This is a genomic window from Chitinophaga vietnamensis (assembly GCF_902167635.1).
GTDB classification, from domain to species: domain Bacteria; phylum Bacteroidota; class Bacteroidia; order Chitinophagales; family Chitinophagaceae; genus Chitinophaga; species Chitinophaga vietnamensis.
On the sequence record NZ_CABHMS010000008.1, the window covers coordinates 288,358 to 346,028 of the forward strand.

Consider the following 57,671-nt stretch of genomic DNA (forward strand, 5'->3'; position numbering starts at 1 on the left):
CTTGAATTCCAGCAGTTTAAAAAGAAGTTTGGGGAAGATGGTAATATGATGGTGCTGGGTGTACAGACCGATAAATTTTTCGATGCCGGTTTCTTCAATGATTATGTACAGCTGAATAAAGACATCAAAAATATCAAAGCTGTTGAAAATATCCTCAGCGTGCCGCTGGCGATCAATCTCGTTAAAAACGACAGCACCAAAAAGCTGGAAGCCAACCTGCTGTTCAGGGGAGACCTGAGCCAGCAGTCCGTGATCGACAGCCTGAAGAATACGTTTAACTCTCTGCTGTTCTATAAAGGTCTGCTCTATAATGCAGAAACGCATGCTTACCTGATGGCAATTTATGTGAACAGGGACGTGTTCAATTCGCCGAAACGTACGGCAGTAGTAGATTCCATCTATAAGCTGGCGAGGGCTTTTGAACAGAAGCACCACACAGAAGTGCGCCTGAGCGGGTTGCCGCTGATTCGTACAGTCATGGCCGTTAAGGTGGCCGACGAGCTGAAGCTGTTCCTGAAAATATCTTTCCTGCTAACGGGCTTGATCCTCTTCCTGTTCTTCCGTTCATTTGGTGCGGTATTGATGTCGATGGTGGTAGTAGCCATCGGGGTGATATGGTCTGTAGCCACTATTGTACTGATGGGTTATAAGATCACTTTGCTGACGGGCCTCATTCCTTCGCTGATAGTGGTGATCGGCATTCCGAACTGTGTGTACTTCCTGAGCAAGTACCATACGGAATATGCGAAGCATGGCAACAAATCGGAGGCCTTGGTGCGCATGATACAGCGCATGGGCGTTGTGACCTTGTTTACGAATATCACGGCGGCTATTGGCTTCGGCGTGTTTTGTTTCACGAACAGCGCCATCCTCAAAGAGTTTGGTGTGGTAGCGGGTTTGAACATCATGTTCATCTTCCTGATCTCCTTTATCTTCCTTCCGTCTGTATTGAGTTATCTACCTGCGCCGAAGACCAAGCATATTTCTTATCTCGATAATAATTTCTTCGGTAAAGTATTGGACCTGCTCAATACGCTGGTATTCAAATACAGGCCATGGATCTATATTGTGAGCGGTGCGCTGGTGCTGGTTTCGATCACGGGGATGATGCGTTTGAAATCGGAAGGGTATATGCTGGACGATATTCCGAAGACAGATAAACTGTATACCGATCTTAAATTTTTCGAGCATAATTTCCGTGGCGTGATGCCATTGGAGATTGCGGTAGATACAAAAAAGAAGATGGGCGTGATCAGCCTGCAAACGCTGAACAAGCTGGATGAGCTGACGAAGCTGATTGCGTCGCAGCCTGATTTTGCGCGGCCGTTGTCGGTGGTGGAAGGTATCAAGTTTGCGAAACAGGCTTACTACAATGGCGATAGTCTCAATTACGCGGTGCCTAACCAGTTCGATCTTGGTTTCCTGGCGCCTTACCTGCGTATGAAAGGCGCGGCGGCGGGTGGTAGTAATTCTACATTTTCGAAGCTGGTATCGTCGTTTATGGATAGTACCAAACAGATTGCGCGTGTGAGCGTGAATATGGCGGATGTGGGTTCTCAGCGCTTGCCCTTGTTGCTGGATTCGCTGCGGCCGAAGGTGAATGCGATCTTTGATTCATCGCAATACAAGGTGACGTTTACCGGTACAAGCGTGATATTCCAGGAGGGTACCCGTTTTATTATCAATGGCCTTACTGAAAGTATACTGCTGGCCTTTGTGTTGATCATGCTGTGTATGTTATACCTGTTCCGTTCCTGGCGGATGTTATTGATCTCTTTGATCCCGAATATCATTCCGTTGGTGGTGACCGCCGGTGTGATGGGTTGGGTAGGCGTAGCCTTGAAACCTTCTACAGTGCTCGTTTTCAGCGTGGCCCTGGGGATTGCTATTGATGTTACGATCCGTTTCCTGGTGAACTTCAAGCAGGAGTTGCCGCATCACGACCTGAATATTTCTGCCACGGTAAAGCAAACGATTCATGAAACAGGTTTGAGTATTATTTATACTTCTATGATCCTGTTTGCCGGGTTTATGATCTTCAGTTTCTCGGAATTTGGCGGTACGAAGGCTTTGGGCTGGCTCACATCTCTCACCCTGATCATTGCGATGGTGACTAACCTGACTATTTTACCGGCTTTGTTGTTATGGATGGAGAAGGCCTTGTTGAAGCAGGCGAGCAAGCGGGAATTATGGAAGACGCTGGATGATGAGGAAGATATTGAGATGTCGAAGTTAGGGGTAGATGATATAGAGTAGATTAATTAATTTTTATCAAGATATAGATGCAGTCATGCCCGCGGTATGGCTGCATTTTTCTTTTGTAGCAGTGTGGCGGGCAGGCAGCGGCTAAAATTTAGCTAAAACAGACAAAAAAGCGTACTGAAATAATCTAGTGGACAGCATTCAAATACCTTTAACGCCGCTCGTATAAAAGCGTTACCGATACCCATAAAAAAGTAAGAGGTTTATAATGCCATTCTAACCACTAGTTCATGAAAAACAAATACTTAAAGGGCGCTCATTTGTCTGAGCGAAAATTTAAGGAGATCTTGCGGCTGTTTGCCGATGATCTTACCGCTACGCAGATTGCGAATATCAGCGGTGTAAGCAGGGTAACTATTAACAGTTATCTGAAGAAGTTGCGAAGCCAGATCGCACGTTATTGTGAGACTTTGCATCCAGCTTCAGCCCCGCCGGGAGTCGTTTACGAGCGTCAGCCCGAGCCCCAGGCCGATCACGATTCGGATGTCCTGGTGGCGGTGAAAACGGAAGTAGACAGGGCTGTGAAGCCGGTTATTTTCGGGATCACGAAATTGTCTGACCGGTTGCATACCGAGATCCTGCCAGACGTTAGCCGATCGATGATCCATGCGGCCACCCGGGGGCGGTCGGTATTGGAAACATTGGGAGCTACGGAGCGTTTACGCCAGTTCAATGGCGTGGTCGATTTAGGGCAGTACCGCTTGTACCGTTTGGGTAACAAACCTGCTGATTCGTTAAGCGGAACCCACCAGATGGACGATGTAGATGCTTTCTGGGGGCTTACAAAGCACCGGTTGGCGAAGTTCAAAGGGCTTAACCGGAATACTGCTTATCTCCATTTAAAAGAATGTGAGTACCGTTTTAACCACCGCAATGATGATTTGTACATGTCGTTACTGGAATTGCTAAAAGCGTATCCACTAACGCTTGCATAAAGTACTGGCCCCGTTCCACGTCCGGAGCGGGGCTTTTCTGTTTTAAGGCAAGGCAGATTAAAAATTAATCTCGATTTAGATTTTGGTTGATGAGCACAGGCGGTATTCTTGCCGCTTGTTTTGTTTTAGGTACATATATAATATTAATTTCTATAACTTGTTAATGAAAAGTTAAAAAGTTGTTATCTAAATGTTATCAGCAAGAAAGAACTTTTAATTTTTTGTTAATAATTTTTATATTTGGTGCCTGGTTGAAAATTTGCAAGGAAACTGCTTATGAGAAAGAATTTTACTATTTCTCAGAGGGATTTATTGAATAAATCTCAATGGAAGATGGTATTTTTCCCGATTTGTTAACTTGGTTACAACATAATGCCAACACCTGTAAGAAGCTGCTCCACGCGCATTTATCGATCATTTTTATTAAGAGGAAACCAAAGGAATTGAGGCGCAATGCCTTGATGATGATTATTTTTTAAGTATTTAAAAACAAGGAAACAAAATCATGCTTATGAGGAAAGTAGTATTTCTCCTCTTGTCCGTGTTTTTGCTTGCCGGGCAAGCCTTTGCGCAGAGCCGCACTGTGACGGGGAAAGTTACCGACGGTAAGGACGGATCTCCTATACCTGGCGTAACCATTCAGGTAAAAGGTACCAGCAAAGGTACCACCACCACGCCCGATGGATTTTACAAGATCAATGTAGACGACAACAATGCGGTACTGGTATTTTCTTTTGTTGGATATGCCAACAAAGAAGTGCCCGCCAACCAATCTGTTATCAACGTGGGACTGAGCACTGACAACCGCGAACTGAGCGAAGTAGTGGTAACCGGTTACACGCAGGTAGACCGTAAAAAAGTAGTAAGCTCTATTGCTGAGGTAAGCTCCAAGCAGATCGAAAACGTTCCCATGCCGGACGTAAACCAGATCCTGCAAGGCCGTGCACCTGGCGTAGTGAGTGCTTCTTCTTCCGGCCAGCCGGGTTCTATGCAGAAGATCACCATCCGTGGTATCGGCTCATTGAGCGCCAGCGCCAGCCCGCTGTATGTGATCGATGGCGTGATCATCAACAATGGTCAGTTTAACTATGACGTACAAACGCAATCCAGCGACATCATGGCTAACCTGAACCCTAACGACATTGAAAGTGTAAGCGTGCTGAAAGATGCATCTGCACTGGCTTTGTATGGTGCAAGAGGTAGCAATGGCGTAATCGTGATCACCACCAAGAAAGGTAAAGCAGGCACTTCAAAAGTGAATGTGAAAGCACAGTATGGCTTCAACTCTCCCAGCTTCGGCAAGTGGAAACAGATGAATGCACAACAGGCTTTCGACTACCAGAAAAAAGTATTTGCATTGAATGGCTATACACCTGACCAGGTGGCTGAGCAAATGCCGGACTCCCTGCTGAAATACGCTTTTGACTGGAGAGACGCTGCCTTCCAGAATGGCCACACACAGAACTATGAAATCTCTTCCAGTGGCGGTAATGATAAAACCAAGTACTATATCTCCGGTGGTTATTTCAGCCAGGATGGCGCGCTGATCTATTCTGGTTTCAAACGTTATTCTGTATTGTCTAACGTAAGCCAGAAAGTAAATGACCGTCTCGACATCGGTATGAACCTGAACCTGTCTTACAGCGATGCTAACAACGCAGGCGCCGGTAACCGCTACAGCAGCCCGCTGCTGGCCAGCTTTGCCAACAGCCCGCTGTTGCCTGCTTACCAGCCTAACGGTAAACTGTATACTGGTCTGGAAGACTACTGGCAGAACAACTCGTCTACCGGCGATAACTTCCTGTATTCCGTTCCCCGTAACGCCAACAACAACTATAACTTCCGTGGCCTCGGTAAATTATACCTGAACTACCGCATTTTCGACTGGTTGAAATTTAACCAGAGCGTTTCTGCAGATATGATCATGGCTCGTCAGAAGACTTACCAGGACCCTACTACAGGTGATGGCTTCAATGCCAAAACGCCCGCCAATAGTGGTGATATCTACGAAGCATCGCAGAATAACAGGACCATTACTTCACAAACATCCTTCTCCGGTAATTTCAATCTGGGCGAGAAAAACCAGTTTGATTACCTGGCATTGATGGAATATGCGCCTACCCACTTTGTTGGTTTCAGCGCAGAAGGTATTGGTATTGCCAATGGCAAGCTGAGAGCGATGGATAATGCTTCTACACCGCAGGCCGTTAAAGGTAGCGAGTATGATTACCGCTTCCTCTCTTACCTTGGTCAGTTGAACTATACTTATAACAGTAAATATTACCTGACCACCTCTATCAGAAGAGATGGTTCCAGCCGTTTCGGCGCAAACAGGAAATACGCAACCTTCTACGCAGTGGGTGCTTCCTGGCGCATTATCGACGAGGAGTTCATGAAATCACAACATGTGTTTTCTGATCTGAAACTGAGAGCGAGCTACGGTACTTCAGGTAATGCCAACTTCGGTAACTATGAAGCGATGGCGCTGTATAAATTTGACGTGGCCTACAATGGCGATCCAGCCAGCCGTTTCTTCAGTCTCGGTAACCCCAACCTTACCTGGGAAAAGAGCAACAATGCCAATATTGGCGTGGATATGGGCTTCCTGGATAACAGGATCACTGCCTCTGTTGATTTCTACAACAAGAAAAGCACTGGCCTGTTGATGTATGTACCAATTCCGCCTTCTGTGGGCTTGAAAAGCCGCCCTGATAACGTGGGCGCGATGCAGAACAGAGGTATTGAAGCCACTGTTTCTACCGTTAATATCAAGACCAGAGAATTTACCTGGGGCTCTGATATCACTTTCGGCCTGAACAAGAACAAAGTGCTGGAACTGCCTAACCACGATCCTATCAACAACTTCACGGATTTCGATCAGAATCAGTATACCAATACTATCCTGAAAGAAGGGCTGCCTGCTTATACCTGGTACCTGAAAGAATGGGCTGGTGTTGATCCTAACAATGGCGATCCGCTGTGGTATACTGCTGATGGTAAAACTACCAACAACTACGACAAGGCCGCATTCAAAACTTTTGGCAGCACCATGCCGAAGTATACGCTTGGTTTCAACAACACCTTTACTTACAAAGGCATTACGCTGTCTGCATTCTTCTATGCATCCCAGGGTAATCAGATATTCAATGGCACCAAAAGATTTGGTGACGCTGATGGCGGCCGCTTTGGCTGGAACTACAACGTAGAAGCAGGACAGAACTACTGGACTACTCCGGGGCAGCATGCCGACAGGCCGAAACCGGTGATTGGCGGTAATCAGAAATCTAACGCGGCTTCTTCCCGTTACCTGGAAGATGGTTCCTACATCAGGCTGCGTAACGTGACACTGGGCTACAACCTGCCTCAGAATGTACTGAAAGCGGCCAAGATACAGGGTGTGCGTGTATATGTTCAGGGTCAGAACCTGCTGACGATCACCAACTACTCCGGAGTAGATCCCGAGATCGGTTATGATGGTTTTGAGTTCTTCAAATACCCAGTGAGCAAGAGCGTGAGCTTTGGTATTGATATCACTTTGTAAATCCAAACGAACATCAGAAATGAAAAAAAGTATCATAGCAATATTTGCAGCAGCAGCTTTTATGGTTAGCTGTACCAAAAAACTGGATGTGACTCCAACAGATTCACTTCCGATCGATGAGGCGCTGTCTGATCTGCCAATGATCAAAAATGCGTTGGCAGGCGCATACGACGCGATGCAGTCCGTATCCTATTACGGCCGTAATTATTGGGTAATGACCGAAACCAGCGGAGATAACATTTACATCGCCGCCAAGAACAGTAATCGTTTTATCACGAGCTTTCAGCGCAGTTATACCACGCTGGATGGAGATGTGGAAGATTTCTGGTCACAAGCTTATGCAACTATCCTGAGAGCAGACAATGTTGTTAACAATGTGGATAGTGTGGATGGCGACGTAGCAGAAAAGAGCAGGGTGAAAGGTGAGGCCTTGTTTATCAGAGCGCTTGCGCATTTCGATCTCGTGAACATGTTTGGAAAGCCTTATAATCAAGGCAACGGCGCGCAGCCGGGTGTGCCATTGAAACTGAAATACGCACTGGAGAAACCTAAACGCAACACAGTTGGAGAAGTGTATGCACAAGTGATCGCTGATCTGAAAAAAGCAGATACATTGCTCGCTGCCACCACTGAAACTGACAAGGTACATGCCACGAAGTATGCCGCTGAGGCTTTGCTGGCAAGAGTTTATCTCTATAAAGGGGCAAACGATAGCGCTATCATCTACGCCAGCAAAGTAATTGCCGCCAACTACCAGTTAACGCAACCCGACGGCCTGGCTGATTTCTACAACAGCCCCGGTAAGAGCAAAGAAGAGATATTTACACTGGCTTTTGTGGCCAATGAAAGCTTTGGCTCTGATAACATCGGTCAGATCTATCTGAAACCTGGTTATGGAGATATGCGCGTATCTCCAGATCTGACGGCTGTTTTCACTGGTGCAGATCTTCGCCAATCATTGTATATCGGCACTTTCGCTGATGGCTCTACCGGCGAGAAAACCAACCGGAAATTTACAGGTCAGGACGGCCAGGCAGGCATGCACAGTCCGAAAATATTACGTCTGGCAGAGATGTACCTGATCCGTGCGGAAGCATATGCCAAAACCGGACAGGCTGCATTGGCGATCGCCGATCTGAACACACTGAGAGCGTCTCGTGGCGCGGCGGCATTGTCCGGCATCGCTGATAGCAAAGTGCTGGATAATGTACTGGACGAAAGCAGAAGAGAGTTTATGTTTGAAGGTCATCGTTATTTTGACCTGATCAGGAACGGCAGGGATATCGTTCGTAACTTCTGTCACGACATCCGTGAGATCACTGCTCCCTGCACTTTCAGTGCGACCGCTACTACTGTTATATGCCCGATACCTCAGGCAGAAATTAATACCAATCCAAATATGGAACAGAACGAAGGATACAAGTAATTCGTTCGGAATCCGTACAGAATAATCTTTGGCAGGAAGCCATCAGGGTGAGTTCCCTGATGGCTTCTTTTTTTTCCTAATGTGATAGAAAATTATTTTATCGCAGAACAAATATATCTATCCAAAAGAAATGTATTTGTTTCAATCTCTCCTTTCAACAAACCCCTGATACTCCTTGTTATTTAAGCGTATTGATAGAATCCTTTCATATCCTCTGAAACAAAACAATCAAAATAATCCAGTACTATTCTAATAGCGAGAAATTAAAACCATTAACTGTTTATTTAGTCAATCAAAACCAAGTTGCTTATGAAAACAGCGCTACTATTATTGCTGTTCGTGTGCGGCAGCGTTCTATCCACAGTAGCCCAGACACGAACGATCAGCGGAAAAGTTTCGGATGCAAAAGATGGTTCACCCTTGCCGGGCGTTACAGTAGTGTTGAAAGGCACTACCAAAGGTATTTTTACCTCCGGTGATGGTACTTACAAGCTGCCGGGTGTAAGTACCGGCGCAACGCTTCTTTTTTCTTTCGTGGGTTATGTAAATAAAGAGGTAACAGTGGGGACAGACAATGTGATCGACATCACCCTGGAAGCCGATAAAAAACAATTAGGCGAAGTAGTTGTGACCGCTGTGGGTTTGAAAAGAAACACGCTGGAACTAGGCTACAGCGTTACCTCTGTGAAACCTGATGTGCTGGTGCAGAAATCAGAACCTGACATGTTAAAAGGACTGCAAGGCAAGGTCGCCGGTGTAGATATCAAAACATCTCAGGGGACGCCTGGCGCTGCCACGCGTATCAACATTCGTGGTAACACTTCTTTCTTCAGGGATAACCAGCCGCTGATCGTAGTGGATGGTATTCCGTATAATAACGACCAGGTAGCCACTTCCAGTCAAACATCCGGTGGTGGCGCCTATTCCAGCGGTCTTTCCTCCCTGGATCCCAATGATATCGCTTCCATGACTGTGCTGAAAGGCGCCGCAGCTGCTGCTTTGTATGGATCAAGGGCATCAAATGGTGCGGTGATCATTACCACGAAATCAGGCAGTGCTTCGCTTTCCAGGAAGAAACTGGAAGTGACTTATTCCAGTTCTATTTCTCTGGAAACCGTTGCCAGTTTGCCAAAATATCAGAATGATTATGGCCCGGGCAGTTCCTTTAGCTATTCCAATGCCAACGGCTCCTGGGGGCCTAAGTTTGGCACATTGGATTCTATCCCGGTCTGGCCTGATTACTTGAAGGCATTTCCTAATCTCTTCCCTAAATCCGGAAAGATACCTTATCGGGCAGTTCCGAATAATGTGAAGGATCTCTTTAAAACGGGTTTTATCTCCGAGAACTCCGTTAGTGTGAATGGAGGTACTGAAAAGGCCGCATTAAGCGCTACGGCGTCCTATCTGAGCCAGGATGGTTATGTGCCGCATTCTTCGTTTAACCGTGGGAGTATGTCTATTGGCGGCATTACGCGGCTGACGAACGGACTTAGCCTGAATGCCAATTTTGCTTACAGTACCAGTAACCAGTTGGGAAGCATCTTTGGCGAGAACCAGGTACCAGGCGCTGCTTCTTCCTTTGCGCGTAATCTCTTCCTGGGCAGAAACTGGAACATCGCAGGGTTACCTTATGAAGATGCCAATGGTAAGCCTGTTTCTACCAACAGCTCCCAGTATGATAACCCCTTGTGGGCTTTTGTACATAATACGGTGAACACAAGAACCGACCGATATGTAGCAGGGATGAAATTAAACTACGACATTCTGCCTTGGTTCAATGCTACTTACCAGATCGGTATCAATACCAATTCATTTTTCCGTAAAGAGATTACCGATATTGGTTCAAGAGGGGCTGAAGGAGTAGGGCAGATTATTGAACACCATTATCGGTTTCAGGAGATAGAATCCAATCTCATAGGCACATTTACGCCGAAATTGCGTAACCCTGATTTCGGTTTCAAAGGCATCCTCGGTCATAGTGTGAACCAGCGAACTACCAGTCAGCAAATCGCCACCGGTAAAAGCATAGTGGTACCAGGCATTTACACACTGTCCAATACTAAAAATTTATTGCCATCAGGAGATGTGTTTGTTAGGAGAAGATTATGGGGCATCTTTGGAGAAATAGACCTGGACTATAAAAAATGGCTGTTCCTCCTTGTTACCGGTCGTAACGACTGGTCATCGACACTGGCGCCGAACAATCGTAGTTATTTTTATCCTAGCGTAGCCGCATCCTTCATTTTCACAGACGCATTGAAGATGAACAGCAAGGTGCTCACCTTTGGTAAGATCCGCGCCAGTTGGGCGAAAGTTGGACGTGATGCCGACCCTTACTCGCTGGCAAGTACCTTTTCTGTGAATGCGCCTTTCCTCGGGCAATCCGGTGTAATGCAGAGCCCTACAGCAGGTAACGTCAAGCTCAAACCAGAATTTACGCAGGATTATGAAGTGGGCGCCACACTGGAATTTTTCGACAGGCGGATCGCGCTCGATGCTGCGTATTACATGCGTAACTCCACTAACCAGATCGCGCCGCTTACATTGCCGCCGTCTTCCGGCTATGGACAAGTGTTTGACAACTATGGTAAGTTAACGAACAAAGGTGTGGAGATAGATCTGAACGTAATACCGGTGAAAACAAAAGATCTCACCTGGAGCCTCCATTGGGTATTCACCAAGAACAAGAGTGAAGTGAAGGAACTGAAGCCCGGCATTGTGCGCCTGCCGCTGTCGGGCGTGCTGGATGCGCTTAGTCCCTACCTGGAAGCAGGCAAGCCGTATGGCTATCTGCGCGGCACCGTTGATGCGCGCGACAAAGATGGCTCTTTACTGATCGATCCTAAAACCGGTTTATTGATCCGTGCACTGAATCAGGATATGGTTGGTGATCCTAACCCGGATTTCAAAACAGGGTTAAGCACTTCCCTGAACTATAAAGGACTTTTTGTAAATGTGCTTTTTGACCTCACCAGGGGCGGTGATATCTATTCTGTTACTACCAGCTCTTTGCTGGGACGAGGCGTTACAAAAGATACCAAAGACCGCGAGAACGTATTTGTGATCCCGGGTTATTATGGTGATGTGAACTCGCCAGGCACGCCGCTGCTGGATGCCAAAGGCCAGCGTATTCCGAATACTACACAGATCAGCAACTTTGAATTATTCTTCGGAGAAACCTTCGCTATCAACTCGGCTACTGAATGGAACGTGTATGACGCCACTGTATGGACTTTCCGCGAAGCGACATTAGGTTATGATTTCCCGAAATCATGGTTTAGCAAAACGTTTATCGGCGGACTGACCGTTACACTCACCGGCCGTAATCTCTGGTATGTTGCGCCTAATATGCCGAAGTATACGCACTTCAATCCAGAGGTGGGTAGCTTTGGCTCTACCAATGTGCAGGGTATTGAATTGTCTGGCGCCCCTACCACACGCCGTTTTGGTGCGAATGTGAAAGTGACCTTCTAGTATTCATGAAAAACTATTGAACCGATGAAAAGACTAAGCTATATATTTCTGGGTGCACTAGTGGTCATGACCGCGTGCACGAAAAATTTTCTCGATATCAATACGGATCCCAATAATCCGACAAAAGTATCGCTGGTGCAACTGCTGCCGTCTACAGAGCAGGGGCTCGCATACGCGCTGGGCTTCAGTAACAGCGGAAGGGGGGCGATCGGTTTGACGGAAGTGCTGGCGGTGTACATGCATCAGGTAACGGTACGCGAATCGCAGGACCAGTATGGAGCTAACGGGAGCCAGTTTGATATCAACGGCTCCTGGTCGCAGTTTTATAGCTCGCAGGGAGCAACTTCATCCAGTGACATTATAGGTACGATGGAAAATCTGAACGTGCTGATCAGGTTGGCCGAACAACAGGATAACCGCATCTATGCTGGTATTGGCAAGGTGCTGAAAGCGTATGGCGTAAGTCAGTTTGTGGATGCCTTTGCCGATGTGCCTTTTTCACAAGCGAATCAATATGCTACAAGTGGTGTGCGTTATCCGAAGTTCGACAAAGGACAGGATATCTATCCGCAATTATTTGCCATGCTCGACAGCGCCATTGCCGATCTTACAAATACAACATCCAGGAATGCGCTGAAACCCGGTTCAGATGATGTTTTCTACGGAGGGAGTGTAACGCAATGGGTAAAATGCGCTAACTCCATCAAACTGAAATTGTATAACCAGGTAAGGTTGGTGCAAGATGTTTCTGCTAACGTTACGGCATTGGTAAATGGGGGTAAATTGTTCAGTAAAACTACTGATGGCTTCATGATGAAATATGGATCTGGCGTGGCTCCTGACGATCGGAACCCGGGGTTCAGCGAGTATTATGCAACGCAAAAAACACATTATCAAAGCCCCTGGTTTTATGAAATATTGAGAGGATATAATCCGAAAATATTTACTGGTATAAAAGATCCCAGGATTCCTTACTATTTCTTTAATCAGAACTCCGCTACCGGTGCAGCACAAAATGGAACGGATTACCGCGACAGCGCCTTCATTTCTATCCTCTTTGGTTCTGTTGGCCCCAACCGTGATAAGTCGCAGGATAATAGTTTGACTGTATTCGGTATGTATCCTGTAGGTGGCCGTTATGATGATGGCAACCCACAGGTTGTGAAATCTACCAGCGGGACAGGCGCGGCGCCATTACGTTTGCTGACCTATGCAGATGTGCTTTATATAGAAGCTGAATTGATGAATGCCGGTGTGTTGGCTGGTGATCCCCGCTCAAAGTTGAAGGCGGCCATGCAGGAATCATTTGCAACAGTAGATTATGTAGTGTCGTTGGCGAAAGGAGGTCAGAGTGTGCCAACGTTGGTGGGTGCAAGCAGCGCAGATTATATCAACAAGATACTGGCGGTATATGATGCGCGTATAACAACAGCAGACAAGCTGGAGGTGATCATGACAGAAAAATGGATACAGAGTTTTGGGTTCAGTTGCGATCAGTATACAGATTACCGTCGTACAGGATACCCTGTGTTATTCAATCCTAACGATCCGTCGCAGGCGCCGGGAGGTTTTTTCCAACCACCATTAGCGGGGGACCCAAGTATTCCCGGCCCACAGGCAAAAGTGAAGGTAGTATTGGGGAGGAAATATCCCTTATCACTGCCATGGCCTACAAATGAGCTGAACGTAAATCCTAATGCTCCTGCACAGAAACAGCCTGATGCCACTCCGGTATTCTGGCGTAAGTAGAAACAATAAAATCTGTATGTATGAAGAAGATAAAAAGCCTGATAATAGTGGTTCTTGGGATATGCGTGTTTTATGCTTGCCGTAAGAACGATAACCCCAAGTTGCCCGATGGTATTGCGAAGGGCGTGATGCCACAATTGACACAGGATACCACTGGAGATATCCTGATACAGGATATGACCAAATTCAAAACCAGTTTTAATCTCGGTCTATATTTTCCATCCGGTCCCAAGCCGCAGAAAATGGATGTAAGGGTAGTGATGAATAACAAATATAACAATGTAAAAACATTGCAGGCGGGCGTTACCACCTTCCCTACCCAGATACAGATTACCGGGCCGCAACTGGCGCAACTATTTGCTTTAGATCCTGCCACTGTGCCTTCGGGCACAACATTTACGGTAGCGCCGGATGTGACTACACAGGATGGAAAAACGTATCCCGCTTTCAATTATGGCGTGAATGGTACGGATACCTTCCTGATTTCTCCTTATGGCGGTGATGTAAATAATTTCCCCGGTGCGGTATTGAACTTGCAATACACCAAGGTATGTCCGTTGAATATGCATGCTTTTGGTAATGAAACTACGGGTGTGCCGCTTACGGTTGTGGATAATGATTTCTGGGGCGCCACTTATTCGGTACAGGGCACGCTGGATCCTGCGGATAGCACAACGTTGATACTTACAGGTTGGGTGCAGGATCCTGGCGCAGTAGTGAAGGTAAAAGTTAATCCGCGAACGCAGGGGGCTACAGTTGCCAAGCAGATATATCTGCCTATACTGCCCGGTACTTCATATCATAATCCGGCTGTGGCAGGCAGCGGAAAAGTGAATGCCTGCAATAATTCTATTTCGCTTACATTGACCAATACAGTTACCGAGGGCAGCTTTGGTACAGCGAATGTGGTTATCAAGCGTTGAGTACAAAAATAGCGTAGAGCCGTATATGTTAGGAGTGCGATTGCATTGCAGTCGCACTCCTTATTTTATACTTATCAAGCCTTAATATACATTTTGCAGTCGGTTTAAAAATAGTATCTTAGTTGTATCACCAAGTACTTTTTAATTTTCCTATATTGCATAACTTTTAAACCAAAATTCTAGAACTTTTAAACCGAAATCTAAGTCTATATTGGTAGTGCGTTGTTATAGTTGACTTACCTTCAAGAGATCGTTTAAAGACCTATACTATTTTGAATGATTGATTCTGCCAACACAACCTGTAGGACGGTAGCAAATTCAATTTTTTCGATAGGACAGTAATGTAACCCGAGGTCAAGTCTGCTGTGGTTTGAGATGTTCATGTTGTTATTCCAAGTTCACTGAAAATCAATATCAAATCTAAATTGCTTATGAAAAGAGGACTACTCTTATGGCTGTTCGTGGCCATCAGCGTCTTGCACGCTTACGCACAATCACGAACGATCAAAGGCAAAGTAACTGATGCCCAGGATGGGACACCGCTGCAAGGGGTAAATGTGGTGGTGAAAGGTACGTCGAACGGGACTGTTACCGGACCTGACGGTACCTATAAACTGGAAGTGCCCTCCAACGCAGTACTTGTTTTTACATTTGTTGGATATACGCCGGAGACGGCCGCGGCAAACAAGGATAACATCAATATGCGTCTCGCGCTGGATAACAAACAGCTGGGAGAAGTAGTTGTAACCGCCTTGGGTGTTACCCGTGAGAAGAAAGCCCTGGGTTACTCCGTGGGTACAGTGAAATCTGATGAACTGGTGCGTGGCGCCAACCCCAATCTGGCCACCGCTATCCAGGGTAAAGTATCCGGTGTGGAAGTAAGGCCTTCCAGCGGTATGCCAGGTGCATCGGCGCAGATTTTTATCCGTGGTGCGCGTTTCTTTGATGGTGACAATACACCTTTGTACGTTGTGGATGGCATGCCTATCAGCAGTACTCCTGACTATGCTGTGGGTGGTAATGGTGTAACTGGTACCGACTTCTCCGGTCGTTCAATTGATATCGATCCAAACGATATCGAATCTATCGATGTATTGAAAGGCCAGGCTGCATCTGCTCTCTATGGTACAAGGGCCGCCAATGGCGTTATCATGATCACTACCAAGAGCGGTAAGAATGTGAAGAAGGGTAAACCAGTGATCAATGTAGCATCTAACTACCAGTTTGATAACATTTCAAGACTGCCTGATCTGCAAACTACCTATGCACAAGGAGGTGGAAATGTTTATAAGAACTTCGTTTCTTCTTCCTGGGGGCCTGAGATCAGCGGATTGGCCGACGATCCAAAATTTGGTGGTAATGTACCTAACCAATACAATAACAATAACCCTACCGATGCTACCAAAGGCCGCTTCTGGAGCCCTCAGGCGCAGGCCTGGCTGGTTCCGACGGCGCACAGAAATGCCAAGGAATTCTTCCAGCAAGGTTTCACCTCCAATACTTCACTCAACCTGTCGCAAGCCAATAACTTTGGTAACTATTCTATCGGTTTCGGTGCTACTAACCAGAAAGGTATTGTGCCTGTCACCGGTATGAAAAGGTACAATGCGAAATTCGCGGGTAACTTTGATGTGAGCCCTAAAGTGAAAGTAGGTACTAGCTTAAATTTGTCCACAGTAAGTATTGATAAACTGCCTACTGGTAACAATAGTATCCTGTTTGAGATTTATGGCGCACCTCCCAGCTACGATATGAAAAATACTCCTTTTGCTGAAAAGGATAATCCATACAAACAGATTACTTATCGTCCTGGTAACTTCGATAATCCATATTGGTCTAACGTAAATAACTCTTTCAACGAGAAAACCAAACGTTTCTTCGGTAATGCTTACATCAGCTACGATCCGTTCAAAGACCTGAACATCAGATACCAGCTGGGTACCGATATTTATACTACCGATATGGAAGAAGTTTACGAACTAGGCTCTGCTGCCACAGCAGGTCAGACCTTCTTTGCCAGTGTGCCTTCACCGAACGTACCAGGTGGCGGTAGCATCATCAACCGCTCTTTCATCAACCGTACATTGAACTCATTGTTGAATCTTACCTATACCAAACAGCTGGGCAGTGATTTTAAACTGACCATACTGGTGGGTAATGAGGTGAATGATAATGTTACACGTGCGATGACACAAACTGGTAAAGGGTTCAATATCGGCGGTTATCACAACATGAATAATACAGCTGTACAAACCGGTGTTGAAAGTAAATTCCGTAGCAGAAGAGTAGCATTCTATGGCAATGCCAGCCTGGATTGGAAAAGAATGCTCTACTTGAACATTACAACCCGTAATGAATATGTATCTACTATGCCTCAAGGTGGCCGTTCTTTCCTTTTCCCGTCTGCATCTTTGGCATGGGTAGTGAGTGAACTGCCTTCTCTGCAGGATAAAGATATCTACGCAAAAGTTCGCGCATCTGTGGCCCAGGTGGGAACTGTGGGTGCTTACATGGAAGAAGTATATACCAAGCACAGTTCTGGTAGTGGTTTCTTCGGTGGAGGCCATGGTATCATCTTCCCATTCAACAACGTAGTGGCTTACAGACCCAATTCAACACTGTATGATAAGAATCTTAAAGCGCAGAATACACAGTCTATTGAATTAGGCGCTGAGTTAGGTTTCTTTAAGAACCGTATCGGTCTGGAATATACTTACACCAGACAGAACACCATCGATCAGATCTTCTCCATTCCCATGGCAGGATCTACTGGTTACAGCGCTATTGTGAGAAACGGCGGACAGATGTCCAGCGATGTGCATGAGATAATGCTGAAAACAACACCAGTGAAAACCAGGAACCTGGAGTGGAACTTGAACGTGTCTTACACCAAGGTCATCAACAAAGTTATTAAGCTTGCAGAAGGTGTTGAGAACATCTATTTGGGTGGCTTTACTGATCCGCAGGTGCGTGCAGCCATTGGTTACACTTATCCTGCTATCTATGGTATCTCTTTCGCTCGTAATAAAGAAGGCAAAATGATGCTGGATGACGATGGCATGCCTATCGCGGGTGATGAAGCGGTGATAGGTACTGTAACACCTGATTTTATCGCCAGTTTCAGCACTTCTCTTCGTTATAAATTCCTGCGCTTAAGCGCATTGGTTGATTGGAAGAAGGGTGGTCAGATGTATTCTGGCGCCAACAGGTTGATTGATCTGTATGGTACCTCTAAGAAAACAGAAGGCCGTAATACCATGGAAGTTTTCTATCCTGGTGTGAAAGCATCTACAGTTAAGCCTGATGGTACTGGTGGTGATCCTAATACGACTGTTATTAAAGGAAGAGATAATATTGAATTCCTCTACAATCAGCTGCTGGGTGGAATTGACGAGGCGCACATCTATGGAACGTCTTTCGTAAAACTCCGTGAGATTGCACTGAACATCGACCTGCCACAAAGCATTTGTGCAAAAACAAAAGTGATCAAAGCCGCTTCCTTGTCAGTATCAGCGCGTAACATCCTGCTGTGGACAGAGCTGCCTAACTTCGATCCTGAATCTTCTCAGGGTAATGGTAACATGCAGGGTGGTTTCGACTATATGTCATTGCCGCAAACCCGTAGCTTTGGTTTAGGTCTTAACCTTACTTTCTAATAACAAAAGCTGAATAATTATGAAACATTGGAAATATATAACAGGATCTTTGTTGGCGCTATCATTCTCCGCCTGCTCAGATAAAGTGATGAATGAAATCAACCGGGACCTGAATAACCCCAAGAATGTGGCAGCGGTGAATGAGATCCCGTCAGTGACTACAGAAAGTGCTGTTGGTACAACGGGCACTGATCTGGCGTATTACGCATCCGTGTTCATTGAACAGAACTGCGGTAACTATGGTCAGATGCAAAGCGCTGATAACAGAACACAAGTTACAGGTGGCGCATTGGGTAACAATAACTGGAACTCCATCTACGACAATCTGATGATATTGAAAGATATCATCAAGAAATGTTCTCCCGATGGTAGCGAGCCAAATAACAAACTCACCCTGGGTATCGCACAGGTATTGACAGCGTACAACCTCGCTATTGTTACTGATATGTGGGGACAAGTGCCTTTCTCTCAAGCTTTGAAAGGAGCAGGAAATTTTGAACCTACTTATGACAAACAACAGGATATCTACAAAAAAGTGATCCTGCCTTACCTGGACAGTGCGATTGCCAACTTCGCAAAACCTGTTACTCCTGACATAGTTACAGGGCTTGCTCCTGCGGACTTTATCTACAAAGGTGATGCTACCAAATGGACCAAAGCTGCCTGGAGTCTGAAAGCCAGGTACTATCTGCATATGAGAGCTGTTGACCCAACCGCCGATGATGCTGCACTTGCAGCCATCGCCAATGGGTTCGATAATGCTTCATCTGAAATGCTGTTTAATGTTTATCAGCCAAACGTTGCTGCTGCCAATCCCTGGTATCTGTTCAATGTAGACAGGGCTGGTTACCTGGCAGTAGGCCGAACATTATATGACCTGATGAACAACCGTAAAGATCCGCGTATTCAGAACTACTTCACTTTGGTAGGCGGTACCGTGCAACCAGGACCTAATGGTACTGCTAATCAAGGTAATTATTCTGTTTCCTTATTCTCTTCCACGTCAAGTAAGAACAAAGCGAAGTCAATGGTGGCTCCTACACCAATGATGACCTATCACGAGTTGCTATTTATCCAGGCTGAAATCCTTGCCAGGAAGGGACAGGATTTTAAACCGGCACTGAAAGCCGCTATCATGGCTGCTTTTGCATATAGCGGTGCAACCGGTGGTGATGCTTACTACACCAACACGGTGCTGCCGCTGCTCGGCACTACCCAGGCAGACAACCTGAAAGAGATCATGACACAGAAGTATATCGCTTCTTATGAAGCCGAGTCTATTGAAGCCTATAACGATTACCGCAGAACAAGAATCCCAACACTGAACAATCCTTTCAATAACAACTCCGCTTATGGATTCGTGGAAAGATTCCCTTATCCTACCAGCGAAACCAGCTCCAACCCGAAAAATGTTCCTAAAGTGAACATCTTCAAAGACAAGATCTGGTGGGCAGGCGGTACTGAATAAGTACACACTAATACCCGATAACTGAAAAAAGGATCGCTCATTTGAGCGATCCTTTTTGTTTTTTATAGCACGAACGTGCTATGTGGTCAAATTCAGGTTTCATTATATTTGCGCGCTGTCTGAAAAACATGAGAAGAAGATTCTTTCTATGTCAGGGAGTATCTGATCGCTTATGAGGAGCAGTTCAATCAACCTGTTCCATTTTAATTGCACGGCCTAGTATAACCAGCCAGCTCATAAAAAGATGAGTATTGATTTAAGGTATTCATAGGAGGAAGCACGCTGTAAAGCGTTAGATTATTTAGTAGCCAGATTTTCGTATTCCCGAAAGATCGGGACAAAGCTGTAATAACTGATTAATTGCTTATGCACAATATTATTTTGCTTATGAGAGAAAACTTGTTACTGTAGCGGTCACCGTAGCATTGCTTTTCCCAGGTTAAAATTATTCGTATGTGCTGAATTGATAAGAAGGACAGGGACCTTCAGGAACTGTCATTCCCTAACCTCGCCCATACGTTGCGCATGTTTATTTTTTCAAATCAAAATCGCTTATGAAGAAGGGGTTATTTCTCTGGCTGTTCATGGCCATCAGCGCTTTACACGCGCTGGCTCAAACACGAACGATTACAGGTAAAGTGACGGATGCCAAAGATGGCTCTGCATTGCCTGGCGTTACCGTGAAAATTAAAAACACTTCCACAGGTACAGTGACCAATGGTGAAGGTACATTTACCATCAGCGTAAATGGCAACCCAACACTGGAAATCTCTAACATCGGCTACGGTGTTCAACAAGTGTCCACCGCTGGCAAGAACACGATCAATGTTCAACTGAGCCAGGATGAAAAGGCACTGAACGAAGTAGTGGTGGTGGCTTACGGTACCGCCAAAAAAGGCTCTAACACCAGCGCCAGTACACAAATCGACAGCAAAAAATTTGCTACCCGCCCGATCTCAAACATCGCCAGCGCACTGGATGGCGCTGCTCCAGGTATCCAAACCAATGCTAGTAGCGGTCAGCCAGGTGAAGGCCCTACTATCCGTATCCGCGGCTTTGGTTCTGTAAACGCCTCCAGCGATCCGCTGTACGTGGTAGACGGAGTTCCTTTCTCCGGCAACCTGAGCAGCCTTAACGTAGCTGATATCGAAAGCGTTTCTGTACTGAAAGATGCATCTTCCTCCGCACTCTACGGCGCCCGCGCCGCAAACGGTGTGGTGATCGTTACTACCAAAAAAGGTAAGAAAGACCGCTCCTCTTTACAGGTAACCGCTACACAGGGTTTCAGCAAACGCGGAATCCCTGAATACAGCAGAGTAGATGCTGCCCAGTACTATCCGCTCATGTGGGAAGCTAACCGCAACGCCCTGGTATCAAAAGGTTCCACATTATCCGCTGCAAACAAAGCGGCTACCAATGGTATCAAAGGTTTGCTGGGTTACAACCCTTTCAACGTACCTGATAACGCTATCGTAGATACAAACGGCGTACTGAATCCCAACGCGAAACTGCTTTACGGCGATGACCTCGACTGGGACAAAGCAGTTACCCGCACCGGCTCAAGAGGTGAGTACGGACTGGCTTACAGCGGTGGCTCTGAAAAAACAGACTACTACGTATCACTGAACTACCTGAAAGAAAAAGGCTATGTGATCAACTCCGATTTCGAGCGTATCGCCAGCCGCATCAATATCAATACACAAGCCACCAGCTGGTTCAAAACAGGTGTGAACATCTCCGGTACATTTGTTAAATCTAATCAAACAGATGTAAGCAGCAGTACTGGTTATGTGAACCCGATCTTCTTCTCCCGTAACATCGGCCCTATTTATCCTATCTATCAGCATGATCCTGTAACAGGTGCCTACCTGCTGGATGCCGACGGTAACAGAATGTACGACATCGGTGCAAACCGTGGTCCTGGCGCTTCTCCCGGTCGTCATACCATTGCAGAGAACCTGCTGAACGACAACTCTTTCAAACGCAATATCCTCAGCGGTAGAACTTTCGGCGAGATCACTTTCCTGAAAGATTTCAAATTTACTACCAGCATCGCTGTAGATGTTACCAACTACAGAGGTAACGGCTTCCTGAACACCATCGTTGGTGATGGCGCTCCTTCCGGAGTTGGCAGCCGCACCAGCACACAGAATACCAGCTACAACCTGAACCAGCTGTTGAACTATAACAAAACAATCAACAAGCATAACATCGAAGTACTGTTAGGCCACGAGAACTACGATCAAACCATCAATACCCTGTATGGCGAACGTCAGTCGCTCGTAGCTCCCGGTAACTCAGAGCTGTACAATTTCACCACTACCAGCAGCCTGTATTCATTCACTAACAAGTACAGGATTGAAGGTTACTTCTCCCGCATCAACTACGGTTACGACGACAAATACTTCCTGTCTGTTGCTTACCGTCGTGATGGAACTTCCCGTTTCTCTGTTGATAACCGTTGGGGTAACTTCGTTTCCGCAGGCGCCGGCTGGCGTTTAGATAAAGAAAACTTCATGAAGCCTGTATCCTGGGTGAACATGCTGAAACTGAGGTCTTCTTATGGTACTGCCGGTAACGACGCGGTACTGGATGCAAACGGCAATCAGAACTATTACGTTTGGCAATCCCTGTACTCACAAGGCTACAACAATGCGCTGGAGCCAGGTTTGTACTACACCAAGATCGGTACACCTGAAATTCAGTGGGAACAGAACAAGAGCTTCGACCTCGGTGTCGACTTCGGCCTGTTCGATAACAGACTCACTGGTAGCATCGAATACTTCAACCGCAGATCAGACAACCTCCTGTTCGATCTTCCGCTGCCACTGTCAAGTGGTATCGCCACCAAATCTGCTAACGTAGGTTCTATGGTGAACAGAGGTTTCGAATTGCAACTGACCGGTGAGATCATGCGTAAGAAAGATTTCGGCTGGACTGCTGACCTGAACCTCAGCACCCTGAAGAACGAGATCACCAAACTGCCACAGGCTGAAATCATCTCCGGTACTAAAAAACTGTCTGTAGGCCATTCTATCTATGACTACTGGCTCCGCGAATGGTATGGCGTTGATCCGCAGGATGGTTCTGCATTGTATCGTGCTAACGTCTACAATGCAAGCAACTGCCGCATCACCAAAAATGGCGACACCGTTACTACCAACATCAACAACGCAAGATACCACTACGCCGGTTCTGCTATCCCTGATCTGTACGGTAGCTTGAACAATACTTTCACATACAAACAATTCTCGCTGTCTTTCCTGATCTCCTTCCAGATCGGTGGTAAAACTTATGATGGCACTTATGCTGCGCTCATGAACTCCGGTAGCTATGGTGCAGCACTGAGCACAGACGCATTGAAACGCTGGCAGAAACCTGGCGATATTACCAACGTACCACGTATGGACCAGAGCCAGACTACCAACTTCAACGCGGCTAACTCCGATCGTTGGTTGACCAGCGCATCTTTCCTGAATCTCAGGTCTGCAAAACTGGGCTACAATCTGCCTAAACAATATGCACAGAGCATTCACGTACAGGCAGCCAGCGTATTTGTAAGTGGTGAAAACCTGGCGCTGTTCACTGCACGTAAAGGCATGAACGCTGCTCAATCATTCAATGGTGTTACTACAAACGTGTATATGCCTGCCCGTATTATCAGTGCTGGTCTGAATGTTACTCTCTAAAATTTGAAAGAATGAAAAGGATACTAAGTATATTCATTGCAGGTGCAGTTGCGGCTTCCTTGCTCTCTTCATGTAAAAAAGATTACCTGAATACTTCCCCGACAGACGCCGTGTCTGAAGGTGATCTCTTCGTTGATACCAAAGGTGGCTGGGCCGCTTTGAACGGTATTCACAGAGCGATGTATTCAGCTTACGATAACCAGGACCAGGCCGGACAAGGCTCTATCATGATCGATATGGACATGATGGGTGATGACCTGGTAATGACCAGCGCCGGTAACGGTTGGTTCAACGCTACTTACCAGTGGCAAACTCACCGTAACGTGAATGCTTCCCAGCTGCGTTTCGTTTATTATTTCTACTACAGGATCATCGCCAACGCGAACAAGATCATCGATAACATCGATAAAGTGAAAGGCGCCGATGCTGATAAAAAAGCGATCAAAGGTGAAGCGCTTGCTTACCGCGGATGGGCACACTTCCAGCTGGTACAGCTTTTCGGCGGCCGTTACGATGCTGCTGCTAAACCTAACAACCAACTGGGTGTTCCGGTGCTGACCAAATTCACCACCGATCCTCAGCCAAGGGCAAGTGTTGAACAGGTATATACACAGGTGAACGCCGACCTCGATGCTGCACTCACTAACCTGGCAGGTTATCAACGCTCTTACAAATCCCACTTCGATACATTGGTGGTATTTGGCCTGAAAGCACGCGTAGCTTTAACTATGCAGGATTGGAACAACGCTATCGTTTATGCGAAAAAAGCCCGTTCCGGCGCTAATGACCTGATGAGCAATGCAGACTACCTGAAAGGATTTAACAGCGTAGAGAACCGGGAATGGATCTGGGGCAGCTATCAGACTGATGACCAGACTACCTACTTCACGTCCTTCTTCGCTTACATGTCTGCTAACTTCAGCTCCAGCAACATCAGAAGCAATCCTAAGGCGATCAACAAAGTGCTGTATAAGAAATTAACAGCAACGGATATACGTAGCCAGCTTTGGGACTCTACTGGAAAAAACATTCCTATTCCGCCAAATGGTAAGACCTTCCCATATATCAACAAGAAGTTCATTGCCAAATCAAATGGTAGCAGCGTAGGCGATGTGCCTTACATGCGCCTGGCAGAAATGTACCTGATCGAAGCAGAAGCTAATGCCAAACTGGGTAATGACGCTGCTGCTGCCGACGCCCTCTTTACGCTCGCCAAGAACCGCGATGCTAACTACACCAGGTCCACTAACACCGGTGCTGCATTGCAGGCTGAAATTGCGACCCAACGCCGTTTGGAGCTGTGGGGTGAAGGTTTCCGTTTCCTCGATCTGAAACGTCAGAACCTCCAGCTCGACAGAACCGGTACTAACCATAACCCTGCATTGGCACTGGTAATGACCATGCCGGCTGGCGACAACCAATGGCAATGGCTGTTCCCGCAGGATGAGCTGAATGCGAATCCCAAGCTGGTACAGAACCCGCTGTAAGCGATTTTGATTTAGATATTAAGAGAGAAAAGGCTGGCGATCGTGCCAGCCTTTTTTATGCTTTCATAAACAAGAAGCTCCCCGCATGTTATACGCGGGGGGCTTCTTGTTTATTTAAAGAAAGATAATTATTTCAACACTTCTTTCAGCTTCGCTTCCAGTGCTTCTCCTCTCAGATTGGAGGCAATGACCTTGCCTTGCGGATCGAGCAGGAAATTAGCAGGGATCGAATTGATGCCGTACATCGGCACTACTGCCGATTCCCAGAACTTCAGGTCACTTACATGATTCCAGGCCAGGCCATCCTGTTTGATCGCCTCTGTCCATTTATCTTTTGTTTTATCCAGTGATACGCCAAGGATAGTGAAGTTCTTGTTCTTATACTGTTGGAATGCTTTTACTACATTCGGATTTTCTGCTCTGCAAGGCCCGCACCAGCTGGCCCAGAAGTCCACCAGTACATATTTACCACGGAAAGAGCTCAGGCTCACCATCTTGCCGGAAGGGTCAGGCAGTGTGAAATCAGGGGCTGCGTCGCCTATTTTTACTGTACTGGAGGGCTCTTCGCCGCCGGCCGCATCGCCACCCTGTGATTTTTCCAGTTCAGCGAGTTTGTCGGTCATGCTTTTCACCAGCGTGTTTTTCGGGAAACGTTTGGTGAGGTTGGTGAGCACTTGTTTATGGGAAAGTATTTCGTTGCCGTCTCTCACCTGGCTGATTGCAAACACTGCGTTGGCGGGGTTCTTCGTCTTGTCAGCCATCAGGAAGAACTCTTCTTCAAAATCTTTCTCTTTCTTTTGTAAGGCCAGCACTTTCGGCTGCAGGATGCTGTCTGGCGTTTTGAGCTGATGCAGACTGTCGAGGCCGCGCATCTCTTCTGTCAGTGAAATGGATTTCTTGCTGATATCGCCGAGGAACTGTTGCAGTTCTGAAGTAGCTTCAGAACCTTGCACGGTCATTTTTTCGAGATTGTCGAGATCGCCGTCCAGCTTCATATCGCCGGCATCGAGCGACAGCAGCACGAATTTACCGTTCTGAAAACGGATACGATAAAGGCCTTGTTCGGCCACCATACCTTTCAAAGTGAATTTGCCGCTGGCATCTTTCACGTTGGTAGAGTCTACCACTTTCACTTCATTAAGAGTTAACTCTTCCAATACTACCGGGCCTAGCGGGAGATTGGCGAAATGCCCGTCTATCTTGAATTCTCCTTTCTCCTGTTGTCCGGTACAGCTGGCGAGGAAAGCCGCTGCAGAAATCCATAACAAGTATTTTTTCATGCAAATGTTTTTTATAAATCGTAAGCGTTCAATTTAACTTTTCAATTTTGCCGCGAGTAATTCGTTGGTCAGTCTTGGATCGGCTTTGCCTTTCGACAGTTTCATTACCTCCCCTACAAAGAGCGCCATCAGGCCTTTTTTGCCGCCTTTGAAAGCAGCTACTTTGTCAGGATATTTAGCCAGTACCTCATCAATGATGGGACTGATATTATCTGCATTATGATCTTGCAGCAGATTGAGCCTGGTGGCTATTTCCAGCGGATCGCCGGGAGAGGTGATCATCTCCGGCAAGATACGGGAAGAAGCAATGGAGAAGCTCACCTTGCCACTATCTACCAGGTTGATCAGCGCCACCAGGCGCTCCGGCGTTACCGGAAACGCAGTGATCTCTTTCGATTGCTCGTTGAGCCACGATTTAACAGGGCCGAGCATCCAGTTGGCAGCAGCCTTGTAATGCGTAGTGAGTTGCGTCGCCGCTTCAAAATAATCCGCGGTAGCTTTATCATCACAGATCACGCGTGCATCATATTCCGGCAGGCCGTATTCATGTGTATACTTGTGGATCAGTTCCTCCGGAAGCGCTGGCAGCGTGGCTTTGATGGCTGCGATAAATTCATCGGTGAATTTAAACGGCGCCAGGTCGGGTTCGGGGAAATAGCGGTAATCGTTGGCTTCTTCTTTGGATCGTAAGGAGAACGAACTACCGGTGGCCGCATCAAAGCTGCGGGTTTCCTGCACAAGGGTACCGCCGCTTTCCAATACTTCTACCTGCCTTTTCACTTCGTTATCGATCGCACGTTTTACGTTGCGGATAGAGTTCATATTTTTTACCTCTACCTTGGTGCCCAGTGTGGTACTGCCTTTCAGGCGGATGGAAATATTGGCATCACAACGCATGCTGCCTTCTTCCATATTACCATCGCACACGCCGAGGTAGCGTACGAGCCTTCTTAACTCCGTGAGATAGGCATATGCTTCCTCGCTGGAAAAGATATCCGGTTCGCTCACGATCTCCACCAGCGGTACGCCGGCACGATTGTAATCAACATAGCTGTTGGCCGGGTCCTGGTCATGCAGCAATTTGCCGGCGTCCTCTTCCAGGTGAATGCGGTTCAGCTGTACCTGACGGCTGCCGGTATCTGTTACAATGCTGACATAGCCACCCTTGCAGATAGGCGCCGTATGTTGCGATACCTGGTATCCTTTCGGAAGGTCAGGGTAGAAATAATTCTTCCGGGCGAAATAATTATCTTTTTCAATTTCGCAATGACAGGCCAATCCCAGCTTGATAGCATATTCTGCCGCCTTGCGGTTCATCTTAGGCAGGGTGCCGGGATGCGCCAGCGTAATCGGGCTGATATGCGTATTAGGCGCACCACCGAATGCGGCGCTGTCGCTACAGAATAACTTACTCTCTGTCAATAGCTGGGCATGTACTTCCAGCCCTACCACCATTTCGTATTTACTGTAATCCAAGAAGTGATGTTTTAAGATTCCGTATAAATTGACGATGGAAGCAATTTCACCACTATAATTGCTTACCGGTAAACGCAAATATATTCAAATAATGCCGGGATTCCGGGCAATTTCATGCCGGGAAAATGCTAAATTGAGATGACAGTAAATAATTCTTCCCTATGATCAGCAATGCCCAGGCAGCACAGCTCTACCATGCGCAACAAGCTTATTTCGATTCAGGCGCCACACTGCCGTATTCTTTCAGGAAGGCACAACTGAAACGGCTGAAGAAGGCCATTCAGCAGTATGAGCCGAAGATCATGGAGGCCCTCCGCCAGGATCTGCACAAACACCCTATGGAAGCCTATTCCAGCGAAATAGGATTTTTATACGAGGAGATCGACTATATACTCGAAGGCCTCCGCGAGTGGATGGAACCCACCGTGGTCACCTCTCCGCTGGTCACTTATCCCAGCAGCAGCCGTATCTACCGGCAACCGCTGGGCCTTACGCTCATCATCGCCCCCTGGAACTACCCGTTCATGCTGCAGCTCAGCCCCCTGCTGGGCGCCATGGCCGGCGGCAACTGCGCCATCCTGAAGCCTTCCGAGCTGGCGCCGCATACCTCCGAAGTGATCACCGCACTTATCAAAGATACTTTCGACCCGGCATACATCACCACCGTAGCGGGCGACGGCGCGCAGGTCATCCCCCTGCTCATGTCGTTCCGTTTCGATCATGTATTTTTTACTGGTAGTATACCCGTGGGTAAGAAGATCATGGAGATGGCCGTGCCACATCTCACCCCCGTTACACTGGAACTCGGCGGCAAATCACCCTGTGTGGTGGATGAGAACGTGAATATAACGGTGACGGCTAAACGTATCGTATGGGGCAAGTTCTGGAATGCCGGGCAAACCTGTGTAGCGCCAGACTACCTGCTGGTACACCACCGTGTAAAAGATGAACTGGTAACCGCCATGAAAAATGCCATCGTGGAGTTTTTCGGTAACGATCCCGCCGCCAGCACCGACTACGCCCGCATCATCAACGATAAAAGATTTGATACTGTGGCGGCCTATCTCAAGGAAGGCCATATCGTTCACGGCGGACAAACCATCCGGGAGCAACGCTACATTGCGCCCACCCTGCTCGAAGATGTAGAATGGTCCGACCCCGTCATGCAGGAAGAGATCTTCGGGCCCGTACTGCCCATCCTCACCTTCGAAGATATTTCACAGGCCATCAAAGCCATCAAGCAACTGCCTTACCCGCTGGCGCTCTACGTTTTCACGAAAAGCAAGAAAACAGAAAAAATGCTGATAGAGCAGGTACGCTTTGGCGGCGGCTGCATCAATAATTCATTGGTACATCTCACCAATCCCGAACTGCCCTTTGGCGGCGCAGGTTTCAGCGGCATGGGGCAATACCATGGCAAATACAGTTTTGATACCTTCACCCATCCCAAAGGCATGCTGAAAACAGGCACCTGGCTGGACGTTCCTACGAAGTATCCGCCCTTTAAGAATAAATTGAATCTCTTGAAGAAGGTAATGCGGTAGATTGTCTTACTCAGGATTATACTGATTGAAAGGATTACCAGGATTCTTTTACAGGATTAAAAAGGGATTTGTGAAGATCAACTCGAATTGATCTTCACGAATCCCTTTTTAATCCTTATTAATCCCGATAAAAAAATCCTGTTAATCCTTTCAATCAGTATAATCCTGAGCCAGACAACCTTCGCATTATAAATCCACTTTATTCAATTGCTTCGGCACTTTCACTTCAATGGTTTGTTGTTGGCCATTACGTGTAACCTTGACTGTTATAGTGTTTTTGTTGATGTTATTGCGATAGGTGGTGGCTACGTCGTGGGCGGATTTAATGGGGGTGCCGGCCAGTTCGGTAATGATATCGTCTTGTTTGAAACCGGCTTTTTCAGCGGCAGAACCTTCTGCGATGTTGATTACTTTGGCGCCATCGCCGTTTTCAGTGTCTTGTACTTGCAGTCCCAGGCGGGCGCCGCCCAGCGGGCTACGGTTGCCGAAAGACCAGGAATTATCGTTGCCATTGTCATGCAGCGGCGGCATCATATAGAACCGTTTGTTGAAGCCGCGCGGCGAGGGGAATGGCCGTACATCGTTGCCGGTGATCGCTTCTTTGCGCTCGTCGAGGGTAACGTTTACTTTGTTATCCTTCTTATTGCGTATATACGTTACTGTTATTTTGTCGCCGGGTTGGTAATTGCCGATGGTTTCAAATAAGTCTCTGGGCTCATCGATCTTTTTATTGTCGATATTGGTGATGATATCGCCGGCTTTGATGCCCGCTTTCTCGGCCGGACTGCCCTTCGCCACACTCTTGACGGTGGCGCCTGCGGGCGCTTTCTTTTCGGTGATCACACCCAATACGGCCTTGTTGGTGAATATAGGTTGATCTTCTCCGGTGTCGCCATTATCATCTTCATCATTGAAGAGGTTGAAGTCGCGGAAGTTACCACCACCATTGAATCCGAGGGTGTTGCCATCAACGGGCGTGATCTTGCGGCGAAATACTGAGATGTCAGGATTGCTGAATTGATCGGGCTTTTTGCCGTCCAGCAACATCTCGCCATTCTTGATCTCTACGGTTACTTTGCCATCCTTATCGCTTTTATGTTTGATGACGATCTCGTCGAATTCACCCAGTTTATCTTTTTTATCCTGGGCAGATACGGAGGCGGAGTAAAAGCTGAAGCAGGTAAAACCTGCGAGGGTAAGGGTTTGCAGCAACTTGCTCATATCTCTGCGGTTTTAGTACTTAAAATTACTGTAAAATGTGAGAATGGGAGAATTTACGAATGGGAGAATTTATTTCTATGAAGTCGTTCCTGAAATCTCTAAAGGGTAACTCGTAGAAATAAATTCTCCCATTCGTAAATTCTCCCATTCTTACATTATAGTAGTAATCCTTTCACAGCGGCCACCACCTGGTCCAGTTTATCTGTTTCCTGGCCGCCGGCCGTAGCAAAGGATTTCTGGCCGCCGCCGCCGCCTTTGATCAGCGGAGCGATACGTTCCTTGATGATCTTGGGAGCTTCCCAGCCTTTGGCTGCCACAAGTTTTTCATCAATAGTAAGGGCTACACTGGCTTTACCACCGATGTTGGCAGCAAATACCAGCACGTGGTCGGGAATCTCGGTTTTCAGCTGGAACGAAAGCTGGCGCAGGCCTTCGGCGTTACCCACTTCCACGATCTGGCCGAGGAAGTTGATGCCGTTGATCTGCTGTGCCTGGGAACGCAGACTGGCAGCCAGTTGGCGTACCTTTTCCAGTTCCAGCGCTTCTACCTGTTTTTCCAGGGATGCCTTGTCGCTGATCAGCGCTTCCACTGCTTTCACAGGCTCCTTGGGGCTTTTGAGGGCGCCTTTGATATCTTTCAGTTGTTGTAATTGCTCGTTCACAAATTGAAGGGCCTGTGCGCCGGTTACAGCTTCTACACGGCGTACGCCTGCGGCCACTGCGCCTTCTGATACAAATTTGAAAAGACCCAGTTCGCCGGTAGCGCCTACGTGCGTACCGCCGCACAGCTCTACGCTGTAGGCAGGGTCCATGATCACCACACGCACCACATCGCCGTACTTTTCACCGAAAAGTGCCATGGCGCCGAGTTGTAGCGCTTCTTCTTTCGGCAGTTCCTTGATCACCACCGGGATATTTTCACGGATCTTGTCGTTCACGATCTGTTCGATCTGCGCCAGCTCTTCATCTGTCACTTTCGCGAAGTGGGAGAAGTCGAAGCGCAGACTTTCCGCATTTACCAGCGAGCCTTTCTGCGCAACATGTGTGCCCAGCACCTGGCGGAGCGCCGCATGCAGCAGGTGGGTGGCGGAGTGATGGCGCGCGGTGTTGCTGCGTTTGTCTTTGGCCACCACGGCTTTTACCGGCGCCGCAGGATTGGCGGGCAGTTTATCGGCAAAATGTATGGTAAGGTTATTTTCTTTTTTGGTATCGGTGATGTGGATGATGTCATCGCCGAAGTGAAGCACACCGGTATCGCCTACCTGGCCGCCGCTTTCTGCATAGAAAGGCGTTTGGCCCAGCACCAGCTGATATTGTTCTTTGCCTTTAGCTTTTACGGAACGGTATTTCAGCAGGCGGGTATTGCTTTCCAGCTGTTCGTAGCCGATGAATACAGAATCCGGTGTTTCGTCCACGGTGATCCAGTCGCCCATATCCAGTTCAGTGGCGGCGCGGGAGCGGTCTTTCTGTTGTTGCATGGCGGCCTGGAAGCCTTCTTCATCTACAGAGAATTTATTTTCCGCCGCAATCAGGCTGGTGAGGTCATACGGAAACCCGTAAGTATCGTACAGTTCAAAAGCGGTGCTACCGTCGATAGCCTTGCTGCTGGCGCTTTTCATGAAGTCTTCAATACGGCGTATACCACTTTCAAGGGTACGGAGGAAGTTATTTTCTTCTTCATAGATCACTTTCTTCACGAAGTCTACCTGTTGTTGCAGTTCCGGGAACACATGTGAGAACTGTGCGGCGATCACCGGCACAAGTTCATGCAGCAAAGGTTTTTTATTGTCGAGGAAAGAGAAATAGTAACGCACGGCCCTGCGGAGGATACGGCGGATCACGTAACCGGCGCCGGTATTGGAGGGCAGCTGTCCGTCGGCGATGGTGAAGGAGATCGCGCGGATGTGGTCAGCGATCACGCGGAAGGCGACATCGGATTTCTCGTCGGTGCCTTTATATTGGCGGCTGGTGAGCTTTTCGGTGGCCTGGATGGTGCCGGAGAACACATCGGTATCGTAGTTCGAGGATTTACCCTGAAGCACTCTCACGAGGCGTTCGAAGCCCATGCCGGTATCTACGTGTTTGGCGGGCAGCGGTACGAGTGATTTATCTTTCTGGCGGTTGAACTGCATGAATACGTTGTTCCAGATTTCGATCACCTGGGGATTGTCGGCATTCACGAGGGTACGGCCATCGATCTTTTGTCTTTCCGCGTCGGGCCTGCAATCCACATGGATTTCAGAACAGGGGCCGCAGGGGCCGGTGTCGCCCATCTCCCAGAAATTATCTTTCTTGTTGCCCAGCAGGATGCGGTCTTCCGCGATATGGGCTTTCCAGAAACCGTAGGCTTCTTCATCTTTCGGGAGGTTTTCGCTGGCGTCGCCTTCAAATACGGTCACGTATAAACGATCTACGGGTATCTTGTACACTTCGGTGAGCAGCTCCCAGCTCCAGGCGATGGCTTCTTTCTTGAAATAGTCGCCAAAGCTCCAGTTGCCCAGCATCTCGAACATGGTATGATGGTAAGTATCGATACCTACTTCTTCCAGGTCGTTGTGCTTGCCGCTCACGCGCAGGCACTTCTGCGTATCCGCAACCCGCTTGTGCGCCGCTACTTTGTTGCCCAGGAAGTAGTCTTTAAACTGGTTCATCCCCGCGTTGGTGAACATCAAAGTAGGATCGTTCTTAATAACGATAGGTGCAGAAGGCACGATCTGGTGCCCTTTTGACGCAAAAAAGTCCAGGAATTGCTGTCTTATTTCAGATGCTGTCATAAATATTGATGCGAATTAATATGTATCTCTTTCCCTTGTAACTCAAGCCTTTATAAAGTTTTAGAAAATTGACATTCAAAAGGTTGATGTTTTAATCTAATTACATTAGGTTTGTGCGCCTTATTTTCCCGCCGTGTCACAGGGAGTGCAAAAATATTGAAACCTCCATGATTATTCAAAACAGGATGTGTTACCCGGCAAAAAAGTTAAGGTGGCGGTTATACGCATCCGACGCATCCATACGTTTGTACACCTGAAATATCTGCTGTCACAGTGCGAGCACTATGGCCAAAAACGTACACCCGGTGCAATGAAGAAGGTTAAATATTTTTACAACACCCAAACATTAAAATATGAGAAGCTCGTAGTTTCACTGCGGGTGAAGATACTGAGGATACTCGGTTTCGTTTCGGCTGCCATTGTAACCGGTGCCATCTTCCTGTCTATCGCCTACCGCTTCCTGGACTCTCCTAAGGAGAAATCCCTGCGCCGCGACCTCGACGGCATGAAGGAAAAATATGACGCCCTGCAAGGCCGTATGAAAGAAGTGAAAACGAAACTGGCCGAACTGGAAGACCGCGACAATGAAATTTACCGCGTGATCTTCGAGGCCTCCCCCATCCCGGATAGCGCCCGCATGGGTAAAGTGAACCGCGACGAAGAAGCCGCACAGCTGCAATCCTTTGCCAGCAGCGAGATCATCGCCTCCACCTCCGTATTGCTTAAAGAGATCAGCAACAGGATGAAGTCCCAGGAAACTTCTTATGACGAGATCGACAAGATGGTGAAGAACAAACAGCAGATGCTGGCATCTATCCCTGCTATACAACCCGTGTCCAACAAGGATTTGAAGCATATCGCCTCCGGCTTCGGCTATCGTATCGATCCGATCTATAAAACGATGAAATACCACGCAGGCCTCGACTTCGCAGCGCCCAGCGGCACGCCCATCTATGCTACCGGCGATGGCGTGGTGGAAGATGCCAGCCTGAGCGATGTAGGCTACGGCAACCATGTGGTAATACAACATGGCTATGGCTATAAAACGCTTTATGGGCACATGCTCCGCATGAAAGTGAAAGCAGGCCAGCGCGTAAAACGCGGCGATGTACTCGGCTGGGTGGGCAGCACCGGTAAATCTACCGGCCCGCACTGCCACTACGAAGTGATGAAAAACGGCGAAAAGGTAGATCCCGTCTACTTCTTCTTCAATGACCTCACCCCCGAACAATTCGATCGTATGCTGAAGCTGGCCCGTTCGGGTAACCAATCATTCGACTAAGGATAAACGCTTGGTTAACAAGGGGTAATTTCGTTTTTTTAAAGAAAAGCTGTTGGCTAAAATCCAAAAGCTGAAGTAAATTGGTTAAATTCATGGCCGTAAAAGATATTCGTCACCGCGTTTTTTACCACCATGCATCAGCTAGATCTCTTTTCGACGCCGGAAACGCCCCATCTGCCGCAAGCAGATGCTGTGGCCGTGAAGTCTAAAGTGAAAGCGACCAAATCGCCTGCCGCAGCAGCACCGCAAAACGGTAAGAAGCGCGGAAGGAAATCATTGAAAGAATTATCGGAAGACCCGGACCTGATTATGGAGTTGGATAAACAAACACTAGACAAACAATATTATTCTATCAGCGAAGTAGCCGCTATGTTCAGGGTGAATACCTCCCTGATCCGCTACTGGGAAAATGAATTTGATATCTTGCAACCCAAAAAGAACCGCAAAGGCGATCGCCTTTTCCGGCAAGAAGATATCCATCATCTGAAGCTCATCTATCACCTCCTGCGCGAAAGAAAATATACGATCGAAGGCGCCAAACAAAAGCTCAAGGAAGATCGCAAGCTGGCCGCCCGTAATTTCGAAATGGTACAAGCTTTGCAGAAGGTACGTGGTTTTTTGACAGAACTGAAAGATCAATTATAAAAACATGTTTATGCGATTAAAAACATTACTCCTGGGTGGCAGCCTCTTATTATCATCCCTGGCCTGGGCTCAAAATGGCAAAGCGCTGAAAGGTAAAGTGGATATGAAAACGCTGATGAACGGAGCCGAATACTCCTGGTTCTATAAAGGCGTGAACAGCTATGAGCCCAACGACAATATGCTCAACTACATCAAAGCTAACCGCAGCAACTTCAGCCTGGTAGCCATTATGGGCACCTGGGATGAAACCAGCCGCCAGGTGCTTCCCCAACTCTATAAAGTAATGATCATGGCCGGCAGCCCGGAAGATCAGGTGATCCTCTTCGGCGCCGATGAAAAAATGCAGACAGACGCCCCCACCGATTATAAAGTGAAGAAAGTGCCTACCATCATCGTTTTCAGAGATGGTAAAGAAGAAGGCCGCATCGTAGGCGCCCCTAAAGAATCAGTAGAAGCAGACCTCTCCCGCATCCTGCTGAAATCTTCCAAGAAAGAAAAAGACAGCGAATAAAAAATTACGGATTACGAATTAAGAATTACGGCCCGCCTGGTAGATCACCAGGCGGGCCGTAATTCTTAATTCGTAATCCGTAATTTTTTTTATGCCTCGTTTTTAAAGGTCACATTCATACTGGTGGTAGGCAGCTTCACATCGCGGGCCTCCAACGCCTTGATCACCGACAGGTTCACATTCTCGCGGAGCGCCGCATACTGGTTGCCATCGATGATATAGGTGTTGAAAATTACCTGCACCACGTAAGTGTCTTTGGTGAAATCATGGAGGTTCACAGTGAAGCCGGGCAGCACATTGCTATTGTCTTTCAGGATGCCGCGGATATCCTGTACCACGCCCAGCACTTTGTCTGCCTGCGTTTCGGTGCCCAGTTCCAGCCGCATGGCCACCCGCTGCTGCGTGCGCAGTGAGAGGTTATCCAGGATGCTGTCCACCATCTTTTTATTAGGCACGGTCACGAAAGTCTTTTCCAGCGTGCGCAGGCGCGTGCTGCGCAAGCCGATCTTTTCTACCGCCCCCTGGAAACTGTCTACCTTCACGGTATCGCCTACACGAAATGGTTTGTCGAAGAAGATGATAAAAGAGCCGATGAGATTTTCGATGCTTTCCTTCGCAGCGAGGGCGAGGGCTGCCGCACCGATACCAAGGCCCGCAATGATCTTTTCTACCAGCGTAGGCCCGAAGAGTATCCGGGTAAACGCGATGGCGCCCATGATGAACACAATCGCCTTGAAGAAGTCGCGGAAGAAGATCACGAACTGGTTATCGGTCATATCCGGCGTAAGGTCCGCCTTCCGCTCCAGCACCAGCGCGATGAAGTCGATGAGGCGCAGCATGATCCAGATGATGCTCATGCTGAAAGTGAGGTTCAGCAAGGTGTCCGTCACATTCTGCAAGGTCACCTGGTTATAAACATGCACATTCAGCACATGCGGGAACGTGAACCTGTTGATGGTAAGCATGAAAGCCACCAACAGCAGGAAGTATTCCAGCGGGCGCACCAGCAGGTTAACGAAATCTTTTTCCTGCAACTGTGGCGACCAATGTTTCACCAGCCTGTAAAGTACGGCGGCCAGCACACGGGAGATGACGCGTTTCACGAATGACATCAGCAGCAGCACGCCCGCCAGTATCAGGTAGTCGCGTACAGGGTTGTCTAAAATGATCTGATCTAAAAAACTGTTCATAAAAGGGGACGATTATATGATTCTCTGGCATTCTTGATCGATGAGTACTACACCAGGCCTGGCGCCTTTGTGGAAGCTGCCGTAAGTACCGCTGATACCCAGCGCCCTGGCGCCGTTGCTGGTGGCCCATTTCAGCAGCTCTGCCAGCGGCAGTTCCGGGAAATGCGCTTGCAGGGTCCTGATCTCTTCCCATACCGACAACTGGTGATTGGAGGCAAGACTGTCCGTACCCAGCGTGATATTACAGCCATGGCGGCGCAGCAGCGGGATATCCGGCAGGCGGCCTTCGATATAAAGGTTGGCCTGCGGACAAAGGCACCACCAGGTTTCCAGGGCTTGCTGCAGCGCAAAGCGTATATCCGTATCCGTTGTATAGGTATTATGTACGAGTAATATTTTTTGTTGGGAGAAGAAAGGGAGATAAGCAGCCAGACTGTTACTGCCGGGAGCTTCAAACCCCTTGATATCGATGCCGAAGGTCTGGTAGAAAGGCAGGAAATCTCCTGTTTTGTGCTGGTACAGCTCATTTTCGGCGGCGCATTCCTGGTTGTGGATCGTTACGGGCACATTATCTGGCGTGGCGGCCAGCATCCCGAAAAGCGTTTTGCTCACGGAGTAGGGCGCATGCGGGGCGATGGAGCAACTGTGCTGCGCGCCGTTGATCTTTTTAAATTGCTGTAATACGTCCATGCTGTAGGCATAGCGGCCCTTGGCGCCGGCGTCTGTAAATCCCATGCACTCCACGAAAGTGTGGTAGTAAAGTTTCCCTTGTTGCTTTTGCGCGAGTGTGGCGGTGCTGTTGCTGATATCGCCTACGGCGGCGATGCCGGCCTGCCACATGGCTGCTTCAGCAGCGCTGATGGCGGCTTCCTGGCTATCGGCGTTGTTATTGCGGGATTGCATCACCTGCGTGAGGAAGGCCGGAAGGCCCGTCCCTTCAGGGATGACGCCTTTCATGGCGGATAATTCCAGGTGGCAGTGCGTATTTACAAAGCCAGGGCAAAGGATGCCATCCAGTTCCTGCACGTCGCCGTCAATGTCGCTTTCGGTTGTAATGCCCGCCACGGTGCCGTCTTCGTCGATCACCAGCACCTTGCCGGCGCCCAGGAATTGCTGTCCGTCAAATATATCTTTTCCTTTTAATCTGATCTGTTTCAATAACCTGGTGTTTAATTAAGTTAATGATGTTAATTTTGCAACCCGATTGACAGTATCATGCCTGCCCGGGATGATACTCAAAAGTCAAAGATAATTATGATAGACAAACTCGAAGCTATAAAAGGCCGTTTTGAGCAGGTATCGCTGGCGCTCACCAATCCAGAGGTGGTGAGTGATAATAAAAAGTTTGGCCAGCTTAGCAAGGAATACCGTCAGCTGGAGAAGATCGTAAAGGCTTACGATGCTTACCGCAAGCTGCTGGACGATATCGCCTTCAACAAGGAAGTGCTGGACAGCGGCGACGAAGAGATGCGCGACCTGGCCAAGGCCGAAACAGAATCATTACAGGAACAGAAAACTGCACAGGAAGAGGTGATCCGCAACCTGCTGATCCCGAAAGATCCGCAGGATGAGAAGAACGCTATCCTTGAGATCCGCGCTGGTACCGGTGGCGATGAGGCCAGCCTCTTTGCCGGCGACCTCCTGCGCATGTATCTCCGTTTCTGTGAGCTGAAAGGGTGGACCACTAACCTCATGAATGAAAACCCCGGTTCTGCTGGTGGTTATAAAGAGGTGGTGCTGGAAGTGAACGGAGATGATGTGTATGGCACCCTCAAATTTGAATCCGGCGTACACCGCGTGCAGCGCGTGCCCGCCACGGAAGCATCCGGACGTGTACACACCTCTGCTGCCACAGTAGCGGTGCTGCCCGAAGCAGAAGACGTGGACGTAGACGTACGGGAGGCTGATATTAAGATGGATACCTTCCGTTCTTCCGGTGCAGGTGGCCAGCACGTAAATAAAACGGAATCGGCGGTAAGGCTTACCCACATTCCTACCGGCGTGGTAGTAGAATGCCAGGAAGGCCGCAGCCAGCACTCCAACCGTGAAATTGCGATGAAGATGTTACGTACACGCATATACGAAGCTGCGGTGCGCAAACATGAAGATGCGATCGCGTCTCAACGCAAGAGCCTTGTATCTACCGGCGACCGCTCGGCCAAGATCCGTACATACAACTATCCGCAGGGCCGTGTTACCGATCACCGTATCGGAATGACCATCTACAACCTCGACGCTTTCATGAACGGCGATATCAAAGAAATGATCGAAGCCCTCGCCTTTGCTGAAAACGCGGAAAAGCTCAAGCAAGGAAGTTGAGAATTTACGGATTTATGAATTTAGGAATTTTCGGATTTATTGATTTATTGATTTATGGATTTTATAGATCATTAAATCAATAAATCAATAAATCAATAAATCCGAAAATTCCTAAATTCCTAAATCCGAAAATTCACAAATCCTTAAATCCCCAAATCAAAAAAATTCCCCTACATTTAGCATACACATCTATTACTCCTCCTTTTAAAATTTAATCACAATGCTAGAGCAATTAATGCAACTCGTTCGGGAACATGCACAGGATGCCGTTGTTAACAATCCGTCCGTTCCTGATGAGCACAATGAAGCCGTTATCGGCGCAGCTACCGAATCCATTGCTTCCGGACTGCAACAGGAACTGGCCAATGGCAACACAGAAGGCGTACTCGGCCTGCTGGGCGGTCATACCGACAGCTCTTCCAGCAACCCGGTAGTGAGCAACATTTCCAATAACCTGGTAGGTACTTTATTGGAAAAATTCAACCTGGACAAAGGCGCTGCTACACAACTGGCGAGCTCTCTCATCCCCAGCGTATTGGGCTCGCTGGTAAACAAAACAAATGATCCTGGTAACAGCAATTTCAGTCTGGGTGGTATCCTGAGTTCTCTCACAGGTGGCGCCAGCTCCGGTTTTAACCTGGATGGCATTCTTGGCAAACTGAAAGGTGGCCTCGATCAGAACGGCGATGGCAACGTTGACCTGAACGACCTGAAAAATGTGCTCAGCAATGGCGCACAGCAACAACAGGGTGCAGGCGGCGGAATTGGTGGCTTGTTGAAGAACCTTTTAGGCTGATCGTTGTTAAGATATCAAGCGTAACAGATTCCATATCCGTGGAAGCAGGGAGAGGCATATTTATGATTATGTATATGTGATATTTTGCTTACTATCTTTTTACGTTTTGTTAAAATTTATTAATCAACAGGTTGGAAGCAAAAAAAGAAAACTGGCAATATATTTGTTTACCAGTTTTCGACTTAAATTTGTCATCCATACTGATTATAAATAACCTTCATGTTTAAAATTACTACAATGAAAAGATTGAATGTTCTGGTAGCTATGTTCTTGTCAGTTACCATGCTGTTTAGCTGTAAAACATGGCAGAGCATGGACAATACGAAAAAAGGCGCTGCAATTGGTGTTGGCGGTGGTGCTGCCGCTGGCGCTATCATTGGTAAAGCGGCCGGTAATACGGCATTGGGAGCGATCATCGGTGCGGCTTTAGGTGGCGCTGGTGGTGCTTTAATTGGTAAGAAAATGGATAAACAGGCACAAGAGATCAAAAGTGAAATCCCTAACGCTACTGTAGAGCGTGTGGGTGAAGGTATCAACGTAACATTTGATAACGGCGTGCTGTTCGGCTTTGATAAATCTGACCTTTCTCCTGCTTCACAACAGACCGTAGCCCAGCTGGCACAGATCCTGAACAAGTATCCTGATACATATGTACGTGTAGAAGGCCATACGGACGATAAAGGTACCGATGCCTATAACATGGGCCTGTCTGAAAGAAGAACGAATACGGTGATCAACTACCTGAAATCACAGGGTGTTGCCGCTAACCGTATTCAGGGTTTCTGGTATGGTAAGAGCCAGCCTAAATTCCCGAACGATACAGAAGAAAACCGCGCCAAGAACCGCCGTTGCGAGTTCTCTATCTTTGCAAACGACAAGATGAAAAATGAGGCGAAGAAAGAAGCGGGTCAACAATAATTCAAGAAACACTTATTTCTCATAAGCAGTATATATATTCCCCCCTGGTTCCAGGGGGGATTTTTATTTTGCGTCTTTGGAGAGGAAATATTTCTGAAACAGTTTGAATACCCAAACACCGGCAATTGCGCCGAGAGTATCGGCCAGCGCATCGTATAGATCAAAGCTGCGGTCGATGGCCCAGTATTTTTGAATGAACTCTATTGCCACGCCGTAGGCGGCTGAGAGCACAACGAAGAGCAGCAGGGTACCAGCAGAAACATATTTCTTTTTCTGGTAAATAGCCAGACTGAAAAAGAATACGATGCCGCCAAAGAGGCCGAAGTGCACAAATTTGTCGAAGTGTATTTTTTCGAGAAAGGGAGTAGTGGGGATATCTTTGCCTGGCAATGTGCAAAGAATAAAGATCATGACAACCCATAAAACGGCCGGAATAAAGTATTTCCAGTTCTTCATCTACACAAGCGTTGCAAAGTAATAAATATGGTTTCTCAAAGTACGTTCATGAAAAAAGACAACAGGCCAGCGTTGTAACGTGGCCTATTGTCTTTTCCAATATGATTGATGATTGTTTGATTATTCAGCAACCAGTGCTTTGTAGGCTGTTGCATCGAGCAGTTTGCTTACGTCAGCAGGGTTTTTCACCGTCATCTTCACCATCCAGCCATCTCCATAAGGATCGGTGTTAACCAGTTCCGGCTCGCTTTCCAGGTCCCCGTTAAACTCATTGATCGTTCCGGCAACCGGGAGGAAAAGGTCAGATACTGTTTTTACAGCTTCTACTGTACCGAATACATCTTCTGCATTCAGTGTTTTGCCGATTGTAGGAATATCTACAAACACGATATCTCCCAGTTCGCGTTGTGCAAATTCGGTGATACCGATCGTTGCAACATTACCTTCTAATAAAATCCATTCGTGATCCTTGGTGTAACGCAAGTTTGAAGGAAAATTCATAACAAGTTTGATTTTGAGCCGTAAAAATACAGAAAGAATTATGAAATACCGTGTGAATTAAAAAAACAACCACTTTTTAACCAGCCTTATTTTCATAGGTATATCCTTGAGTGGCCGGTCTTGTTTGTCGGTCTTCTCTGCGGCGATACGGTCAATCACTTCCATGCCTTTGATCACTTGTCCGAATACGGTATAGCTCTGATCGAGGTGGGGCACGCCGCCGATGGTTTTATACACCTGGCGCTGATCTACCGGTATCTTGCGGCCGCCGAGGCGCGTCTTCTCCAGGTTGTCCAGCTGCTCATCTGTAAATACTTTTCCTTGTACAATATAAAACTGGCAGCCGGATGATGCCTTGGCAGGGTTGTTATCGCGAGCCGCTGCCAGCGCGCCTTTGCGGTGAAAGAGGTCGAGCCTGAACTCCGCAGGGATCGTATAGCCTGTATCGCCATTGCCCAGCGTATCGCCGGCATGCGCATGCTTGGAATCAGGATCACCGCCCTGTATCATGAAATTTTTGATCACACGGTGAAAGAGCGTACTATCGTAAAAGTGGCGCCTGGAGAGCTTTATAAAGTTATCCCGGTGTAAGGGCGTTTCATCGCTCAGCCGGATGATCATCGTGCCATAAGGGGTGATTACCTTTACTTTCCGGTGTTTGGCCATGGCCAGGCCCGTGATCATCAGCAAGAGAGAAAGGAGTAACAGTTTTTTCATATGCGTGTTTATGCTTCTTCGTCGTGAGAGAAATAGGCGATCACATGTTCCTTCAGGAAGTGCTCTTGTTCCTGAAGGCCCATGGGCGGCACAGGTTGCAGCTCCCTGAAATGGGGCCATCCGTCCTTATCGTAGCCATCCAGCTCAAAGTAGCCGCTCTGGCTCAGGAGCGTGCATACGGCTACGTGCATCAGCTCCTGCTTTTGTTCTTTGCTATATTTTTTCTTGAGATGATTGATTTCGTTGATACCGATCAGAAACAGGATGGCCTCCATGTTCGGCGTTTTGCCAAATCGTTCTGTGAGCATCTCTTCTATAGGTTTCCAGCGCTTCTCAAAGTCTTCCATGGTAATATCATTTATGAATTTGCGAATTTACGAATTTGAGAATTGATCGATGGATAGTATCTTATCACGGCGAAAACAGGGTGTTTTCGGGGCAGAAAAAGATGTAGATGAGCCACGGTGGCAAGTTTAACAGCATTTTAACTGCCCATTCACATAGTGATAAGTTTTATTTGATCTAAGAATGATTATTTTAGCACACCTGAAAAATTAATAGCATGGAAAATACATCGTCCGACATCCGACAACTGAACGAAAAAATCCATCAGGCGAGCGCCTTCGTGGAGCTGCTCAATATGGAGCTGGGCAAAGTAATTGTGGGGCAGCGTTACATGGTGGAAAGACTGTTGATCGGTTTGCTGGCGCAGGGGCACGTACTCCTTGAAGGGGTGCCCGGTCTCGCAAAAACCTTATCCATTAAATCCCTGTCTTCCGCTATCAATGCGAAGTTCAGCCGTATCCAGTTTACGCCTGACCTCCTGCCTGCGGATGTGATAGGTACTATGATCTACAACCAGCAACGCAATGAATTTGTGGTGCGCAGGGGTCCTATCTTCGCCAATTTTATCCTGGCGGATGAGATCAACCGCGCCCCGGCAAAAGTACAGAGCGCCCTGCTGGAGGCTATGCAGGAAAGACAGATCACCATCGGTGAAAATACTTTCAAGCTGGATGAGCCCTTCCTGGTATTGGCCACCCAGAACCCGATTGAACAGGAAGGTACTTACAACCTGCCTGAAGCACAGGTAGACCGTTTCATGCTGAAAGTAGTGATCGGCTATCCCACTAAAGAAGAAGAAAGACACATCATCCGCCAGAATCTCAACCCACAGGACATTCCAGCCATCCGGCCGGTGATCCAGCCTTCCGATATCATGGAGGCCCGCAAGCTGGTACGTGAGGTTTATATGGACGAGAAGATCGAGAAATATATCATCGATATCGTTTTCGCCACCCGTAACCCGGAAGAATACAAACTGCAAAAGCTGAAGCCGCTCATTGCCTATGGCGGTTCTCCAAGGGCCAGCATCAACCTGGCACTGGCAGCCAAAGCATATGCTTTCATGAAACGCAGGGGCTATGTGATCCCGGAAGATATCCGCAGCATCTGTTTCGATGTGATGCGCCACCGTGTGGGCCTCACCTATGAAGCAGAAGCCGAGAATGTAACCAGCGAAAACATCCTCAGCGAGATACTGAATGCAGTAGAAGTGCCTTAATTCCTAATCTTAATCATTATCAAGGTGGATACGGCTGAAATATTAAAAAAGGTAAGACAGATAGAGATCAAGACCAAAGGGCTTACCAATCACATCTTTGCGGGCGAATACCATAGCGCCTTCAAAGGAAGGGGTATGTCGTTCAGCGAAGTAAGGGACTATCAATTCGGTGATGACGTAAGATCGATCGACTGGAACGTAACGGCCCGGTTCAACCACCCTTTTGTAAAGGTGTTTGAAGAAGAAAGAGAACTGACCGTGATGCTGCTGGTTGATGTGAGCGAGAGCTCTTCCTTCGGTACCAAAAAACAGGACAAAAGAGCGCTGATCACTGAACTGTGCGCCGTGCTGGCCTTTTCTGCCATCAATAACAACGATAAAGTAGGGGTGATCTTTTTCAGCGATGGTATGGAACGCTATATTCCGCCGAAAAAAGGTAAATCACATATTCTTTTCATCATCCGGGAATTACTATCATTCACGCCTACACGAAAAGGTACCAATATCAAAGAAACCTTGCGATTCTTCAACAATGCGACCAAAAAGCGCAGCATTGTTTTTGTGTTGAGCGACTTCCTGGCCGGTAATTACCAGGATGCGCTGAACATCGCTTCCAGGAGGCATGATGTGGTAGGCGTGCATGTATATGACCCGCGCGATAAAGAACTGCCGCCGGTAGGGCTGGTACAGATGACCGACGCCGAAAGCGGCGCCGTGCAATGGATAGATACCAACGATCGCCGGGTGCGTCAGTACTATGAAAACCAGTTCCTGCAACATGCACAATACTGCAAAAACGCCTTCCTGAAAAGCGGCGCGGAGCTGATGACCGTACGCACCGATGAAGACTATGTGAAAACATTGCAAACATTCTTCCTGAACAGAGCATAAAGGCGAGCAAAGTAAACATGTATAAACAACAAGCGATACGAGGTATATTTTTATGTTTGTTACTGGGCCTGATACTGCCTGTGGGCGTGATGGCGCAAAACCAGCCGCAGGTGTCTGCCTCCACAGATACCACCAGCATCAGAATTGGCGAGCAGTTCAAGCTGCATCTATCCGCCACCGTACCTGCCGGGCAACTGAAAGATACCAGGATCCAGTTTCCGCAACTGCCGGATTCACTGGATCACTTTGAAGTGGTGTCCCGCTCCGCACTCGACACCAGCGGCAACGAAAAACTGAAGGTACTGGCGCAAACCATTACCCTTACCAGTTTCGACTCCGGCCATTGGGCATTGCCACCACTGAAGTTTGAAGCTATCATCAACGGCAATAGCGATTCTATCATCGCGCCGGCCATCAGCATGGATGTGAACACCGTGTCTGTAGATACCACTAAAGCATTCAAGCCTATCAAAAGCGTACAGGCCGTGCCCTGGAGCATCTGGGACTACTGGCCCTACATGGCCATTGGCGCTGCTGCCGTGCTGCTGATACTGGCATTGATATGGTTCCTCCGTAAACCGAAGAAGAAGGCGCCTGTAGTAGTAACGCCTACCGTTTCACCATATGAACTCGCCTGGCGCGAACTGAGATCGCTGAAGGAAGAACAGCTGTGGCAGAAGGGAGACATCAAGCAATACTATACCCGGCTGACGGATATCCTGCGCACTTATTTCGAACACGAGTTCGGCATTGCCGCGCTGGAACAAACTTCCGAAGAGCTGTTGCAGAATATCAAGCCGATCACCAAGATAAACCAGCAGCGCGACAAACTGCGTGCCCTGCTGGCCATCGCTGACCTGGCGAAGTTTGCCAAGTTGCAACCTACCGCCGATGAGCATGAAGACTGTATGCGCAAGGCAGAAGAAATCCTTGAGTGGACCAAGCCCAAAGCGCCTGCGGCCGAAGGGGATGCCCCGCAACCCGCAGGAACAAAATAAAAAAGTAATTGATGGACCTTTCAGTTTGGAAAAATATTGAATTTGCTTATCCGGCCTTCTTCTGGCTGCTGCTGCTGATACCAGTGATGATCTACTGGTATATTGCGCGGCGCAAACGGCAGCAAGGCGTAATGATGGTATCCTCGCTCGATGCCCTGCGCCACCTGCCTGTATCCTGGAAGATCCGTTTCAGGCCATTGCTGCTGATTTTGCGCATACTGGCATTCACCGCACTGGTAGTGGCTTTGGCCCGTCCGCAAACCTCCAATACCTCCGAGAATATCGACAGTGAAGGGATTGATATCGTGATGGCCATCGATATCTCCGGCAGTATGCTGGCCGAAGACCTGCAACCTAACCGCATGGAGGCCGCCAAAAAAGTAGCGATGGACTTTGTGGATAAACGCATCAGCGACCGTATCGGCCTCGTGGTATTTTCTGGTGAGAGCTTCACGCAATGCCCTATCACCACGGATCATGGCGTATTGAAAAACCAGATCATGCAGGTGAAAAGCGGCATGCTGCAAGATGGTACCGCCATCGGTATGGGATTGGCTACCTCGGTAGACCGCCTGCGTAACAGTCACGCTAAAAGTAAAGTGATCATCCTCCTCACCGATGGTGTAAACAATACCGGTCTCGTAGATCCGCTCACCGCGCTGGAAATCGCGAAGGCATTCAAGATCAGGGTGTATACCATCGGCATCGGTACCATTGGTAAAGCGCCTTTCCCCATGCCCATGCCGGATGGCACCGTGCAAACGGTGATGCAGGATGTACAGATCGATGAGCCGTTGATGAAAAAAATATCTAAAGAAACCGGCGGTAAATACTTCCGCGCTACCAATACTACCGACCTGCAAAACATTTATGCCGAGATCGATCAGATGGAAAAAACAAAAGTGGAGATCACTTCCTTCCGCCACTTTGCGGAACACTTTTTCATCTTTGCCATGATCGCGCTGGTGTGCATGCTGCTCGAAGTAGTGTTGAGATATACTTTGTTCAGGAGCCTGCCTTAACGCAGCCATTCTGTTTTAGGGAGATGCCTTGTTACGGCCAGCGCCGGCGCAAGGCATCTCTTTTTTATTCTTACCTTTGATGATCTTATAAATCATTATCGATTGCAGGCAACAATATATAAATCAACAGGCAGCTGGTATGTGGTGAAGACGGCCACCGGCGAAGTGTTCCAGGCACGCATGAAAGGTATCTTCAAAAAAGATGATGATATCACTTCCACCAACCCGGTGGCAGTAGGCGATGTGGTGGAGATCGAGCCGGAAGAGGGCGACACGGCCAATGCCATGATCACGGCCATCCATGAGCGCCGCAACTATATTGTCCGCACTTCTCCGCACAACAAGAACAAGAAACATATTGTAGCCGCTAACCTGGACCAGGCGGTGCTGGTATGCACGGTGAAAGAGCCACGCACCTCGCAGGGCTTCATTGACCGCTTTCTCGTTACTGCTGCGGCTTATCACGTTCCGGTGATATTGATCTTCAACAAAAAAGATCTTTACAAAGCGAAGGAAATGGACAAGTACGAAGCATTGCACGACCTGTACACCAGCATTGGCTATGAGGTGTTGCTGATTTCTGCTACTGAAGAAGATGGGATCGAGGCTGTGCAGCAGCTGCTGAAAGATAAGACCACCTTAATGTCCGGACATTCAGGTGTGGGTAAGTCGTCATTGATCAACGACCTGTTGCCGGGGCTGGAACTGCGCACCAAAGCGGTGAGTGGCTGGAGCGGCAAAGGTTTGCACACCACCACCTTTGCCGAAATGTACGATCTGCCGGAAGGCGGCCGCCTGATCGACACGCCTGGCGTGCGCGAATTCGGGATCGTGGATATTGCTAAAACGGAATTATCACATTATTTCCTGGACATGCAGCCTTATATTTCCAATTGCCAGTTCAATAACTGCTTACACATCAATGAGCCGGGATGCGCCGTGAAAGCCGCTGTGGAAGCCGGTGAGATCGATGTGGACAGGTATGTGAGCTATGCTACCATACTGGAAACAATAGAGGAAGATCAGTACTGAGCTATTTCTTCCGGGGCTTATTTAATTCATCGAGCACTTTTTCAGCGCCCCAATTACGCCTGGGCTGAGGGCATCCTTTCTTTTGCGTATGGCAGGCCATACATGTGATGGCTGTTGCTAACAGTATCAATGCTACTTTTTTCATAGATAAGGTGATTAGAAGAGACGGCTCATTTGTTTGCCGGCTCTCATGTTGGCCTTCTTGGTGTCTTTTGTATAATAGTTGGAAGCAGGGCATCCTTTTTCCTGCGAGGCACAGCTCTGCAGCAGGATAGCGCCCAGGATCAGCAGGCATGATAGTATTTTCATAGAGGGATATTTACCTGCAATATAATAAATTTATTTAACGCGTCCGGATCAGGGTTTTGCCTCGGGCAGTACATCTTCGTACCAGGAAGCGTACATCGCATAATTTTTGGAGATGCGGTTGATCTCTCCGTTGATGAGCTCCATATCAATATCCTTCACTTTCTTCGCGGGGACGCCGGCATAGATGGTGCCTGGCTCTACGTGGGTATTGGCCAGTACTACGGCGCCTGCGGCGATGATGCTGTTGCTGCTGATGCGGGCATTGTCCATCACGATAGCGCCCATCCCTATCAGTACATTATCTTCAACAATGCAGCCGTGTAGGATGGCATTGTGCCCGATGGATACGTTGTTGCCAACGATGGTCTGGGATTTCTGGTAAGTGCAGTGGATCACTGCGCCATCCTGCACGTTTACGTTATCACCGATACGGATGCTGTTCACATCGCCGCGAACAACAGCATTGAACCATACGGTACAACCTTTACCCATCACCACATCGCCAACGATGGTGGCATTGGGGGCAATGAAGCAGTCGTCCGCCAGCTGCGGTGTAATTCCTTTTAAAGGCAGAATGTAGGCCATAGCGATCAGTTTTAGTGCGTGATATACAAATATAACAATTACTAATTAGCTGTTGTTTTCTAACTTCGCAGATATGAATAACAGGCAACTTTTTCTGCAGCATGTAGCGCAAACATCTGATGCACCTTTGGCATTAGAGATCGCAAAAGCGGAAGGCATGTACATGTGGGATGTGAACGGGAAGAAATATCTTGACCTGATCGCGGGTATCAGCGTTTGTAATATGGGGCATTGCCATCCGGCGGTGGTGAAGGCGATACAGGAACAGGCGCAGCTATACATGCACCTGCTGGTATATGGAGAGTTTGTACAGTCGCCGCAGGTGTCTTTTGCCACCTTGCTCACGCAGCACCTGCCTGCGCATCTCGACTGCGTATATTTCACCAATTCCGGTGCGGAAGCGGTAGAAGGCGCTATGAAGCTCGCCAAGCGCTACACCGGCCGCACGGAGATCGCAGCTTTCAACCGCAGCTACCATGGCTCTACACAAGGTGCGCTCAGCATCCTCGGCGATGAATACTGGCGCAATGCCTACCGCCCGCTGCTGCCCGGTATCCAGCATCTCGAATATAACAATTACGACAGCCTGGAGCTGATCACCACCAATACAGCCGCGGTGATCGCGGAAACCATACAGGGCGAAGGCGGCGTGATCGTACCAGAACAAGCGTGGATCAAAGCCCTGCGCGATAAATGCACAGCTGCCGGCGCATTGCTCATCCTTGATGAAGTACAATGCGGTTTCGGCAGAAACGGCACCCTCTGGGCATTTGAGCAGTTCGGCATTACACCGGATATCCTGCTGCTGGGCAAAGCCCTTGGCGGCGGCATGCCGCTGGGCGCTTTCATCTCTTCACACAACATCATGTGGTCGCTGACCAACAACCCCGTGCTGGGCCATATCACTACTTTTGGCGGTCATCCTGTTAACTGCGCTGCGGGCCTTGCAGGCTTTCAAGCCTTGCTGGATCAGCAGCTCATAAAAGATGTCGAAGCCAAAGAACAACTTTTCCTGCAACACCTCAAACATCCTGCTATCAAAGCCATACGCTCCCGCGGCCTCATGATAGCCATCGAGCTGGAGAGCTTCGCCGTCAACAAAAAAGCGATCGACTACTGCATCGATAAAGGCATCATCACCGATTGGTTCCTCTTCGCCCCCGAATGCATGCGCATCGCCCCTCCGCTGATCATCACGGAAGAGGAAATTATATTTGCATGCAAAATAATTTGCGAAGGTCTGAACGCGTAGGTTGTCTTTGCTCAGGATTATATTGATTGAAAGGATTACCAGGATTTTTTTATCAGGATTAATAAAGATTAAAAAAGGATTCGCGAAGATTAGTTCGAATTGATCTCCGCGAATCCTTTTTTAATCTTTATTAATCCTGATAAAAAAATCCTGGTAATCCTTTCAATCAATATAATCCTGAGCAAAGACAACCTACGCGTCAGAATTGTAGTTTGAAACTGCCAAATACGCCGAAACGTTTGCTGGCGGTCTCGTCGGGGAGGGTGCTGGGGGCAACGCGCCAGATGAAATCCACGCGGAGGAATTTGAAGATGTTCTCTACGCCGGTACCTACTTCGAGGTATGGATTGCTTTCCAGCGTTCTGAAAGGATAGCCTTTGTTGAGGTTCAGTTGTTTGTTGGCATCGGAAAGAGAGCCGATCACGCCTTTGGCGGTCCAGAATTGGCGCCACTTCAGCTTTTTGATCAGCGGGATGTAACCAAAGATACCATTGCCGATCGTATGTTCTATGTTGAATCCGGCGTATTGGTCGCTGATGAACTCAAAGCGGTTCATCATGTTGAAGGCGTATTTATTGTAGTAATAAATTTCGTTGCCGGGATGTATCTCCAATGACGTATAAGGTAGTGTGCCAAATATTTTTCCAGCGAAAACATTGTAGTAAAAAGAGCCGAAAGGCGGCAGCTTCACGTAGTCGGAAACACTAAGCGCCAGCTTTTGATATTCCTGTGCGCTGCCCAGGATGCCTGGCACGCCCACGGCATATTTCAGCTCTACGATCGGATATTTACTGCCCAGGCTGACGCGGTAATAGTTACCTTCCAGGAACTCTTCATGGAACGCGTAACGCAGCCGCAGCTCTACTTCTGCGTTGGTGAGCGGATCGCGGCCATTGGGCAGTTTCGGGAAAATACTATCGGTAGGCAGCGGCTCAAAAGGCCTTATCTGCTTGTGTACAAACGACAGGTGATGAGAGAAGCCACTGTAATATTCTTTGAAAAATTCTATGCGCTTTTCATCTACCATGAGAAACTTCGAGGGTATACCATGTTTGCGGATCGCGAGTGTGAAGATATTGTCGGTGCCTACTTCATCATAGTAGTGGGTGCCGTTATCGAGATCGCGGGTATAGGCGCCGTAAATGTAGGTGCGTGGATGCCGCTTCAGCAGCCACAATGCAGACATCTTGCCTTTGAATACCTGGTCGCCGAAGCCATAAGCCAGGTAACCATAGAGGTATAGATTTTTGTTGAATTTAGGCGTAGTGCCAAGATCGAGGCGCAGGCGGAAACCTTCCAGCCTGTTCTGTGAAAAGAGGTAATAGTAAGGGCCCCATTCGATCGGCCCGAAAGGTTTGTAACCGGTGGCCAGAAAACGGATGGTGTTGGAATACTTCTGGAACAGCGGCATCTTCTGAAGTGTGTCCACCATTTTATAGATGCTGGCTTCGTTGCGGGAAAGGTCTTCCGGACGGGCATTGAGCCAGAAGGAGTCTTTGCGGATACGGGCACTGTCGAGCACATTGATGTTCTGCGGATAACGCTTATCGCCGAAGATGGCGGCAACGGAACTGTCGTTCACCTTCACATCATTGTAGGATGTGGTTTTGCGGCCGATGAATTCAAAGGTGCGGCCGGGCCGCGGACTGGGCGCCCAGAAGTCGGCAATGAATTTATCTTTATACAAAAACCAGGAGCTATCGGGCAGCTGTTTAAATTCCTGTACCAGGCTTATCTTCCGGACGAAATTCACATTGGCTTCAGCTGGTACGGAGAGCGTCGTTTTCTGTACGGCGTAGGTGGTATCATGCACCCAGATATCGCCGATGAAGGCATTCTCTCCTTTTCGTTTAGGCGTGAAGTTTAGTTTGATGAAACGTTGTCCGCTGACGTATTGCGTATCTGCAATTTTGTAGTCGTAGTAGAAGGCGCCGTTCTGATTGATCGGACTGGCAAACTGTTTATCGAAAACAGGGATGAAGTTATCGTACACATTGATGTTCTGGTACATGCCGCCGAGGAACTTGGTAACGCTTTCGTTATCGATGCCGGAAGTGCGGCTGGCTTTGATGATCTCTTTGGTACGATGGGGTTTCGACTGGTAGTAATAATCGGATAAGCTTTCTGTGAGGAAGATGGGTAGAAAGGGTTTATCTTCCGAAGTACTGTCGATGTTGTCGAGGATGAAAGCAAATGGTTTGGTGAAGCGGTTCCTGGATAATTTTTCCTTGTTAAGGTTTTTCATATCCAGTTCCAGTTTGTTGTATACTTCGTATTTGTAGTTATCGAGGCGGTTGTAATTGTTTTCCGGTTTATGTCTGACGATCTGTTTGAGGAGGATGAGTGCAAAGTTGACGTTGGCTTTGATCTCATATGTTTTCAGTGATACATCGGAGCGGGTAACATCGAAATTGATAGTTTGTTCTTTCTGGGATTTATCTACGGGCATTTTGAGGATGTTATAGCCCATTACCCTTACCAGCAGGGAGTCTGAAGGGATTACGTTTAATTCAAAAAGGTATTTGCCTTCTGCATTGCTGACCATACCGGTTTGGGTATGTACAAATTGAAGGGTGGCGAAGGGAATGATTTCCTGTGAGTGCGCATCTCTTACAACCCCGCTAACCTTATACTGCGCCATCAAACCTGAGCAACAAGCGCTTACGCCAATGATCAATGCTAATATTCTTTTCCAGCCTATCATATCTGACAACAATATTAGAGTATTTAATGCGAATTGTGCACGGCCCGATAAGAGGTGACCGTGTTATTACATAAAAATATATTTTGTTTACTGAGAATTTATATTAGCTTTGTAACACAAAGTGCTTTCTATAATGACGGATCAGCAACATCTCGACGCATTAACGGACATCAGGCGCATCATGGAGCGCAGCAGCCGCTTTATTTCACTGAGTGGGCTGAGTGGTATATCAGCGGGCATTTGCGCGTTGATAGGGGCGGCTATTGCCCGTTACTGGCTGGTGGCCTACTATGCGAAATGGAATGAGACCCGCACCTATAATGGCCAAGATTATGCCATGTTGAAGGTGCGCCTGCTTACATTAGCCGCGGCCGTGCTGGTGGCGGCTTTGAGCGGAGGCTTTTTCTTCACCTGGCGGCGTTCGAAGCAAAACAACCTGCCTGTATGGAACGTTACTTCGCGCAAGGTGCTGATCAACACGGCGATTCCGCTGGTGGCTGGCGGCATATTTATACTGGGGCTCATGTATAACGGTATCGAAGCGCTGGTATCGCCCAGCTGCCTGGTATTTTATGGCCTGGCACTGATCAATGGCAGCAAGTATACTTTGCCTGATGTGCGCTATCTAGGTATCACCGAAACGATGTTAGGTTTACTTAATCTTTTCTTTTTGCGGCAAGGCCTTTATTTTTGGGCTATTGGTTTTGGCGTGTTACACATTATCTACGGTGCGCTGATGTGGTGGAAGTACGAAAGAAAAGCCAGTATTCAATCATGAGCATGAACCCGATAGGAAACTTAAACAAGATTTTTGAAAGTCGTATACGCCTGGGCGTTATGAGTGTGCTGATGGTAAACGAGGAGGTGAACTTCAACGATCTCAAACAAATGCTGGAAGTAACCGATGGCAACCTCGCCTCTCATCTTGGCACGCTGGAGGAGAACGGTTACCTGAAAGTACATAAAGGTTTCATTGGCCGTAAAACCAATACCACCTATTCCATCACCGCTGCCGGTGAAAAGGCCTTCAAAGGGCATCTCGCAGCATTGGAATACATGATCAAATTCACGAAATAATTTTTTTTTCTTTTTACTTTGAAATACAAAGTGCTTTTCAAATTCAAAAAATCCCAAAATTCAAAAATCAAAAAATATGAATACTTCTTTCTTTGACCGATATGCCTATGCTGTTAAAGCCGCCATCGTCTTGCTGTTGATCCTCCTGTTGCTCATCCCCACGGGCATGATCCGTAGCCTCATCCGGGAACGTGAGCAGCGGAGTAAAGAGGCCGCCGCTGAGGTCAGCGGCAGATGGGGCGGCGAACAGCATATCACCGGGCCTGTACTGGCCATTCCCTATACCGATAGTAACCATACCGCCTGGGCCTACCTGCTCCCGCGGGAACTGAAAGTGAACGGCGAGCTGCTGCCGCAAGAGAAGAGCAGAGGCATCTTCCATATCGTAGTATATGATGCCAAACTACAACTGAGCGGTAGTTTTTCGACAGATGAAATAACACGCCTCAATCTCTCTCCTGCCGCCATTCATCCGGAGAAAGCCGTGTTGATGATGGGCATCACAGACCTGCATGGTATCGACAGCCAGACGCAGGTATTGTGGAACAATCAGCCCTATCTTTTCAATCCAGGTGTCGTTAGTCCCGACCTGTTTGCAGAGGGCATGCAAGCGCCGGTACCGCTCTCGCTCAGCGATACCGGCGCCCTCGCAGGCAACTTCACTATTGAGCTGGGCATCAAAGGTTCAGGAAAAATCGCCTTCTCGCCGGTGGGCAAATCCACTACAGTGAATATTAATTCCAGCTGGCCTGATCCCAGCTTCGATGACGCCACCCTGCCGCTCAGCAGCCGCGTAGATAACAAAGGCTTCAGCGCAGAATGGAAAGTACAATACCTCAACCGCAACTACCCGCAAAGCTGGACAGGCAAACAATATGATATCGCATCCGCTGATTTCGGGATACGCCTCATGAAGCCCGTAGATGGCTATCAGCAATCTACCCGGGCCATCAAGTACGCATTCCTTCTCATCGGTCTAACCTTCTTCATCTTCTATTTTATCGAACAATCACAACGCCGCGCCATTCATCCATTGCAGTATGCCCTTATCGGGCTCGCCCTTTGTATTTTTTATGTATTGCTGATATCCATTTCAGAACAGCTTAACTTTATCACGGCGTACATCATTGCCAGCGTGATGACCATCGGGTTGATTGCCATGTACACGGCCAGCGCCCTGCAACACAAGGGCACCGGCATCGCGATAGGCGTGATACTGAGCATCCTGTACAGCTTCATTTATGTGATCATCAGCGCGGAAGATTTCGGCCTGCTGATGGGCAGTATCGGACTCTTTATTGTACTGGCCTGCACGATGTATTATACCCGCAGGATCAGCTGGACCAAAGCCGCCATTCATCCATAATCCATATTCATGGCAAATAATTATATCAGCAGACGATTAGCCAGTTTCGGCCACGCATTTAACGGTATCGCCGCCTTTGTGCGCAGGGAACCACATGCACGCATACACGCAGTTGCAACAATAGCAGTGGTGGCTGCCGGCTGCTGGTGCAGGCTTTCCACCGCAGAATGGTGCTGGATCATACTGGCTATCGCATTGGTATGGGTAACAGAGATGATCAATACAGTGGTAGAAAAGATCATGGATCACCTTTCGCCGGAATACCACCGCAACGTAAAATTCATCAAAGACGTAGCCGCCGGCGCCGTGCTGATCGCCGCCATCGCGGCCGCCGTGATCGGCGCATTGATATTTATCCCGCATTTATAAACTGCTGTTTATCCCTGTACCATTTAACCTTTAAAACAAGCGAGATATGCATTTGAGAAGAATAGTCCGCTTAGTACGCGTAGGGCTTCATCGCCCGGGTATATTGCACCTGTTATACGCTTCTATGGCGTTTGGTTTGCTACTGCTGATTTTTCGTATAGCCCATACCGGTAGTATGCTGCGGGCATCACTGGCCTGGAACCTTTTTCTGGCCTATGTTCCCTATGGTATCACCCGCTGGATGGAGCGGCACCCTGCCGCCATGAAAGACCGCTATAACTGGTATGGCTGTTTCGTAATATGGCTCTTGTTCATCCCCAACGCGCCTTATATCATCACCGACCTCTTTCATCTGTTCGATGGCGGCGTGCCGCTCTGGTTCGAGCTCTTCGTGATCTTCTCCTTTGCCTGGAATGGTCTGGTGCTGGGTTATCTCTCCATCAACAGTATGGAAAAAATGTGGCGCAACCGTTACTCCCGCTGGCCGGCATGGCTATTCACTTTCCCGGTGATGTTCCTCTGCGGCCTGGGAGTTTACATTGGCCGTTACCTTCGCTACAACAGCTGGGATATGGTGAAAGACCCGCTTACTTTAATGAGAGATATCGGCAACCTCTTTTTGCATCCCTGGGAATACCGCGCCGCATGGGCGTTTACGATATGCATGGGGATTTCATTGAGTTTGATGTATCCCTTTATCAGGAAACTACAACAACCACAATAACGTAAAAGGCCCCCGCATTGCGGGGGCCTTTTACGTTATTGTGGTTGTGCTGATTAGAAATCTACGCCCATACCGAAATACCATATCGGGCTGCCTCTGAAGAAGTTGACCATCGGCCAGCCGGCATCTACGCGAAGGAAGTAACCAGCGATAGTGGTGCGGGCGCCAAAGCCGTAACCACCGATGAAAGGCCCGAGGAAACCTTCTTTGATGCGGGTGGTAACCGTAGGCTGTACCGGGTTATTATCATACACCGCATAATTAGCATCTTTAAAGCTGAGCTTTTCATTCCAGGCAGTACCAATATCAATGAAGCTGGTCATCTGGAAATTACGCAGGAATGCGGAGTTGATAGGTTTATCGATGAAGGTGGCAAATACTGGCAAGCGCAGTTCTGTGTTGAGGAGCATTACGTTGTTACCATTCTTTGCATTCTGTTTGTAACCGCGGAGGTTTTCTGCCAGCGTTTGATAGGCGTAGTTGGCGTTGGGATTCACTTTGGTGCTGGCGTCGATCTGCGGGTTCAGCCAGTTGTCGATACCACCGAGATAATACAACAGTTTGCGGCTGCCCCAGGACATATCCATGGAGAAGCGGGTAGCCCAGATGAAGTTACGGTAGATCTTTTCGTAGTGACGTACATCCACACCCATGTTATAGGTGAAACGTCCGTTGGCAGCCGGCGAAGTAGGATTGAAGAATTCATTCAGTCCGCCATTCGTGAGTTGCGCATTCAGGTCGCCATAGATTTTAAAACGTGTACCATTCCAGATATTGATAGCCGGATTGATGGTATTGTCGTGTACATATTCGAGACGCAGTAATGCGTAGCTTTCCTTCAGGTCATTTGCCTTCAGTGAGGCCCTGTCGGCCGCCTGGAACACCAGTTTGTCGGTACGGTAGCCTGCCTGTAAACGGATGCTTCTTACCTGATCGAAAGGATAGCGTACTTCCGCCTGGTAAAGATTAGTGATCAGTTTAGAATTCACTGGTGTGAAGATATTCTGGCTGGTGTCTACAGAAGCAAAGGGCAGACTCTTATCTACTTTACGATAATAGGTAAGTTTATAATCGAAACGTTTTTTGAGATAAGAAGCGCTGAAGAAATATTCAGAGCCTTGTAATGAAGACGGGATGCGGAAACCGCCGTTGAACTTCACGTCTTCAAACAGGTCGCTTACACCGAGGCGGATGAGGCCATTCACCGGGTCGGTGAGGCGTATCGGGTTGCCGGCAGTAGGCTGGCCGGTGAAGGGCTGGTACCTGTTAATGAGGATGGAGTTATCCAATTGCAGCACGAGGTAGTCGGAGGCGAACTTCAGCTTGTAAGGCAGCAGCTTGGAGCGTTTCAGCACGGGTTCGGGCCTTGGCTGTTTCATATCCAGTACAGAAGATGGCAGGTTGTTGTTGCCAACAGCCGTGCTGGTATCGGCAGGTTCGTTACCAAATTCGTTCTGGAAGAAATTGGGATGCGAGCTGGTATCTTTTGGAACCGTGGCGTAGATGGGCAATCCGAGGCGCACGCTGTCTGCATGCAT

The 57,671-nt window shown here is 48.0% G+C and carries 44 protein-coding genes (2 of these 44 only partly in view); 29 read left to right on the forward strand and 15 right to left on the reverse strand.

What is annotated here, in order from left to right; translation table 11 throughout:
* The 11 genes from FPG75_RS21525 to FPG75_RS21575 all read left to right on the forward strand — a co-directional run.
* Positions 1 to 2,256: the 3' portion of an efflux RND transporter permease subunit gene (locus FPG75_RS21525; RefSeq protein ID WP_143309803.1), read on the forward strand. Its footprint begins 153 nt before the window's first position; the window shows 2,256 of its 2,409 coding nt (coding positions 154-2,409); the start codon falls outside the window, past its left edge; its stop codon occupies positions 2,254 to 2,256.
* 236 nt (positions 2,257 to 2,492) lie between these two features.
* Positions 2,493 to 3,197, forward strand: coding sequence for a hypothetical protein (locus tag FPG75_RS21530; RefSeq protein WP_143309805.1), 705 nt, complete (start codon positions 2,493 to 2,495; stop codon positions 3,195 to 3,197).
* Between the two features lie 511 nt (positions 3,198 to 3,708).
* Positions 3,709 to 6,738 (forward strand): SusC/RagA family TonB-linked outer membrane protein, encoded by a 3,030-nt coding sequence (locus FPG75_RS21535; RefSeq protein WP_161596876.1) that lies wholly within the window; start codon positions 3,709 to 3,711, stop codon positions 6,736 to 6,738.
* Positions 6,739 to 6,757: 19 nt separating this feature from the next.
* Complete coding sequence (locus tag FPG75_RS21540; RefSeq protein ID WP_143309809.1) at positions 6,758 to 8,164, forward strand: RagB/SusD family nutrient uptake outer membrane protein; 1,407 nt, start codon at positions 6,758 to 6,760, stop codon at positions 8,162 to 8,164.
* Positions 8,165 to 8,473: 309 nt separating this feature from the next.
* Positions 8,474 to 11,638 (forward strand): SusC/RagA family TonB-linked outer membrane protein, encoded by a 3,165-nt coding sequence (locus tag FPG75_RS21545; protein WP_143309811.1) that lies wholly within the window; start codon positions 8,474 to 8,476, stop codon positions 11,636 to 11,638.
* Positions 11,639 to 11,662: 24 nt separating this feature from the next.
* Positions 11,663 to 13,387: a SusD/RagB family nutrient-binding outer membrane lipoprotein gene (locus FPG75_RS21550; protein ID WP_143309813.1), complete on the forward strand. Its 1,725-nt coding sequence runs from the start codon at positions 11,663 to 11,665 to the stop codon at positions 13,385 to 13,387.
* 20 nt (positions 13,388 to 13,407) lie between these two features.
* On the forward strand, positions 13,408 to 14,310 hold the full coding sequence (locus FPG75_RS21555) for a hypothetical protein (protein WP_143309815.1): 903 nt from the start codon (positions 13,408 to 13,410) through the stop codon (positions 14,308 to 14,310).
* Between the two features lie 431 nt (positions 14,311 to 14,741).
* Positions 14,742 to 17,966, forward strand: coding sequence for a SusC/RagA family TonB-linked outer membrane protein (locus FPG75_RS21560; protein ID WP_143309816.1), 3,225 nt, complete (start codon positions 14,742 to 14,744; stop codon positions 17,964 to 17,966).
* A gap of 19 nt (positions 17,967 to 17,985) precedes the next feature.
* A complete protein-coding gene (locus FPG75_RS21565; protein ID WP_143309817.1) occupies positions 17,986 to 19,434 on the forward strand; it encodes a SusD/RagB family nutrient-binding outer membrane lipoprotein in 1,449 nt (482 codons plus the stop codon).
* Between the two features lie 554 nt (positions 19,435 to 19,988).
* Complete coding sequence (locus tag FPG75_RS21570) at positions 19,989 to 23,123, forward strand: SusC/RagA family TonB-linked outer membrane protein (RefSeq protein ID WP_143309818.1); 3,135 nt, start codon at positions 19,989 to 19,991, stop codon at positions 23,121 to 23,123.
* A gap of 11 nt (positions 23,124 to 23,134) precedes the next feature.
* A complete protein-coding gene (locus FPG75_RS21575; protein WP_143309820.1) occupies positions 23,135 to 24,610 on the forward strand; it encodes a RagB/SusD family nutrient uptake outer membrane protein in 1,476 nt (491 codons plus the stop codon).
* Between the two features lie 128 nt (positions 24,611 to 24,738).
* Here the strand turns inward: FPG75_RS21575 and FPG75_RS21580 are convergent, their stop codons facing one another.
* Together FPG75_RS21580 and gatB are read right to left on the reverse strand one after the other, a co-directional pair.
* Positions 24,739 to 25,890 carry a TlpA disulfide reductase family protein gene (locus FPG75_RS21580; RefSeq protein ID WP_143309822.1) on the reverse strand — a complete coding sequence of 384 codons (1,152 nt, stop codon included), beginning with the start codon at positions 25,888 to 25,890 and terminating at the stop codon, positions 24,739 to 24,741.
* Positions 25,891 to 25,923: 33 nt separating this feature from the next.
* Positions 25,924 to 27,366 (reverse strand): Asp-tRNA(Asn)/Glu-tRNA(Gln) amidotransferase subunit GatB, encoded by a 1,443-nt coding sequence (gene gatB / locus FPG75_RS21585; protein ID WP_236652872.1) that lies wholly within the window; start codon positions 27,364 to 27,366, stop codon positions 25,924 to 25,926.
* A gap of 161 nt (positions 27,367 to 27,527) precedes the next feature.
* On the opposite strand from gatB, the gene FPG75_RS21590 reads away from it, so the two are divergent.
* Entirely contained in the window at positions 27,528 to 28,910 is a 1,383-nt protein-coding gene (locus tag FPG75_RS21590; RefSeq protein ID WP_143309824.1) for an aldehyde dehydrogenase, read from the forward strand.
* A 186-nt stretch (positions 28,911 to 29,096) separates the two neighbouring features.
* On the opposite strand, the gene FPG75_RS21595 is transcribed toward FPG75_RS21590, so the two are convergent.
* Both FPG75_RS21595 and alaS read right to left on the reverse strand, forming a co-directional pair.
* Positions 29,097 to 30,131, reverse strand: a complete 1,035-nt coding sequence (locus FPG75_RS21595; RefSeq protein WP_143309826.1) for a PDZ domain-containing protein — start codon at positions 30,129 to 30,131, stop codon at positions 29,097 to 29,099.
* 155 nt (positions 30,132 to 30,286) lie between these two features.
* Positions 30,287 to 32,905, reverse strand: coding sequence for an alanine--tRNA ligase (alaS, locus tag FPG75_RS21600; RefSeq protein WP_143309828.1), 2,619 nt, complete (start codon positions 32,903 to 32,905; stop codon positions 30,287 to 30,289).
* Between the two features lie 310 nt (positions 32,906 to 33,215).
* Between alaS and FPG75_RS21605 the strand changes: the two genes are divergently transcribed.
* The 3 genes from FPG75_RS21605 to FPG75_RS21615 all read left to right on the forward strand — a co-directional run bounded on the left by FPG75_RS21605 (position 33,216) and on the right by FPG75_RS21615 (position 35,343).
* Positions 33,216 to 34,187: a peptidoglycan DD-metalloendopeptidase family protein gene (locus FPG75_RS21605; protein ID WP_143309830.1), complete on the forward strand. Its 972-nt coding sequence runs from the start codon at positions 33,216 to 33,218 to the stop codon at positions 34,185 to 34,187.
* Positions 34,188 to 34,319: 132 nt separating this feature from the next.
* Positions 34,320 to 34,832 (forward strand): MerR family transcriptional regulator, encoded by a 513-nt coding sequence (locus FPG75_RS21610; RefSeq protein WP_236652873.1) that lies wholly within the window; start codon positions 34,320 to 34,322, stop codon positions 34,830 to 34,832.
* Positions 34,833 to 34,842: 10 nt separating this feature from the next.
* Entirely contained in the window at positions 34,843 to 35,343 is a 501-nt protein-coding gene (locus FPG75_RS21615; RefSeq protein WP_161596877.1) for a thioredoxin family protein, read from the forward strand.
* An 89-nt stretch (positions 35,344 to 35,432) separates the two neighbouring features.
* Here the strand turns inward: FPG75_RS21615 and FPG75_RS21620 are convergent, their stop codons facing one another.
* Positions 35,433 to 36,533 (reverse strand): mechanosensitive ion channel family protein, encoded by a 1,101-nt coding sequence (locus FPG75_RS21620; RefSeq protein WP_143309834.1) that lies wholly within the window; start codon positions 36,531 to 36,533, stop codon positions 35,433 to 35,435.
* Positions 36,534 to 36,545: 12 nt separating this feature from the next.
* Positions 36,546 to 37,691: an amidohydrolase family protein gene (locus FPG75_RS21625; protein WP_143309836.1), complete on the reverse strand. Its 1,146-nt coding sequence runs from the start codon at positions 37,689 to 37,691 to the stop codon at positions 36,546 to 36,548.
* 96 nt (positions 37,692 to 37,787) lie between these two features.
* On the opposite strand from FPG75_RS21625, the gene prfA reads away from it, so the two are divergent.
* The 3 genes from prfA to FPG75_RS21640 all read left to right on the forward strand — a co-directional run bounded on the left by prfA (position 37,788) and on the right by FPG75_RS21640 (position 40,566).
* Positions 37,788 to 38,852, forward strand: coding sequence for a peptide chain release factor 1 (gene prfA / locus FPG75_RS21630; RefSeq protein WP_143309838.1), 1,065 nt, complete (start codon positions 37,788 to 37,790; stop codon positions 38,850 to 38,852).
* Positions 38,853 to 39,072: 220 nt separating this feature from the next.
* Positions 39,073 to 39,648: a hypothetical protein gene (locus FPG75_RS21635; protein ID WP_143309840.1), complete on the forward strand. Its 576-nt coding sequence runs from the start codon at positions 39,073 to 39,075 to the stop codon at positions 39,646 to 39,648.
* A gap of 312 nt (positions 39,649 to 39,960) precedes the next feature.
* Positions 39,961 to 40,566, forward strand: coding sequence for an OmpA family protein (locus tag FPG75_RS21640; protein ID WP_236654230.1), 606 nt, complete (start codon positions 39,961 to 39,963; stop codon positions 40,564 to 40,566).
* Between the two features lie 63 nt (positions 40,567 to 40,629).
* Here the strand turns inward: FPG75_RS21640 and FPG75_RS21645 are convergent, their stop codons facing one another.
* The 4 genes from FPG75_RS21645 to FPG75_RS21660 form a co-directional block, all read right to left on the reverse strand.
* On the reverse strand, positions 40,630 to 41,022 hold the full coding sequence (locus FPG75_RS21645; protein ID WP_143309843.1) for a VanZ family protein: 393 nt from the start codon (positions 41,020 to 41,022) through the stop codon (positions 40,630 to 40,632).
* A 120-nt stretch (positions 41,023 to 41,142) separates the two neighbouring features.
* On the reverse strand, positions 41,143 to 41,523 hold the full coding sequence (gene gcvH / locus FPG75_RS21650) for a glycine cleavage system protein GcvH (RefSeq protein WP_143309846.1): 381 nt from the start codon (positions 41,521 to 41,523) through the stop codon (positions 41,143 to 41,145).
* Positions 41,524 to 41,580: 57 nt separating this feature from the next.
* Positions 41,581 to 42,240 (reverse strand): peptidylprolyl isomerase, encoded by a 660-nt coding sequence (locus FPG75_RS21655; protein ID WP_143309848.1) that lies wholly within the window; start codon positions 42,238 to 42,240, stop codon positions 41,581 to 41,583.
* An 8-nt stretch (positions 42,241 to 42,248) separates the two neighbouring features.
* A complete protein-coding gene (locus tag FPG75_RS21660; RefSeq protein WP_143309850.1) occupies positions 42,249 to 42,587 on the reverse strand; it encodes a hypothetical protein in 339 nt (112 codons plus the stop codon).
* Positions 42,588 to 42,802: 215 nt separating this feature from the next.
* Here FPG75_RS21660 and FPG75_RS21665 point away from each other — a divergent pair, with 215 nt between their 5' ends.
* The 5 genes from FPG75_RS21665 (at position 42,803) to rsgA (ending at position 47,747) form a co-directional block, all read left to right on the forward strand.
* A complete protein-coding gene (locus FPG75_RS21665; protein WP_143309852.1) occupies positions 42,803 to 43,804 on the forward strand; it encodes an AAA family ATPase in 1,002 nt (333 codons plus the stop codon).
* Positions 43,805 to 43,828: 24 nt separating this feature from the next.
* Entirely contained in the window at positions 43,829 to 44,695 is an 867-nt protein-coding gene (locus FPG75_RS21670) for a DUF58 domain-containing protein (RefSeq protein WP_143309854.1), read from the forward strand.
* A 17-nt stretch (positions 44,696 to 44,712) separates the two neighbouring features.
* On the forward strand, positions 44,713 to 45,693 hold the full coding sequence (locus FPG75_RS21675) for a hypothetical protein (RefSeq protein WP_143309856.1): 981 nt from the start codon (positions 44,713 to 44,715) through the stop codon (positions 45,691 to 45,693).
* Between the two features lie 11 nt (positions 45,694 to 45,704).
* Positions 45,705 to 46,715 carry a vWA domain-containing protein gene (locus FPG75_RS21680; protein WP_143309858.1) on the forward strand — a complete coding sequence of 337 codons (1,011 nt, stop codon included), beginning with the start codon at positions 45,705 to 45,707 and terminating at the stop codon, positions 46,713 to 46,715.
* Between the two features lie 102 nt (positions 46,716 to 46,817).
* The gene (gene rsgA / locus FPG75_RS21685; RefSeq protein WP_143309860.1) at positions 46,818 to 47,747 is read left to right on the forward strand and encodes a ribosome small subunit-dependent GTPase A; all 930 of its coding nucleotides are present in this window, start codon (positions 46,818 to 46,820) and stop codon (positions 47,745 to 47,747) included.
* Position 47,748: 1 nt separating this feature from the next.
* Here rsgA and FPG75_RS26075 read toward each other — a convergent pair whose 3' ends face one another.
* The 3 genes from FPG75_RS26075 to FPG75_RS21690 are packed head-to-tail and all read right to left on the reverse strand — an operon-like array spanning position 47,749 to position 48,641.
* Positions 47,749 to 47,892 (reverse strand): hypothetical protein, encoded by a 144-nt coding sequence (locus FPG75_RS26075; protein WP_161596878.1) that lies wholly within the window; start codon positions 47,890 to 47,892, stop codon positions 47,749 to 47,751.
* 11 nt (positions 47,893 to 47,903) lie between these two features.
* The gene (locus FPG75_RS26080) at positions 47,904 to 48,056 is read right to left on the reverse strand and encodes a hypothetical protein (protein ID WP_161596879.1); all 153 of its coding nucleotides are present in this window, start codon (positions 48,054 to 48,056) and stop codon (positions 47,904 to 47,906) included.
* 48 nt (positions 48,057 to 48,104) lie between these two features.
* A complete protein-coding gene (locus FPG75_RS21690) occupies positions 48,105 to 48,641 on the reverse strand; it encodes a gamma carbonic anhydrase family protein (protein ID WP_143309862.1) in 537 nt (178 codons plus the stop codon).
* 73 nt (positions 48,642 to 48,714) lie between these two features.
* Between FPG75_RS21690 and FPG75_RS21695 the strand changes: the two genes are divergently transcribed.
* Positions 48,715 to 49,893: an aspartate aminotransferase family protein gene (locus tag FPG75_RS21695; RefSeq protein ID WP_143309864.1), complete on the forward strand. Its 1,179-nt coding sequence runs from the start codon at positions 48,715 to 48,717 to the stop codon at positions 49,891 to 49,893.
* A 199-nt stretch (positions 49,894 to 50,092) separates the two neighbouring features.
* Here FPG75_RS21695 and FPG75_RS21700 read toward each other — a convergent pair whose 3' ends face one another.
* The gene (locus FPG75_RS21700) at positions 50,093 to 52,597 is read right to left on the reverse strand and encodes a DUF5686 family protein (RefSeq protein WP_143309866.1); all 2,505 of its coding nucleotides are present in this window, start codon (positions 52,595 to 52,597) and stop codon (positions 50,093 to 50,095) included.
* 133 nt (positions 52,598 to 52,730) lie between these two features.
* On the opposite strand from FPG75_RS21700, the gene FPG75_RS21705 reads away from it, so the two are divergent.
* The 5 genes from FPG75_RS21705 to FPG75_RS21725 all read left to right on the forward strand — a co-directional run bounded on the left by FPG75_RS21705 (position 52,731) and on the right by FPG75_RS21725 (position 56,133).
* Positions 52,731 to 53,375 (forward strand): hypothetical protein, encoded by a 645-nt coding sequence (locus FPG75_RS21705; protein ID WP_143309868.1) that lies wholly within the window; start codon positions 52,731 to 52,733, stop codon positions 53,373 to 53,375.
* A gap of 2 nt (positions 53,376 to 53,377) precedes the next feature.
* A complete protein-coding gene (locus FPG75_RS21710; RefSeq protein ID WP_143309870.1) occupies positions 53,378 to 53,674 on the forward strand; it encodes a winged helix-turn-helix domain-containing protein in 297 nt (98 codons plus the stop codon).
* 76 nt (positions 53,675 to 53,750) lie between these two features.
* Positions 53,751 to 55,040: a cell envelope integrity protein CreD gene (gene creD / locus FPG75_RS21715; protein WP_143309872.1), complete on the forward strand. Its 1,290-nt coding sequence runs from the start codon at positions 53,751 to 53,753 to the stop codon at positions 55,038 to 55,040.
* A 9-nt stretch (positions 55,041 to 55,049) separates the two neighbouring features.
* Entirely contained in the window at positions 55,050 to 55,409 is a 360-nt protein-coding gene (locus FPG75_RS21720) for a diacylglycerol kinase family protein (RefSeq protein WP_143309874.1), read from the forward strand.
* A gap of 46 nt (positions 55,410 to 55,455) precedes the next feature.
* Positions 55,456 to 56,133, forward strand: a complete 678-nt coding sequence (locus tag FPG75_RS21725; protein WP_143309876.1) for a DUF1361 domain-containing protein — start codon at positions 55,456 to 55,458, stop codon at positions 56,131 to 56,133.
* Between the two features lie 53 nt (positions 56,134 to 56,186).
* Here FPG75_RS21725 and FPG75_RS21730 read toward each other — a convergent pair whose 3' ends face one another.
* Positions 56,187 to 57,671 carry the end of a ShlB/FhaC/HecB family protein gene (locus tag FPG75_RS21730; protein ID WP_236652874.1) on the reverse strand. The gene runs 1,938 nt beyond the window's last position, so only the last 1,485 of its 3,423 coding nucleotides appear in the window; its start codon lies off the right edge, out of view; the stop codon is at positions 56,187 to 56,189.

Excerpts from the sequence above, each read along its gene's own strand:
- FPG75_RS21530 (WP_143309805.1), top strand. The coding sequence starts at position 2,493 with ATGAAAAACAAATACTTAAAGGGCGCTCATTTGTCTGAGCGAAAATTT.
- FPG75_RS21535 (WP_161596876.1), top strand. The coding sequence starts at position 3,709 with ATGAGGAAAGTAGTATTTCTCCTCTTGTCCGTGTTTTTGCTTGCCGGG.
- FPG75_RS21540 (WP_143309809.1), top strand. The coding sequence starts at position 6,758 with ATGAAAAAAAGTATCATAGCAATATTTGCAGCAGCAGCTTTTATGGTT.
- FPG75_RS21545 (WP_143309811.1), top strand. The coding sequence starts at position 8,474 with ATGAAAACAGCGCTACTATTATTGCTGTTCGTGTGCGGCAGCGTTCTA.
- FPG75_RS21550 (WP_143309813.1), top strand. The coding sequence starts at position 11,663 with ATGAAAAGACTAAGCTATATATTTCTGGGTGCACTAGTGGTCATGACC.
- FPG75_RS21555 (WP_143309815.1), top strand. The coding sequence starts at position 13,408 with ATGAAGAAGATAAAAAGCCTGATAATAGTGGTTCTTGGGATATGCGTG.
- FPG75_RS21560 (WP_143309816.1), top strand. The coding sequence starts at position 14,742 with ATGAAAAGAGGACTACTCTTATGGCTGTTCGTGGCCATCAGCGTCTTG.
- FPG75_RS21565 (WP_143309817.1), top strand. The coding sequence starts at position 17,986 with ATGAAACATTGGAAATATATAACAGGATCTTTGTTGGCGCTATCATTC.
- FPG75_RS21570 (WP_143309818.1), top strand. The coding sequence starts at position 19,989 with ATGAAGAAGGGGTTATTTCTCTGGCTGTTCATGGCCATCAGCGCTTTA.
- FPG75_RS21575 (WP_143309820.1), top strand. The coding sequence starts at position 23,135 with ATGAAAAGGATACTAAGTATATTCATTGCAGGTGCAGTTGCGGCTTCC.
- FPG75_RS21580 (WP_143309822.1), bottom strand. The coding sequence starts at position 25,890 with ATGAAAAAATACTTGTTATGGATTTCTGCAGCGGCTTTCCTCGCCAGC.
- FPG75_RS21590 (WP_143309824.1), top strand. The coding sequence starts at position 27,528 with ATGATCAGCAATGCCCAGGCAGCACAGCTCTACCATGCGCAACAAGCT.
- FPG75_RS21595 (WP_143309826.1), bottom strand. The coding sequence starts at position 30,131 with ATGAGCAAGTTGCTGCAAACCCTTACCCTCGCAGGTTTTACCTGCTTC.
- alaS (WP_143309828.1), bottom strand. The coding sequence starts at position 32,905 with ATGACAGCATCTGAAATAAGACAGCAATTCCTGGACTTTTTTGCGTCA.
- FPG75_RS21605 (WP_143309830.1), top strand. The coding sequence starts at position 33,216 with ATGAAGAAGGTTAAATATTTTTACAACACCCAAACATTAAAATATGAG.
- FPG75_RS21610 (WP_236652873.1), top strand. The coding sequence starts at position 34,320 with ATGCATCAGCTAGATCTCTTTTCGACGCCGGAAACGCCCCATCTGCCG.
- FPG75_RS21615 (WP_161596877.1), top strand. The coding sequence starts at position 34,843 with ATGCGATTAAAAACATTACTCCTGGGTGGCAGCCTCTTATTATCATCC.
- FPG75_RS21620 (WP_143309834.1), bottom strand. The coding sequence starts at position 36,533 with ATGAACAGTTTTTTAGATCAGATCATTTTAGACAACCCTGTACGCGAC.
- prfA (WP_143309838.1), top strand. The coding sequence starts at position 37,788 with ATGATAGACAAACTCGAAGCTATAAAAGGCCGTTTTGAGCAGGTATCG.
- FPG75_RS21635 (WP_143309840.1), top strand. The coding sequence starts at position 39,073 with ATGCTAGAGCAATTAATGCAACTCGTTCGGGAACATGCACAGGATGCC.
- FPG75_RS21640 (WP_236654230.1), top strand. The coding sequence starts at position 39,961 with ATGGACAATACGAAAAAAGGCGCTGCAATTGGTGTTGGCGGTGGTGCT.
- FPG75_RS21645 (WP_143309843.1), bottom strand. The coding sequence starts at position 41,022 with ATGAAGAACTGGAAATACTTTATTCCGGCCGTTTTATGGGTTGTCATG.
- gcvH (WP_143309846.1), bottom strand. The coding sequence starts at position 41,523 with ATGAATTTTCCTTCAAACTTGCGTTACACCAAGGATCACGAATGGATT.
- FPG75_RS21655 (WP_143309848.1), bottom strand. The coding sequence starts at position 42,240 with ATGAAAAAACTGTTACTCCTTTCTCTCTTGCTGATGATCACGGGCCTG.
- FPG75_RS21660 (WP_143309850.1), bottom strand. The coding sequence starts at position 42,587 with ATGGAAGACTTTGAGAAGCGCTGGAAACCTATAGAAGAGATGCTCACA.
- FPG75_RS21665 (WP_143309852.1), top strand. The coding sequence starts at position 42,803 with ATGGAAAATACATCGTCCGACATCCGACAACTGAACGAAAAAATCCAT.
- FPG75_RS21675 (WP_143309856.1), top strand. The coding sequence starts at position 44,713 with ATGTATAAACAACAAGCGATACGAGGTATATTTTTATGTTTGTTACTG.
- FPG75_RS21680 (WP_143309858.1), top strand. The coding sequence starts at position 45,705 with ATGGACCTTTCAGTTTGGAAAAATATTGAATTTGCTTATCCGGCCTTC.
- FPG75_RS26075 (WP_161596878.1), bottom strand. The coding sequence starts at position 47,892 with ATGAAAAAAGTAGCATTGATACTGTTAGCAACAGCCATCACATGTATG.
- FPG75_RS26080 (WP_161596879.1), bottom strand. The coding sequence starts at position 48,056 with ATGAAAATACTATCATGCCTGCTGATCCTGGGCGCTATCCTGCTGCAG.
- FPG75_RS21690 (WP_143309862.1), bottom strand. The coding sequence starts at position 48,641 with ATGGCCTACATTCTGCCTTTAAAAGGAATTACACCGCAGCTGGCGGAC.
- FPG75_RS21695 (WP_143309864.1), top strand. The coding sequence starts at position 48,715 with ATGAATAACAGGCAACTTTTTCTGCAGCATGTAGCGCAAACATCTGAT.
- FPG75_RS21700 (WP_143309866.1), bottom strand. The coding sequence starts at position 52,597 with ATGATAGGCTGGAAAAGAATATTAGCATTGATCATTGGCGTAAGCGCT.
- FPG75_RS21705 (WP_143309868.1), top strand. The coding sequence starts at position 52,731 with ATGACGGATCAGCAACATCTCGACGCATTAACGGACATCAGGCGCATC.
- FPG75_RS21710 (WP_143309870.1), top strand. The coding sequence starts at position 53,378 with ATGAACCCGATAGGAAACTTAAACAAGATTTTTGAAAGTCGTATACGC.
- creD (WP_143309872.1), top strand. The coding sequence starts at position 53,751 with ATGAATACTTCTTTCTTTGACCGATATGCCTATGCTGTTAAAGCCGCC.
- FPG75_RS21720 (WP_143309874.1), top strand. The coding sequence starts at position 55,050 with ATGGCAAATAATTATATCAGCAGACGATTAGCCAGTTTCGGCCACGCA.
- FPG75_RS21725 (WP_143309876.1), top strand. The coding sequence starts at position 55,456 with ATGCATTTGAGAAGAATAGTCCGCTTAGTACGCGTAGGGCTTCATCGC.